This is a genomic window from Streptomyces sp. NPDC002896 (assembly GCF_040295225.1).
GTDB lineage: Bacteria > Actinomycetota > Actinomycetes > Streptomycetales > Streptomycetaceae > Streptomyces.
This window is the reverse complement of record NZ_JBEOVA010000017.1, coordinates 114,922-172,196: the sequence shown is the minus strand read 5'-3', so window position 1 is coordinate 172,196 and position 57,275 is coordinate 114,922. Positions and strand designations below refer to the sequence as shown.

Here is a 57,275-nt window from a genome sequence, read left to right as displayed (position 1 = left end):
GGCCACGCAAGGCCCCGCGCCTGGTGGCCAATCCCCATCAGGCGCGGGATCTGCTGAACGCCGTCTCCAATGTCGGTGGACTCACTTGCAGCGGCGACACGGGGCGGGACCTGACCGGCGTCGCTCCGTGTCTACGAAATTCAGGGCAGCTCAGAGCGTGTCTCGCGTGCGGTACCTGTGTCGGCCTTGCCGTTCACCAGGTCGTGGGCCCGCATCGCGAACCACAGTTCCGCGATGTGGTCGGTCCGGGTCAGGCCCCGCCCGGTGAGCTGTTCGATCTTACGGAGCCGGTAGCCGAGTGTCTGCTTGTGGATGTGCAGCTCATCCGCGGCCATCCGCCACGACCTGTTCTGCCGCAACATGACGCGTAGGGTGAGGAGGTAGCCGGTACCGTGCTGGCTGTCGTGGCTGATCAGCGGAGCGAGGATGCGTGAGGCCACGGCTCGGGCTTCGGTCGGGGTGCGGGGCAACAGCAGCGCCGTCTCGTCGCCGAAGCGGATCATGCGCTTGCCCTCGGCCTCGGCGGCGCCGAGCGCCCACCGGGCTTGCTGGAGGGCTTCGGGGACGCGTTCGGCGGATGCGATGCGGTCGCTGACGCCGATCGGTTGGGCGCTGTCGAGCAGTCCGAGCATCCGGTCCAGAGGGGCCGGTTCGTCGGCGAAGACGATGTGCAGGATGTCCTCGCGGCGCAGTAGCAAGTGCGGGATGCGGCGCTGGGCCAACCCTCGGTGGACGGTGTCCACGGTGCTGTCGGTGGACGCCGGGGTGGTCACCAGGACGCTGTCGGCGAGGTCCACGTCGGTTTCGGCCAGTTGCCGTTCGGCGACCCGGGGATCGAGCCGGTGATCGAGGAGTTGCCCGAGCAGGTCGGCTCCGAGCCGGCGGCGGCGTTCCCGTTCTGCTGCGAGCTGGGCGAGTTCCAGCGCGCTGACGGTTGCGACGTGCTGGAGCAGGACGAGACCGGGAAAACGCCGCTGCAGGGGTTCGGCGACCAGGGCGGCGGGCGTGTCAGCGGGCACGGCGACGGCCAGCGCAGTTGCCCCGGTGCCCGCGGTGTGGGGACCGCCCCGGGACAGCCGCAGGACGCCGGGTATCGCCCTGCCGTGCGCCTGGAAGCCGGCGACGAGCGCGTCGGCGAACGAGGTCTCTTCCCCGTCGTCCAGAAGCGATAGACCGGTCTCGGGATCGATCAGGTACAGCCGCACGCCGAGCTCGCGACCGAGCCTGCGGAACATCTCCTGACGGGGAAGGCCGCTGGCGACCGAGGCACGCAGCAGGTCGTAGAGGCGTGCGACCTGGGCGACCGCCCGGGCCTCCTCCCGCTGATTGGCGTCGGCGACCGCGCGTACGACGGTTGTGAACGGCACGCTGTAGGGAACGGAAAGGACGGGCAGTGGGATCTGGTCGGCCCGGCGGCTGGCGGCTCGGGTCAGGGACTGTCCTGGCGTGCCGGTCCCGACGGCCAGTCCGCTCGTTCCGGCTTCAACCAGCCGGTCGATGAAAGCGAGCTGACTGCGGGTGTCCGAGCCGAGATTGGGGCCGTTGGTGAGGAGCAGTTCTCCGGAGCCTTGCCATTGCCACGGATTGGGCAGATCCGAGGTGTGCACCCAGGCGATCTCCCGCTTCACGCCCCCACTCCCGGCCAGGAGCCTCAGCTGGAGATGCGGAATCTCCAACAACTCCTGCACGGTGATGGCCACAGCGTCCTCCGTATGCAAACGGAACTCTGCACGGACTTTACCGGGGAGGATTAGCCGTTCCATGAGTCGTATGTAAACCTGTGTAAATTCTGTGTTGTTCTGGGGCGTTTTCATACCCGGGTATCAGCAGGTCGGCGAGTGTTGCGCCACAGTCGGATGGCCGTGCGGCGGCTGGTTCGGCAACCTTCCTCCCAGTGACCGGTGAAGCAGCGACCGGCGAGGAGGTATGCATGACCGCGCACGAGGCGTTCCCCCAGCACCTCACCCCACCAGGTCCCATCCGGTGGCCCTCGGGCGTCACGGCGGCCGCGTGCCTCACTTTCGACTTGGACGCCGAGGCCGCCGTGTTGAGTATCGACCCGTCATCGGCAAGCCGTATGAGCCCGATGAGCCACCAGTCCTACGGGCCGCTCGTGGGCGTGCCCAGAATTCTGGGGATTCTGCAGCGACACAACGTCAAGGCCACGTTTTTCGTGCCGGGATACACCGCGCACCGCTATCCGCAGGTAGTGCGGTCGATTGCCGAGGCGGGGCATGAGGTGGCCCACCACAGCTATTTCCATGAGAACACCATCGGCATGGACCCGAAGACCGAGGCTGACATGCTCGACCTCGGGTTGAAGGCACTGCAGGAGGTGGCCGGCGTGCGGCCGGTCGGATATCGCGCGCCCATGTGGGAGCTCAACTACCACACGCCCGGCTTGCTGGAGGAGCGGGGATTCCTCTACGACTCCAGTCTGATGGACTCCGACCAGCCTTACCGGCTTGCGGTCGATGACAAGGAGGACAAGGGGCCGGAGCGCAGCCTCATCGAGATCCCTGTCTCATGGGAACTCGACGACTGGGAGCAATACGCCTTCCTGCCCGGGCTGATCGGGTCCGGGGTGATCGAGAGCCCCGCCAAGGCGCTGGAGATGTGGACGCTGGCGCTGGAGGCGATGCACCGGCTCGGCGCGTGCTTCGTGCTCACCTGTCACCCCTTCCTGTCCGGCAGGCCGGCGCGCGCCGAGGCACTGGAACGGCTTCTGGAACGGATGATGTCGCTTCCCGGTCTGTGGGTCACCACCCTCGCCGAGGTCGCCCGCCACACCGCGTCGCTGAACCTGGCCGCCCGGACCTGTCCGCAGCCGCGGATGCCGGAGGGTGCCTACTGGGTTCCCCGGTCCTGATTCGTTCTCCACCACGTGCAGGCAAGGGCGCCTGCCGCACTGCCACGGACACCACTCGCGGCCGTCGTGTCGCCCTTGCCTGAAGGACTGAATGACTCATGCTCACCGACAACAGCGGGGTGGTCACCCGGCCCCCAGCCGGCAGACCGGCGGAGCTGGAGAAGAAGTTCACGCTCTGGTCCGCCTTCGCCCTGTCCGTCTCGGACCTCTCGCCGATCGTAGGCCTGTATGGGGTTTTCGCCCTCGGCCTGACCATGGCCGGGCCCGCCTTCTGGTGGGCGTTCCCCGTCGTGCTCGCCGGCCAGCTGCTGGTGACCGGAGTGTTCGGCGAACTCGTCTCGCGCTGGCCGATGCAGGGGAGCGTCTACCAGTGGGCCCGGCAGCTGATCGGCCCTCGATTCGGCTGGTTCACCAACTGGGCGTACATGTGGGGCCTGACGCTGGCGCTCGCCGCCCTGGCCTACTCGGCGTCGCTGTATCTCGCCGGTGCGCTGGGGCTGTCGGGGCAGACCGCGCAGACCCTGCTGGCGATCGGTGTCGTGGTCTTCGCCTCGGCGGCCAACATGAGCAGTGGAGGCATCCTCAAGGCGCTGCTGTACATCAGTCTGGCCTGCGAGGTGGTGGCCACGCTGGTCATGGGCACGGTATTGCTGTTCGGCGAGCACAGTCAGTCGCTGTCCTCCCTGTTCAGCACCGCGGGTACCGGTCACGGCATGTCGTGGCTGACGGGGCCGTTCCTGGGCGTCGCGGCGATCGTCGGCTGGTCGTTCGTCGGCTTCGAGTCGGCGGGGTCGATCGCGGAGGAAGTCAAGGACTCGCGGCGGGTGCTGCCCAAGGCGATGACCTTGTCGCTGCTGGCCGTGGGTCTGCTGGTGATGTACGCCAGCTTCGGCATCCTGATGTCCGTCCCGGACTTGACCGCGGTGATGTCCGGTACGGTGTCCGATCCGATCGCGGGCACGCTGCAGGCCCGGCTGGGCTCCGCCACCGGCCGGGTCCTGCTCGCGCTTCTGGCCATGGGCTTCACGGCCAGTTTCATGGCCGTGCAGACCGCGGTGACCCGCGGCATCTGGGCCAGTGCCCGAGACCGGTCCATGCCGGGCGCACGGGTGCTGGGCAGGCTGTCAGCGCGCCAGCAGCTGCCCGTCGCCGCGATCGTTCTGACGGCCCTGGTCGCGGCGGGGCTGCAGCTGATCAGCGCATCGCACCTGTATTCGCTGTTGCTGACCTTTGCCAGCGCCGGGTTCTACCTGTCGTACGGCCTGCCGGTGGTCGCAGCGGCGTACGTGCGGCTGCGCGGCCGGTGGCAGCCGGGCCCCGTCTCGCTCGGTCGGTGGGGGGCGCCTGTCACCTACGCAGCAGCGGTGTGGATCGTGCTGGAAACGGTCAACATCGCCTGGCCGCGCGCGGTCAACGGAGTCTGGTACCTGGACTGGGGCCTGATCATCATGACGGCGGTGCTCGGCCTGGTGGGCGCCGTGCTGTGCTGGTGGGTCTCCCGCTCCGGCCGACTGGAGGAGTCCTCGGCGGTCGAGTCGCCCGTCCCGGTGAGCGAGCATGCCTGATCGTGACGTGGCAGCTGGTGCCGAGGTCGCCCTGATCACCGGGGCCGCCGGCGGAATCGGGGCGGCGTGCGTGGAGTTGCTGCGCAGCAGCGGCCGACGCACCGCCGGCATAGACCTCAAACCGTCGGACGCCGATCTCTCCCTCACTGTCGATGTGTCGGACAGGCAGGCGGTCGCCGGCGCGGTGGCGGAGGTCGTGGATCGATTCGGAAGGATCGACCTGGCGGTCACCGCCGCCGGGTTCTACGAGGACGGCGTCGAGGCCACTGCCATCACCGTGCCGCAGTGGAACCGGATGCTCGCCGTGCTCCTCGGTGGCACGGTGAACACCGCCGCCGCCGTCCTGCCGTACATGCTGGACGCCGGGCAGGGCGCCATCGTCGCGATCTCTTCCGAGCTGGCGCTCGGTGGCGGCAGCGAGGACCTGCATTACGTGGCGGCCAAGGGGGCGGTGATCGGATTCGCCCGGTCGCTGGCCGTGGAAGTGGCCGGCACCGGGGTCGAGGTCAACGTCGTGGCTCCCGGTCCCACGGACACCCCCCTGCTGGCCCAGAACTCCCCGTGGCGTGCCCCGGAATACCTGAGCACTCTCCCACTGGGCCGACTCGCCACTCCCATGGAGGTGGCCGAAACCGTGTGCTACCTCGCCACCTCCCGCGGTGTCTACTGCGGGGAAGTGCTCTCGCCCAACTCCGGGGCGGTGATCTGACCATGGCCGCGGACAACCGTCCCGACGTCGCCCTGGTCACCGGTGCCGCCCAGGGGATCGGCCGTGCCACCGCGGTACGGTTGGCCGCCGACGGATACACCGTCGCGGTCAACGACCTCGCCGACGACGGCCGCCTGACAGACCTGGCCGCCCGGATCGGCGGTATCGCCGCGCCGGCCGACATCGCCGACCCTGCGGCAGTGACGGAGATGGCGGCCATGGTGGAGGCCCGAGCCGGGCATGTCGGCGTCCTGGTCGCCAACGCGGCGGCCATGGCGATGGGCCCCTTCCTCGAGCAGGACCCGGACGTCTGGTGGCACCAGATCGAGGTGAACCTCTCGGGGCACTTCCGGACGGTCCAGGCCGTCCTGCCCGGCATGCGCGCCCTGGGCCACGGCCGGATCGTGATCATCGCCTCCGAGTGGGGCATCACCGGTTACCCCAACGCCACGTCCTACGCCGCGTCCAAGGCCGGGCTGATCGCGCTGACCAAGGGGCTGGCCCGCGAGCTGGGCCCGCAGGGGATACATGTCAACGCCATCGCCCCGGCCTATGTCGACACCGAACAGCTCCGGGTGGACGCCGAGGACGCGGGGCGGACCCTCGAAGAGATACGGGACCGGTACCGCGCGCTCATCCCCGCGGGCCGGCTCGCCGATCCGGAAGACATCGCCGCGGCGGTGTCTTTCCTGGCCTCGGTCGGCGGCGCCGCCTTCGCCGGGCAGGTCCTGCAACCCAACGGCGGCACCACCAGAGCCCGCGCATGAACGGTTCGTCCCATAGGAGCATTGCCTTGACCGAGCAACGTGGTGGCCCGATCGGGCCGGTGAACGGTACGACGGTGCCCCGGTTCGCCGGTGCCCACACGTTCGCCCGACTCCCGGAGATCGCCCAGGTGGGCGACTACGACGTGGCCGTACTCGGCGTGCCCTTCGACGCCGGCACGTCGTACCGGCCGGGCGCGCGGTTCGGCCCGATGGCCGTCCGCCAGGCATCCCGGCACCTGCGCCCCGGCCACCATGTCGAACTCGGAGTGTCACCCTTCGAGGAGATCCAGGTCGTCGACGCGGGCGACGTGCCGGTCACCCCGTTCTCCATCGATGAGGCCTTGGCGCAGATCACGGGGCACGCCGGCGAGGTGGTGGCAGGCGGCCGTGCCACGCTTGCGATCGGCGGCGACCACACGATCGCTCTGCCGATGCTACGCGCCATGGCCCGGGAGCACGGGCCGGTCGCCCTGGTCCACTTCGACGCCCATCTGGACACCTGGGACACCTACTTCAACGCTCCGACCACACACGGCACGGTGTTCCGCCGTGCGTTCGAGGAGGGCCTGCTGATCGAGGACCACTCCATCCACGTCGGCATCCGAGGTCCGCTGTACCAGCGCGGCGATCTGGACGATGACAAGCGCTTCGGCTTCCGCACCATCCGGGCCGACGACGTGGACGTCCTCGGTATCCCCGGCACCACGCAGGCCATCGTGGAGCGGGTCGACAGCCTCCCGGTCTATCTGTCGGTCGACATCGACGTCCTCGATCCCGCATTCGCCCCTGGTACCGGAACGCCGGAGGCAGGCGGGCTGAGCAGCAGAGAACTTCTCCGCGTGTTGCGCGGCCTGACCGGCCTGAACCTGGTCGGCGGCGATGTGGTCGAGGTGGCCCCCGCCTACGACCACGGCGAGATCACCTCTATTGCCGCCGCGACCGTCCTGTTCGACCTGATCACGCTGCTGGCCAGGGCCAAGCACCGTTCCGGTGGGTGAGGGGACGGCAATGGCGGACCTGCCACGCCCGCAGACGGGCTGGCCTGACCCCGTACCCCGCACGGCGCGCCGCCCCGCGATGGCGGAGCTGGTCGGTACGTGGCGCCGTTCACTGATGCTGTGGACGGACGGCCTGCGCGACACGAACACCGACGTCACCTGGGTCCAGGGCCGGAGCTGGTACGCGGACCTGCGGCAACCCGCAAACCGCCCGGACTTCACCGGCACGCACTGCCTACGCGACCTGACGCCTCGCCAACTGATCTGGATGGCCGGCCAGCAGGCGTTCGCGGGCCGGCTCGCCCACGACCCGGCCGACCCGGCCTGCTTCACCTGGGGCCGGATCATGGATCTCGAACCGTCCACGGGCTGCCCGGACACCGGCTGGCTGCACATGGAGAACGGCACGCTCGTCGAGCGCGGCCGTCTCCTGCCCTACCTGGAGCACTGGCACCGCGATCCACGAGGCGCCCCCGCCGCAACAGGCGCTCTGTGCCTGCGCGACCAATCCAGCGGCCGACGCGGCCTGCTGGTGCGCGTCGACGACACGTTCGCGTACGCCCGAGCCCGCCCACATCCGCTGGTCGAGGCTGCCGTACTGCCCGACATCGTCGCCAAGGCCGACCCGCGCACCGCGCAGGACCTCCTGGACTGCGAGGTGTCGGTGGGCCGGGTCACCGCAGGCGGCTGGCTCATCGAACGCTCGAGCCTGCCCTTCCGCGAAGGGTTCCGCCTGGACTCACCGTGCGGCGCCGGGGCCGGGAACGGCCTGCGTACCTCGGACGTCCTGCCCGACGGCACACCCGTCAGCCGCGGCTGGGACACCGTCGGCGGCGACGGCGACCCGGAGTTGTTCGCCGCACTCCTCGTGCAGTAGTCGCGCGCACTAGCGGGCCGTGCCGCCGCTGAGCCGGTGGCGCCGGGCGGCGATACCTGTCAAGGGGGCGCCACTGGCGCAGCGAGCCGCCGACGTCGCCGAGTTGAGCAGTCCATCGGCACGGCACTTTCCTCCAGCAGCCGGCGCCATGGCGGGAGGCGCTCGACGGGCAGGGAAGCACCCCAGCGGTCCGTTGCCCACCGGTCATGCATGCGACGCCGTGTGCACCGTCTGCGCAACGTCACACGCACGCCCAAGTGCCCCTGCCCCAGTCCGGTCCGGGAGGTGCTGCTCGGCCCAGATGCATTTGCCGTCACTTAGGTAGCGGGCGCCCCAGCGATCGGAGAGGGCGGCCACCAGCTGCAGCCCCCGGCCGCCCTCGTCGGTGTATGTGGCGCGCCGGATGCGCGGGGTCGTGAGGCTGCCGTCGTAAACCTCGCAGATCAGCGACCGGCTGCGCAGCAGGCGGAGGCGTATGGGGCCCTTCGCGTGCCGGACGACGTTTCCGACGAGTTCGCTGGCCAGGAGTTCGGTGGTGATGACGAGGTCGTCCAGTCCCCAGACGGCCAGTTGTCTGCGGACGTGTTCGCGGGCCTGTCCGGCTGCCCGGGGATCCTGGGGAAGGCTGTACGTGGCGACGTCACCCACGGCGGTGGGCCTGGTGTGGGCGATGAGCAGGACCGCGTCGTCGTCGGTCTGCTCACGGTCGGGCAGCAGCGCCGAGAGGATCAGGTCGCACAGGTCGTCAAGATGTCCGGTGCCGTTGTCCCGGTCTCCGGCCGAGAAGTATGACGTGCGGGCCACGGCCCGAACCAGAGTCTGCTGGAGCTGGGCCAGTCCCTGGTCGACGTCCCCGGTGGCGGCTTCGACCAGCCCATCGGTGCAGAACACCACAAGACTCGGTTGTGGCAGGTGCAGCTCGTGCAGGGCGAAGGGCGGGTCGGCGGCGCCCAGCGGAGGGTCGGTGGCCAGGTCCGGGCGGTGGACTGTGCCATCGGGACGCACGATCATCGGCGGGGGATGACCGGCGAGGGACAGCGAGCAGATCCGGCTGACGGGGTCGAACACGGAATACAGGCAGGTGGCGTAGGAGTCCTCGCCGAGGTCGTGGACGATGTCGTTGAGGCGGCTGAGCAGCTCGTCCGGAGGCAGTTCCAGGTCGGCGAGGGTCCGGACGGCTGTGCGCAGCCGGCCCATGGTTACTGCTTCGGTGATTCCGTGCCCCATCACGTCGCCTATCACCATGGCGACCCGGTCGGCGGACAGCTGGATCACGTCATACCAGTCACCGCCCACCTCTTCGCCACGGCCTGCCGGCAGGTAGCGCGCGGCCGCGCGGACAGCGGGTAGGCACGGCAGCTCCCGGGGCAGCAGATCACGTTGCAGTCCCTGCGCGCGGGAGTGTTCCACGTCGTACAAACGGGCCCGCTCCAGTGCCTGGCCGACCAGACCGCTGAGCGCCGTCAGCAATGTGCGTTCCTCGCCGCTGAAGGAGCGCGGTCGGCCGAAGGAGAGGACACAGCAGCCCATGGTGCGCCCGGAGGCGATCAGAGGCAGGAACGCCCACGCGTTCTTCGACGACGCGATCGCCACGTTCGCCATGTGCGGATAGCGCCGTTGGAACTCGTTGATCGATCCGATGAAGGCGGGAGTACGCGTGCGGAGCACGTCGCCAACCACGGAATGGGATGACAGCGGGCGATCGCCGTATCGGCGTGCGAATGCCGGTGGGTGTCCGACGACGCCGACGAGTCGCAGACGGTTGCCTTCGAGTGCTTCGATCCCCAGCCCGTCGGCACCGAGGGGAGCCAGGATGTGCCTCGCGACGGCTTCCACTACGTCCTTGGCCGTGAGGGCCTCGGCGAGCGCCGCGGTCAGTTCGCCCATCCGGACCGTCTGCTCACCGCCGGTCGCCGGACAAAGGCCCGGTGGCGTGCCCGACAAGCCCTCCAACCGCGCAGCGGTCCATGCGGCCACCGAACACAGAAAGGACCGCTGCACGTCTTCCGGCTCAGCGGCCCCTGTTGTGAGCACCGACAGCGCGCCTACCGGCCCATCGGCGCCCTGCATGGGCACCGCCGCCGTGCCGGCCGCCCCGACCCCCAAAGTGTCACCGGTCACCCAGACGAAGGCGCCACGCCGCACGGCCATTGCGGGTGCCACGTCCTGCTCACTGCGCAGATCCGCCCACGCCTCGATGCTCCCCGGGGCAAGGCCGCCGGCCGCCGCCAGGTGCAGTCGGCCGTCGGCGGAACCGCACCGGTGTACCAGGCCGCCCAGGCCGCCCAGGCACGCGGTCGTCTGCTGAAGTGCCAGCGTCAGCGTCTCCGCGTCCCAGGGTGCTTCCTCAGAAGCCGCCACGAAGCTGAGCTCCACCGGCTTCGGCCGCTCGACGTGGCTCCCAGGCCTGGCATCTTCAGCAGCCACGACACCTCCTGCTCACTCACAGGTCAGGGTTTGCCCTAATTATGTATAAATCAGGTAAAAAGTGTTTTTCCACACTAGCCCTCACTTTCCATCCACGCCGCATCCCGCCCGGCTTTCCGTAGCGCCGCTCTTGCTTCGTGGCACCGCGAAGCGGGTCGGCTCTCGGGTGCGTCCTGAGAAGTGGTGTACGGGTTCGACCTGATCCGGGGGTTGCTCCGGCCGTTGACGGCGGTCATCGGTCAGCCTCCCAGGCGCACGCCCGCGAGCCAGACGTCCGGGGTGCCGGGTCCGTCGCGGGACGGTGTCTGCGGCATGCGGTCGTCCGGGCCGCCGGGTGAACGGCGGGTCGGCCTCCGGTGCGCGGGAAGCCACCGGGCGAAGGTCTTCCGCAGCTTGCGGGTGCGGTGCCTGAGCGTGAAGGCGGTCATCGGGGCCTCCGCTGTGGTTGAGGTGCGGGCACCCCACCGACGAACGGCCCCTACGCCGATCGACATTCCGAGAGCCGCTTTTCGAGGAACCGCCGTTCCGCGTTGTTCTCCACCAGCTCCAGCGCCCGCTCGTACGCCTCGGCGGCCTGAGGGAGGCGCCCCAGGCGGCGCAGCAGGTCGGCGCGGGTGGCGGGCAGCAAGTGGTAGTCGGCGAGGTCGCCTTCCCGTTCCAGTTCCGTCACCAGGGTCAGTCCGGCTTCCGGGCCTTCGGCCATGCCCACCGCGACGGCGCGGTTGAGCCGGACCACGGCGGACGGCACATGGCGGGCCAGCTCGCCGTAGAGCGCCGCGATGTCGGCCCAGTCGGTGTCGGCGGCCGTGGCCGCCGTGGTGTGGCAGGCCGCGATGGCCGCCTGGATCTGGTACGGGCCGGGGCGGCCGCGGCGCAGGGCGCCCTCCAGCAGGGCGGTGCCCTCGTCGATCTCCGCCCGGTCCCAGGCCGTACGGTCCTGGTCCTCCAGGGTCACCAGCTCTCCCGCCGCGTCCACTCGGGTGTCGCGGCGGGCGTCGTGCAGCAGCAGGAGCGCGAGCAGGCCGGGCACCTCGGGCTCGTCGGGCATGAGGCGGGCCAGCAGGCGGGCGAGGCGCACGGCCTCGGCGCAGAGGTTCGCGCGCATCAGATCGGTGCCGGACGTGGCGGCGTACCCCTCGTTGAAGAGCAGGTAGATCACGCCCAGGACGCCGGTCGTGCGCTCGGGCAGCAGATGAGCAGGTGGCACCCGGTACGGGATGCCGGCGTTGCGGATCTTCCGCTTGGCCCGCACCAGTCGCTGGGCCATGGTCGCCTCGGGCACGAGGAAAGCGCGGGCGATCTCGGGCGTGGTCAGGCCGCCGAGCGTGCGCAGCGTCAGCGCGACCCGGCCCTCGATGGGGAGCGCGGGGTGGCAGCAGGTGAAGATCAGCCGCAGCCGGTCGTCCTCGACGCCGCTGTCGTCGCCGTCGTGCTCCGGGTCGTACGGCCCCTCGTTGCGGGCGAGCACCGCCACCTCCCTGAGTTTCGCCGCCCCCGCCGCCTCCCGGCGCAGCACGTCCAGGGCGCGGTTGCGGGCGGTCGTGGTGAGCCAGGCGCCGGGGCGGCGCGGCACTCCGTCGCGCCGCCACCGGTCGAGAGCCTGGGCGAAGGCGTCCTGCGCGCACTCCTCGGCGAGGTCCCAGTCGCCGGTCACCCGGATCAAGGTGGCGACGACCTGACCCCACTCCTTGCGGAAGGCGGCGGCGACCGCCGCCTCGACGTCACATGCCACAGGTTCCTCACATGCCACAGGTTCCTCGTTCACTCCCAGACCGGCCGCACCTCCACCGAGCCGCCACCGAGGGCGGCGGGGTGCCGCGCGGCGAGTGCGATGGCCTCGTCGAGGTCGGCGACGTCGATGATGTCGAAGCCGGCGACGTACTCCTTGGACTCGATGAACGGCCCGTCGCTGAGCAGGACTTCGTCGCCCTGGACGCGCACGGTGGTGGCGTCGGTCGACGGCCGCAGCCGGGCCCCGCCCTTCACGATGTCCCGGCTGCGTACCTCGTCGATGTACGCGGTGAAGCGCGGGTCGGCGGCGATCTCATCGGGGCTGAGTTCCTCGCCGCCGACGGGGGTGCAGATGAACAGCACGTACTTCATGATCGGTCCTCCTCGATTCCGGCGTCGAACGGGACTGACATGTGCTGGTGGACGATCAGCCACCGATCGGCCACGAGCCGGTAGCCGGTGGTCACCCGCACGGTGCTGTCCAGCGGCTCGCCCGTGGTGAGCGTGGCCCGCATCCGAACGAGCGCGTGGCTGAACGCGACGCTCTCGTCCACCCGGACCCGGAACTCCAGCACCTCGCGGTCCACAGGCCCGGTCACGGTGGAGAACCACCATTCCTGGGACTTGCGGAAGGCGTCGATCCCTTGCTGCTCCAGACCGCTCATGGGGTGGAACACCTCGACGTCCGGCGCGTAACATGCCAGCGCCCGCTCGATGTCCCGGTCACGGACGGCGAGGGTGAGCTCAGCGTCGAGCCGGCGGATCTCGCCCTCGGCGTCCTCGTCCTCCCAGAAGGGGCGCACCTCCATGGCCCCGATGGTCGCCACGGGGTGCTTCGCGGCCGCCTCGATCGCCTCCTCCATGCTGTGGCACTCGAGGATGTCGAAGCCGGCGACGTACTCCTTGGTCTCCGCGAACGGACCGTCGGTGCGCAGCACCTCGCCGCCGCGCACCCGTACGGTGACGGCCTCGGACGGCAGTCGCAGCCGGTGGCCGTGCAGGCGCACTCCACGGTCGCCCAGTTCCTCCACCCAGGGCTCGACGGGCGCCATGCCCGTGGCGTCGGCGGTGTCGTCGCCGCAGACCAGCAGCATGTACTTCATGGTTCCTCCCGGTGCTCGTGGGGCTCCCTTCGCCCCGACGACTCACCCCACCGACGAACGGGCTGCCGTCGTATCGACATTCTCGCCACACTTTTCTGCACCGGGCCGGAACGTGGCTGAAACGCGAGGAAGCCGGGCCTGCACGGGCCCCGGCTTCCTCAGGTTGTGCGCGTAGTCAGCGGCCGCCTGCGCCGGCGTCTCCCCACGCGGCCACGCGCGCCGTGTCCTCGCGGACGAGGAGAAGCGTCACGGCCGCGCCGACGTGGGAGGCGATGCCGTAGATCGTCATGCCGACGGCGAGCCCGTGGGACAAGGTGTCGCGGGCCGGGGCCTGCGCGCTGGCCCCGGCCTGATGAGCCACGACGTCGAGCAGGTCGTCGGCCGCGCGCCAAGCACCTTCGCCGATTGGCCCAGCGCAATGTCGCCCGGCTCGGCCATGGCGCCGTCCCGGTCGTTCACAGGGCTGGTCTCACACAGCTCACGGGAAGCAGTCGGGACACCCATCAGACGGCTATGCGTCGATGACGAGCCCCTTCGCTTCAAGCACTTCGGCGAGTCGGCTGACCTCGATGACGCTCTTCCCGGAACGGTAGGCAGCGATGTAAGCGTCCTCGGCCTCGACCCGGTCCTGGGACTTGCGAACGACGTCGGCCACGTCGTCGCGCCGTACCACGACCACGCCGTCGGCGTCCGCACGCACCACGTCTCCCGGTCGGACGATCTCGCCGCCGATCAGCACGGGTTCGGCCATCGGACCGACGGTTTCCTTGACGGTGCCCTTCATACAGACGCTGTAAGAGAAGACCGGGAAGCCGAGCTCGCGAAGTTCCTGCGTGTCGCGGACGCCGGTGTCGGTGACGAGGCCGCCCAGGCCTTTGGCCACACACGCGTTGGCCAGTACGTCGCCGAAGGAACCTGCCTCGGCGTATTCACCGGCGGAGACCACGATGACATCGCCGGGCTGCGCGTGGGCGATCGCGACCTGCAGCATGATGTTGTCGCGGGGGGCGCAGCGCACGGTGAACGCGGGACCGCACAGGGACATCGTTCGGTCGACCGGCTTGATCGTCGAGTCGAGGGCGCCCAGGCGACCCTGTGCCTCGTGGATGGTGGCGGCGGAGTACTTGCTCAGCTGCTCGACCAGGGCCGGGTCGGGCCGGTCGAACTTGGTGTTGACTCGGATCATGTCGCTCCTTCAGCTCCTTCAGGAGGGGGCGGCCGGGGACAGGGCCGCGCAGGCGCGACCGATGCGCTCGCAGGCCTCGGTGAGGACGTCGGTCGAGGTCGCGAAGGAGACGCGGAAGTAACCCGGTGATCCGTATGCGGCACCGTGGATGACCGCTACCTGCTGCGACTCGAGCAGGTAGCGGGCGAAGTCCTCGTCCGAGTGGATCTCCTCGCCCGATGGAGTCCGCATTCCGCGTACGCCGGAGCAGCCGACGAAGGCGTAGAAGCCGCCGCTGGGAGGTGTGCAGGACAGGCCCGGAATGTCGTTGACGAGCCTCACCGTCATATCGCGGCGCCCGCGGTAGACGGCGACACAGTCGCGTACGAAGGTCTGGTCGCCGGTGAGCGCTGCAGTGGCCGCGGCTTGGCTGATCGACGACGGGCATGAGGAGATCTGCGACTGCAGAGCGTTGATGGCGACCACCAGTTCGGCGGAGCCCGCGCCGTAGCCGATCCGCCAGCCTGTCATCGCGTACGTCTTGGAAACTCCGTTGGTGAGGAACACCCGGTCGATCAGGCGCGGTTCGACGCCGGGGAGGCTGGGGACCTGGCCCGGCTCGTACCAGATCTCGTCGTAGATCTCGTCGGTCAGCACCTGGACGTGCGGATGCGCGAGCAGCACCTCGGCCAGCGCCTTGAGTTCGCCGGCGGTGTAGGCGGCGCCTGTGGGGTTGCTCGGAGCGTTGAGGACGACCCAGCGTGTCCGGTCGGTGATCGCGGATTCCAGTCGTTGCGGAGTCAGCTTGAAGCCGTCCGCTTCCGGACAGGGGACGACGACCGGTGTGCCGTCGTTGGCGAGGACCATGTCCGGATACGACACCCAGTACGGAGCGGGGATGATCACCTCGTCGCCGGCGTCCAGAGTGGCCATCAGCGCGAGGAAGATGACCTGCTTCGCTCCGCCGCCGACCGCGATCCGGTCAGCGGAGTAGTGCAGTCCGTGCCGTTGCTCCAGCTTCTGCGCGATTGCGGCGCGCAGTTGGGGGGTGCCGTTGACCGGGGTGTACTTGGTGTCTCCCCGCTGGATCGCCTCGATCGCGGCGGCCTTCACATGGTCGGGGGTGTCGAAGTCGGGCTCGCCCACGGTGAGGTCGAGGATGTCGAGTCCCTGGGCCTTGAGTTCGCGGACGCGCTGGGCGGCAGCGGTGCTCGGCGAGGGTTTGATGCGCAGGACGCGCTGGGCGGTCTTCATGCCAGCGGCAGTCATGTCAGTCGGCCCGCCTCTCGAAGTTGAGGCCGCCCGGCACCTGGAACGTCGGCACGATCTCCACGTGGCCGATGTTCACGTGGCGCGGTGAGTCGATCGCGAACTCGATGGCGTCGGCGATGTCCTCCGGCTTCAGAGACTCGTAACCGTCGTAGAACTGACGCTGGGCCTCTTCCATGTCGCCGAGGAGACGGCCGAAGATCTCGGTCTCCACCCGGCCCGGGCAGATCTCGGTGACCCGTACGCGATGGCCGTATCCGTCGACTCGGAGCTGGCGGGAGAGCGTGTGCACGGCCGCCTTGGTGGCGTGGTAGATCGTGTTGCCGCCGAAGTTGTAGACGCCGGCGATCGAGCTGATGTTCACGATGTGCCCGCGGTCGCGTTCGACCATCCCCGGCATGACCAGGCGTACGAGGTGCAGTACGGCCTGGATGTTGACCGCTATCTGCTCGTCGACGGCGAATTCGTCGGCGGTGAGGATGTTTCCGGTGCGGGAGACTCCGGCGTTGTTGACCAGGACGTCGACGTCGAGGTTCCGCAGCGTTTCGGTCAGTGCCGCGGTGTCGGTGATGTCGACGGCGTGGGGTGTGCAACCCGTACGCCGGGCGAGGTCGTCAAGTCGCTCGGCGTTACGGGCGATGGCATGGACCTCGAGCCCTTGTTTGGCCAGCCGCTCGACGACCACCGCTCCGATTCCGGTCGAGGCACCGGTCACCAGGGCAGTCTTGTAGTCGGAAAAGGGCATGTGGGTGTGCTCCTAGAGAGAAGTGGGGGCGTTATCGGCCGGGTTATGCGTCGCGCAGCGGCAGGTGTGCCCTGTCCTGCACCCGGGACACTGCGATGAGCGTGCCGAGGGCGGTGACGACCGCGTAGAAGGCGGGCATGTTGACGTTGCCGGTCTTGTCGATGAGGTACGTCATCAGCAGAGGCGCCGTGCCGCCGAAGAGGGCGGCGGAGACGTTGTAGCCCAGGCCGTACGCGGAGTAGCGGACACGGGTGGGGAAGAGCTCGACGAGCAGGATGTGGATGACGCCGGTGTGCCCGGCGAAGATGACCGCCATCACGCAGGCGCCCAGGATGGCGAGCGGGACGCTGCCGGTGCCGATGAGCAGGTAACAGGGAATTCCGGCGACGGCCATGGCGATCGCGGCGCCCGCAAGGACCTTCTTGCGTCCGATCCGGTCGGAGAGGCGGCCCATGAAGGGGATCGCGAGGGAGATGGCCACCAAGCTGGTCGCGGTGACGAGCAGGCCCTGCACCTTGCTGAAGTGCAGCTCGGTGTTCATGAACGTCGGCATGTAGCTGAACAGCACGTAGTAGCCGGAGCCGTTCATGAGAGGGATGAACAGGGCGAGCAGCATCGCGCGGAGGTGCTCGGCGGAGGAGAAGGCCTCCTTCAGCGGGTTCTTCGCCAGGCCGCCGCCTTCTTGCAGGCGCGTGAAGTTGGGGGTGTCGCTGATCCGCTTGCGGATGTAGATGCCGGTGATGCCGAGCGGAACGGCGAGCAGGAACGGGATGCGCCAGCCCCACGACTCCATGCGGTCCGCGCCGAGGCCGCTGGTCATGGCGGCGGCGATGAGCGTTCCGGTGAGCAGGGAGAGGAACGAGGCGATCTGGGCGTAGCTGGTGTAGAGGCCGCGCTTGCCCTCGGGTGCATGTTCGGCGAGGAAGCTCATCGCGCCGGAGGCCTCGCCGCCGACTGAGAAGCCCTGCGCGACGCGCAGCAGGATGAGGAGGGCGGGCGCTGCGATGCCGATGCTCGCGTACGTCGGCAGGATGCCTATGGCCGCAGTCGCGACGCTGATGAGCATGATGACGAAGACGAGCATGCGCTGCCGTCCGATGCGGTCGCCGAGGTGTCCGCAGATGACGCCGCCGAGTGGGCGGAAGAAGAACGACACGGCGTAGCCCAGGAACACGAGCTGGACGGCGTTCTCCGAACCGGGGAAGAAGACGGCGGCCAGGGTGCCCGCCATGAAGCCGAAGATGCCGTTGTCGTAGAGCTCGGCGAAGATTCCGACGCAACCGGCGAGGGTGACTTTCCTCGCCGTTCTCGGGTCGACGGTGTTGGGTACCGGCTGAGCGGCGGCCACGGTACTCATGGCTTCTCCTGTCTGGAGGTTGGGACGGGGAAGGTGTACTCACGGCTCGGTGCGGGTGCTGCTCTCGGGTGGGGCGGGTGACAGTTGAAGGGGACGGGTTACGGACCCAGGGGGACGGGGATGCGCAGGGCGTCGAAGACCGTGCGCACGCGTGCCTTGAGGGCGTTGACGGCGTTTCGCTGAGACCGGTAGGCGGTCACGGCTTCGGCGATGGTGCGGTGCCGGAAGCGGATGGACTGGCCTGGTCTGGCCTGCCCCAGTGCGGACAGACCGGTCGCCGTGACGACCGCGAGGACCGGATAGCCGGCGGTGACACCACGGCCGCGGTGCAGGACCAGCAGTTCGTCGCCCGTGGGAACCTCGACGGCCCCGACGGGGACGCCGCGCGAGAGCACCTCGCCGGTCGCCACCCGCCGCGGAACGTCGCCACGCATGCGCAGCCCGATGTGGTTGCTCTGCGCGCTCACGGTGTACGGAGACCGGAAGAGCTGTTCGGCGGTGTCACCGAACTCCGCGAGATCGGGGCCGTCCGTGACGTCGATCGTCCACGCGGCCTGGAAGCGCTCCACGGGGGCGTGCAACCGGAACAGCGGGATGCGGAAGTGCGGATGGTCGATGGGCGGACAGTAGCTACGGAGGCCCAGTTCGTCGCCGTCGCGCAGCGAGTGTCCGAAGCCGAGGATCGTGTCGGGGGCACAACTGCCTTGCAGAAAGGGAGCGTTCACCGAGCCGAGCACAGCCAGGTAGACCCTGATACCGAGCCGGATGCCGGTGATGCGGATCGTCTCGCCGGAGCGTACGGAGACGGGCTCCCACTGTGGGCGCGCGACGCCGTCGACGGTCAGGTCCGCGGGCGCGCCGGTCACCGCGATGAGCACGTCGGTCGAGGGAGTGCAGCTGAAGTCCAGGGCGGTGATCTCTATCAACGGTGCACTCTCGTCGTTGCCGCACAGGACGTTGGCCACGCGGGCCGAGTGCTGGTCGAGCGCGCCGTTGACCGGCAGACCGAACCGTGAGCGACCGAACCGCCCCAGGTCCTGCACCGTCGCCAGACCGGCCCGGTGGATGGTCAGGGCGTCAGCCATGGGACACCGCCAGAAGCACGCCGGCGTGGTCGTCCCACTGCTCGGGGGCGATCGGTTCGAACCGGAAGATGTCGCCGGGCCGGTACGGAGTCAGCGGATCGGCGTCGAGGTCGAGTACGCGCAACGGCGTACGGCCCAGGAGCGGCCAGCCGCCGGGCGACGGCATCGGGCAGATGACGGCCTGCCGGCCGGCCACCGCGATCGACCCGGGCAGGACACGCGTACGCGGCGAGGCCAGCCTGGGGACCGGCTTAGGGAACGCCGGGCCGTCCATCATCGGGGCGCCCGCCGGTGCCCCGAGGCAGCGGACCGTCAGGTCAGAACCGGAGTGCAGTTCCACGACCTCCTGCTCGGTGAGCCCCAGTTGCTCGGCCACGACGGGCAGATCGGGGCCGTACGCACCCCCGTACACCACCGGGACCACGAACCGCCTCGCCGCGGCCGTCCGGACCGGCCCCTCGCCGAGCCGGTCGGCCTCGTGCCGCAGCACGCGCCGCACCGTCTCGTGGTCGGTGCCGGCGCTGTCGAACTCGACCAGCAGCGCATCGTATGTGGGCACGATGCCGTACACCCCGTCGAGCCGGACCTCGGCGAACGCGTCGGCCAGAGTGTGCACGAGCTGCCAGTTGCGCTCCGCGTCCATGGTCACGGCCCTGGCCACGACGGCCGAGTCACCGCACTCCACGATCACCACGCTGTCGTCCGTCTCAGGCATCCCGGCCGTCCAATACATCGGTGAGCGCCGTGATCTCGACGCCAGCGGCGAGCAACTCCTCGCGTACGCGGCGCGCGAGTGCGATGGCCCCTGGGGTGTCGCCGTGCAGCAGCACGGTGTCGCACTGCACGGGGATGTCGTGGCCGCCGACGCTGCGTACGACCCCTTCGGTCACCATGCGGATGGTCCGTTCGGCGATCTCTCCCACGTCATGGATGACGGCGCCGGGCTCGCTCCTCGGCACCAGCGTGCCGTCGTCCCGGTAGGCCCGGTCGGCGATCCCGACGATGCCGACGCGAAGGCCGCGCCCGCGTGCGGCATCGGCGAGTTCGCCGTCCTGCGCCAGCACGATCAGCGACCCGTCGACCGAGGCGACGGCGTCGGCCACTGCGGCCGCGTAGTCCGGGCGGATCGCGACCAGGTTGCCGAGCCGGCCGTGCGGGGCCACATGCTGTACGCGGGTACCGTGCGCGGCCGCGAACGCCTGCAACGCACCGATCTGGTAGAGCATGTCGGTGCGGACCTCGTCCGGCGACAGGTCCATCGCGCGGCGGCCGAACCCGACGAGATCGGGGAAGCTGGGGTGCGCGCCCACGGCGACGCCTCGCTGCACGCAGTGGCGGACGGTGGCGTCCATGATCCGCGGGTCGCCCGCGTGAAATCCACACGCGATGTTGGCCGAGGTCAGCACATCGAGGAGCGCCTCGTCATCGCCCATCGCGTAGGCGCCGAAACCCTCGCCGAGGTCGGCCACGAGATCGACCGTGTGGGGCATGAGATCCTCCAGACAAAGGAAGAGGGCGGCATCGCCGCTTCTTCTTTTCGACGCCTTGCGCCGGGCCCGCTCATCACCCACAGAGGGGCATTAACAGGGCCGTTACAATTCCTGCGGGATACGCGGCGGTTTCCCGGCCGAGCGGCCGGAGATCCGTGTTTCGGTGAACGTAATCCCAACGGGAGGTGGCGGCAAATATGCATTCTGCGTGACGTAATCACCGCTGGATATGACGTGGGGCACACACCGCCACGGTCCGACTCGCCGTCCGGCACCTACGATGAGGCTCGCCCGTTTCCTTAGCAATGCGTAGTCATCCCCAGGCTTGATGACGCACTGGGTCAACTGTCCACGCGATCCTGGGAGTTCGGTACGGTGTGCGTGTTGTTCCGCCGTTTGAGGAGGGGAGGTGGGCTGGTCGTGAGTCGGAAGGTTCCTCTCGCTGAGGGGGAGTGTTCCCGCACCGCGTGCGCCCGTGGCGTGCTGCGCACGGGGGTGGATGAGAAGACCGGCGAACTCCTCACGTCCTCCATGCTGGTGGAGCGCGTTGGTTGGTGTGCTGATCTGGTGTCCGGCATGGCTGGCGCGCTGATCGCGGAACACTGGAACAGTGCTGATGTGGATGTGCTCGCCTGCGGTGAGGACGCCGGCGGTCGTAAGCTGCCGTCGAATGCTTGGATGGCGTTGCGACGCCTGGGGTGGACCATCCCTGCTGCGGAGGGCATCCGGGTCAATGACCGGATCGTGCGTATGGCCCAGGAACAGGCCGGGCGTGCGTTGCGTTCGGCGACGTGGCGCGCTGGTGTGACCGCAGGAATCCTCGGCACGTGGCCTGCTGATCCCGCTCACCGCACGCCCAAGGAGTGGGACGCCGTGCGCGAAGCCATTCCTGGCGGGCCGGATCTGCCGTCGAGCATCATCAAGGCGCGTACTCGGCAGATCACTGCCTTCATCAAGAACAACGGCCGGCTCCCGGACGAGGTGTTCGAGCTCGAGACAGCGCCGCGGGTAGCGCGGATGCTGCTGCTGTCGGCGTGTGATGGGCAGCAGGCCACCATCGAACGGGCAGATGAGCCTGGGCGGGCGCTGCTGCGGTTTCAGCTGCCCACGCGGCCGGTCCCGCGCTCCTACGCGGACTGGACCTGGGTGGCCTGCCCGGTCTCGCTGCCGCCCACGATCCCGCCGGGCGCGGTGCTGCACCTTCCCACGCTGCGTCTCCATCTGGGCCGCGTCCGCGTCGACCTGGCCTACACGCACGCCGTGCCCAAGGCCCGGCGCACCGGGCACACGGTCGCGCTCGGCGTGGACTGGGGCCTGAACACGCTGCTCGCGGCCGGTGCCGTGCGGATGCATGACAACGGCCAGATCACCGCCCTCGGTACGGGTGGGATGTTCCGTGCGGCCGGCGTGCTGGCCAAGCAGCACCGCCTGCGCCGACTGTCGGAGCGTCTGTACGCCAAGGCCGACCACTACCAGCGGCTGATCGCCGACGACCAGCAGCATCCGCTGACCGGCACACACCAGGTGTTGCGGGACGAGATCGGCTTCGTGTCCCACCGGCGCTCGAACCTCAATGATGCGCTGGCGTGGTCGGCAGCACGGTGGAGTGTCGATCAGGCGATCGCCGCTGGTGCGACCGTGATCCATGTCGAAGACCTGCGCTCCATGGAAGCCCGCGGCATGGGCCGCACCCTCAACACCCGTCTCTCCCAGGCCGTGCGCGGGCAGATCGTGGACCGGATGCGGCATCTGGCCGCCGAGGTGGGTATCGCCGTGGTCTCCGTCCCGGCCCGCAACACCTCCAAGCACTGCCCGCAGTGCCTCACCCCGCTGCGGCACCGCAAGGCACCCGACCGGCCCACCACACCCGGCTGGAAGTGGGCCCGGTGCCCGAACCCTGACTGCCGGTATCAGGGCGACCGCGACGCCGGCGCGTGGCGCCGTATCGCAGCCCGCGGCCTCACCCACCAGGCCAATACCGTTGTCGACCGCACGAGCCAAACCATGGTCATCCGCAGCGTGGTGGACAAGCTCGAAGCCGAGGCCGTGGTCACACCGACCACCGCCAAGACCAGCCGGGACCGGTCCAAGACCGGACCGACCCGGCACAAGGCAACACGTCCCGCGCCCAGGCGACGCAGGGCACCCTCCCCCACCGGTCCATGCGGCTCGGCGGGCAAGCGTCCGGAGGGACACGCTCACACGGGCCGGAGGCGGCTGCCCCGCGCAGCCCACCGGCATCAGGGCGTGACCACGATCAGCACACCCACCACCGGCCCTCATCGGCCACACGGGGCAGCCCTGGGCGCAGGCTTCCACCTCCACGCCCACGCCACCCCTCCACGGTGGGCAAACCCCTGCCAGACACTACGTCTGACCAGGATTCACTAAGCCGATCAGAGACGCTCCGCCCACGCCGGAAGGCCGCACATGGACACCAGACGCCTCTACTCGTTCGTGAAGATCGTGGATGCAGGGAGCATCACGCGCGCGGCCGACATCCTGCACATCGCGCAGCCCGCGCTCAGCCAGCAACTCTCGGCGCTGGAAGTCCAGTTCAAACAGCAACTGCTGATCCGCAGCAAGCGAGGGATCGCCCCGACCGAGGCCGGCCGTGCGCTGTACCGGCACGCGCAGCTCATCCTGCGCCAGGTCGAGCTCGCCCACGCGGCGGTCGACGTCTTGGGCCGCGCGCCGGCCGGCAACGTCTCCGTGGGCCTGGCTCCCTACAGCATGGGCGCGGCACTCGCGCTGCCGTTGCTCACGAGCGTGCGCGAGCGATACCCCGACATCCTGCTGCACATCAATGAGAACTTCGGTGGCGTCATCAGCGAAGCGATCATGACGGGCCGTATGGACATGGCGTTCATCTACGGCGCCGGCCCCCTGCGGGGCGTGCAGTTCGAGCCGCTGCGCACCGAAGACCTGTTCCTGATAGCCGCGCCGGGCGGAGCCGCGCTGCCCGGGGAAGGTGATGTCACCCTCGAGGAGCTGGCCGACGTGGGTCTGCTGCTGCCCAGCCGCATTCACACCATCCGGCAGGTCGTCGACGCCGCGTTCCAGCAGGCGTCGCTGGAGCCCCGGGTCGTCGGCGAGATCGAGTCGGTTCTGACCCTGGTCAGCGCCGTCGGCGCCGACCTCGGGGCGACGGTCCTGCCCTGGTCGGCGGCGCGCGCGATCCTCGACGTACGGAATCTGGTGGTTCGCCGGATCGTCAACCCGACCATCCACGTCAAGCTGTCCCTCTGTACCTCCGACAGCCAGCCCCTGTCGGAGCCCGCCCTCGCCGTGCACGACCTGTTCCATGAACTGATCACGGACTTCAGCGAGTCCGGTGAGCGGGATAAGAATTCTCGATAGCGTCACGCAAAACTTCTATTTGTTTCCCCACTGTGCCCTGACTAGCGTCTCCCGCGAATCGACCCCATTGAATTCGTAGAGCGCGGACAGCCACAGGAGAAGAGAAATAGATGAAGCAGCGTGTGCTCGCCACCCGTGCGGACCTTCCCGGTGGCGGCCTGGCTCGCCTGGCGCCCCATGCGGATGTCGTGACCTGGCCCGGCCCGGACAGGCCCGACCCGGCGGATCTGGCCGCACTGGCGGGAGGCGTGAGCGCGATCCTCGCCCTCGGCAACGACTGGGTGGACGCCGCTCTGCTGGATGCAGCAGGCCCTTCGCTGCGGGTCGTGGCACTGGCGAGCATGGGGTACGACGCCGTCGATCAGGAGGCGGCGGCCGAACGTGGCGTCGTCGTCACGCACACCCCCGGCGTGCTCGCCGAGACCACCGCGGATTTCACCTTCGCCCTCATCCTCATGGCGCGCAGGCGGCTCGGTGCCGCCCGCGACTCACTGCACAGCGGGCAGTGGGATGTGTTCCGGATGGGCGACTACCTGGGCCTGGACGTACACGGCGCCACGCTCGGACTGATCGGCTACGGCCAGATCGGGCGAGTCGTCGCCCGGCGGGCCCAGGGTTTCGGTATGCGGCTGTTGCACCACGACCCGTACGCGCCCGACGACACGCTCTCCACATCCGTGGACCTTCCCACCCTCCTCGCCGAGGCCGACGTGGTCTCCCTGCACGTCCCCCTGACACCGGGGACCCGCCACCTCATCGGCGCCACCGAACTGGCCGCCATGAAGCCCACAGCCACGCTGGTCAGCACCTCGCGGGGCGGCGTCGTCGATGAGGACGCACTCCTACGGGCGCTGCGGGAGGGCGTCATCCACTCGGCAGGTCTGGATGTCTTCGAACGCGAGCCGATGGGCGCTGACCTGTCGCCGCTGGTCGGTGAGCCCCACGTGGTGACGCTCCCTCATATCGGCTCCGCCACCGAGGCCACTCGTGCCGCCATGGTGGACCTCGCGGTCGACAACATCATCGAGGTGCTTGCCGGCCGGCCTGCACGTACCCCCCTTCCCGGCAGCGCCGTATCGCCCGGCACGCCGACTCTCGCCTGACAGGACGACCATGAGCCATCCCATCTTCGACGTCACCGGCAAGGTGGCCCTGGTCACCGGGTCGAGCCGCGGTATCGGCCGGGCGCTGGCCAAGGGGCTGCTGGAAGCCGGCTGCACGGTCGTCCTCAACGGCCGCGATGCCGTCACCTTGGAGGCCACCCGCAAGGAGCTGGCCGAGACGTTCGGCGGCGCAGTCCTCGCGGAAGCGTTCGACGTCACCGACTCCGCCGCGATCGCCGATGCCGTCACCCGGATCGAGGACCGGGCCGGGCCGGTCGACATCCTGGTCAACAACACCGGTGCCCAACTCCGCGCTCCCTTCACCGATTTCACCGAGGAGGACTGGCACGGACTGCTCGACACCAACCTCACCAGCGCCTTCCTCGTCGGCCGCGAGGTTGCGCGGCGCATGGTGCCCCGACGCCACGGCAAGATCATCAATATCTGCTCGCTGCAGAGCGAGGCGGTGCGCCCCGGAATCGCGCCCTACTCGGCGACCAAGGGCGGCTTGAAGATGCTCACCAAGGGCATGTGTGCCGACCTCGGCCCGCACGGCATCCAGGTCAACGGCATCGGTCCCGGCTACTTCGACACCGAGCTGACGTCCGCGCTGGTCGCGGACGAGGAGTTCAGCGCCTGGGTGCGGAAGCGGACTCCGGCCGGCCGCTGGGGGAAGGTCGAGGACCTCGTCGGCGCCCTGCTCTTCCTCTCCTCCCCGGCCTCCGACTTCGTCAACGGGCAACTGCTGTACGTCGACGGCGGCATGCTCTCCGTCCTGTGAACCCTCAAGGAGCCTCCCTCAATGTCCCCAACGCACCCCATGCGCGCCTGTGTCGTTCACGGAGCCGGCGACCTGCGGGTCGAGGAGCGGCCGCCCGTCGGCCCCGGACCGGGTGAGATCGCGGTCGCGGTCGCGCTCGGTGGGATCTGCGGTTCGGACCTGCACTACTACCACCGGGGCCGAGTGGGGGACTTCGCCGTGCGCGAGCCCATGGTGCTCGGCCACGAGGTCGTCGGCCACGTCGCCGCCGCCGGGCCCGGCACCGACGGACCGGCGGTCGGCACCGCCGTCGCCATCCACCCCGCCACCCCCTGCGGCGTCTGCCACGAGTGCACCGGCGGCAGACGCAACATCTGCGCCCACACCCGCTATCTGGGCAGCGCCGCCCGCACCCCGCACGTCCAAGGCGGATTCGCACAGCTCATCAGCGTGCCCGCGGACCAGATCCGTCCGCTGCCACCCGGGCTCGACCTGCACCGCGCCGTCCTCGCCGAACCGCTGTCGGTGGCGCTGCACGCCGTGCACCGGGCGGGCGACGTGAGCGGCAAGCGGGTCCTGGTCACCGGCGCCGGCCCGATCGGCTGCCTCGTCGTGGCGGCGCTACGCCACAACGGCGCAGCCGAGATCGCCGTCAGCGACCTCCTCGACGAACCGTTGAACATCGCCGCCGCGGTGGGCGCCACCACCACGGCACGTGCGGATCGACCCGACGATCCGGTCTGGGCCGGCGAGTTCGACATCGCCGTCGAGGCATCCGGGGCACCGGCGGGCCTGCGGACCTGCGTCGAGCGGGTGCGCCGCGGGGGAACCGTCGTACTGCTGGGTCTGCTGCCGCCCGGCGGGGTCGGGCTGTTGGGCAATGTCGCGGTCACCCGCGAACTCGAACTGCGCGGAGCCTTCCGTTTCGACGCCGAGTTCGACGAGGCGCTGTCGTTGCTCTCCCAAGGCCTGCTCGTTGACCCGATCGTCACCCACACCTTCCCGTTGGAGCAGTCCGCCGCCGCGTTCGACACGGCCCAGGACCGCGCAGTCGCCTCCAAGGTCCTGCTGGACCTGTCCGGGGCCTGATCGAGAGAAGTAACCCATGAACGTCAGCGCCCGTATCGATGCCGTCTACGCCCAAGTACTGCGGCGCAACCCCGGAGAGACGGAGTTCCACCAGGCGGTGGGCGAGGTGCTGCACACCCTTGCGCCGGTGCTCCGAGCGCATCCCGACTACGTCGACACCCGGATCGTCGAGCGCCTGTGCGAGCCCGAGCGGCAGATCATCTTTCGGGTGCCGTGGGTCGACGACCGTGGAGAGGTCCACGTCAACCGGGGCTTCCGGGTGGAGTTCAGCAGCGCGCTCGGTCCGTACAAGGGCGGGCTGCGCTTCCACCCGAGCGTCAACCTGGGGATCGTGAAGTTCCTCGGATTCGAGCAGATCTTCAAGAACGCCCTGACGGGACTCGCGATCGGCGGCGGCAAGGGCGGCGCGGACTTCGACCCCAAGGGCCGCTCCACGGGGGAGGTCATGCGGTTCTGCCAGTCCTTCATGACCGAGCTCTACCGCCACCTCGGCGAGCACACCGATGTACCCGCGGGGGACATCGGTGTGGGTTCCCGCGAGATCGGCTACCTGTTCGGCCAGTACAAGCGGGTGACGAACCGCTACGAGGCCGGCGTGCTCACCGGCAAGGGAGTCTCCTGGGGCGGCTCGCACGCCCGGACCGAGGCCACCGGCTACGGCACCGTCTACTTCGTCCAGGAGATGCTGACCGCCCGCGGCCTGCATCTCGACGGGCGCAGGGTCGTCGTCTCGGGATCCGGGAACGTGGCCCTGTACGCCATCGAGAAGATCCACGCGCTGGGCGGACACGTGGTGGCCTGCTCGGACTCCTCCGGCTACCTGGTCGACGAGAGAGGCATCGACGTGACACTGCTGAAGGAGATCAAGGAGGTGCGCCGTGAGCGGATCTCCGCCTACGCCGAGGCCAGGCCGACCGCATCCTTCTCCGCCCGGGGATCGGTGTTCGACGTCCCCTGTGACATCGCGCTCCCGTGTGCCACCCAGAACGAGCTGGACGAGCAGAGCGCTATTGCCCTGGTGAAGAACAGTGTGGTGGCCGTCGCCGAAGGCGCCAACATGCCGTGCACTCCGGCGGCGATCAACGTCCTGCGGGAAGCGGGTGTCCTTTTCGGCCCGGGGAAGGCCGCCAACGCGGGTGGAGTGGCCACCTCCGCGCTGGAAATGCGACAGAACGCCTCCCGCCACCAGTGGACCTTCCAACAGACCGAAACCCAACTCGCCGATGTCATGCGGAACATCCACGCCCAATGCCGGGCGACGGCCGAGGCATACGACGCCCCGGAAAACTACGTCCTTGGCGCCAACGCCACGGGATTCCTCCGCGCAGCGGAGGCGATGGACGCACAGGGCCTCGTCTGAATGGTCCGGACGTCGGCCAGGGCCGAGTCAGGGTGGGCCCACTCGTCAGCCCACCCCACCTCGGATCAACGTCCAAGTCCTCGAAGTCCGGCGCCTACTTCACGAGCTTCCAATCCTGTGAGCCGTCCGCGACCTCGTTCTGCAAGGTGAGCGGCGCCCCGTCGGACGCGCCGGTCAAATACAGGTTCGTGTCCTTGACTGCCTGCAACTTGTAGAACCCGTCCTCGGTCTTGATGAGGTTCCAGCTACCAGTAGCGCTGTTGTCGACCCACTGGCCGATCCTCTGGCCGACCGTCGCGTTGCCCGTCCAGATGGCTGCCGCGCGACCGCCCGACTTGTTCAGCAGCGTCACGCCGCCGTTGGCCTCGGTCACCACGTGCCAGTACTGGGTGTCCTTGTTCGCCGCTGAGCCGGGGTCCTCCAGGACGACGTCAGGGACGTCCCCGTTGCCGATGTTCGCGTCGTTGGTCTTGTTTCCGGTGCCGATCACCTGGCCGGTCTTCCGGTTCACCAGACGGTAGTAGGCGCCGTCCGAGTGACCGAGATCGACCTCGGCGTACGCGAGCGTCGAGGTGCCCTGGTTCCGGAGTATCGCGATGCGGCCGGTGCCCTTGACGTACTGCAGGTTGCGGCTGTAGCCGGGCCCCAGGGGCGTCTGGTACTCCTTCCACACCCCGTCGCTGCGTCCGCTTTCGTTGACCCAGACGTTGCCGCTGCCGGCGGCGTTGTAGACCAGGCGCCCGTCGGGAAGCCGGATGACGACCGGACTGCCGCCTGTCGCGAGAGGACGGGAGCCTGCGTCGACCGGTAGCGAGGTGACGCCTTCGCCGGTGGGGGAGCCGCGGTAGAACTCCAGGGGGTTGTCGGCGATCCGGTACCTGGTGTTGGCTCCGCCGCCCCAGTACTCGTAGGTGAGGAGCCACTTGCCGTCCGTCGTCCGGACGACGTTGGTCATGCCGGGCCGCCCGCCTCCGATCTCCGTCTTGCCGCCTCCCATGTCCTGGGTCAGTCCCGCGAGGTCGATGACGGGGGAGCTCCAGTTCGTACTGCGGCCGTTCCAGGTCTTGTGGACGAGGATCTGGCCGTGCGAATCCGTGGCGGTGTCGTTGTCGGGGTCCAAGGTCGGGACGCCGGTGGCCGGATCGAAGCCGATGTAGTCGTTCTCGTCCGAGTAGAAGCAGACGAGCTTGCCCTTGTAGACCATCAGGTAGGGCTCCCAGAGGGGATCCACCTGCTTGTGCGTGTTCGCGTCGGAGACGTTCTGGCCGATCGCGCCCGCGCTGCCGCCCTGCCAGCCGCCGGTCGCGATGACGTTGACGACGTTCCACGTCACACCGTCGTCGGTACTGGAGAACAGGGCGATCGCCATGTCACTGCGGTCTCCGTCGTTGGACGGAGTCCAGTTCGGGTCGGCTGCCTTGTGCTCGCGGTAGTAGTGGTCGTCGCCGGACACGACGCTCGCGAGGAGCAGCGTGCCCTGCTTCAGGTTTCCGACGTCCTGCGGAAGCGCGTAGAGGTACGGGTTTGTCCAGTTGCTCGTGTACTTCGCGTACCGGGGATCGCTGGAGAGATACGCCGGGGCCTTGACCGCCGACAGCGGCTGCCACGTCGTTCCGTGGTCGTCGCTCTTGTAGACCGGCAGGGTCTCGCCGTCGGCGCTGCCCGTCTCCGGCACGACCGTGGCCTTCTCGAACGACGCGACCAGACGTCCGCTCGGCAGCTGTGCCGACTTCGGGTAGATAGCGCAGTTGCCCCGCCCCTTGAGACACGGTTCGCTTCCGAGCTGGTAGAGGATCCCGCCCGTCGGGTTGTATGCCTGCGCACTGGCCACGGGTACCACCAGCATCGCTGATACCCCGATGAAGGTTCCCAGTGCTTTTCCCAGTCTTCTTCTCTGCATAGCCCCTCCTTCGGGGATGGATCAGAAGCGGTTGCCTGCTTCAGCAGTTCGGGGTGCCGTCGGCGTCGGCCGCGACGAACACGCGTACGTCCCACGCTCCGAGCTCCAGCGCTGCTCCCGCGGGGAGGTGCGTGCCGTTCAGGGCGTCGGAGAGGCCCACCGGTGCGGGGACGGTCGCGGGCTGCCAGCTCCAGTTGTGGACGATGTGGACGCGGCGTCCGTCGGGTGAGGCGCCGGTCGTCGCGGTGACGGACGCCGGTAGGTCTCGCCAGGCGTCGTGTGCGGACGGCGTCAGCCACTCGGCCAGGGCCCGGGCGAGGTCGCGGCCGGGCACCGTGCCGACGCACGTGACCCGGCCCGCGCCGTGGCCGCGGGTGGTGACGGCGGGCCAGCGGCGGAAGTGCGGATGGTCGTACGTGACGAGTACGTCGGAGTCGGTGACCGTCAGGCCGTCCGCCCAGTGTGTCGCCGTCGCGCCCTCGGGTAGGTCGAGCGGTCCGCCGGACGCCGACCGCACGGGGACCTCTTGCACGAGGTTGCTGAATTCGTCGTAGGTGACGCCCGCAGCGTCGGTGAGACGTCCAGGGGCCGGTTCGTGCCGGGCCCGGGCCTCGTGGTCGGCGTAGCCGGTGCGCGGGCCGAGAACCAGGTGGCCTCCGGCGTGGGCGTAGGCCGCGAGCCAGTCGAGCGTCGAGTCGGCGGCCATGTACAGCGCCGGGACGACGAGGACGGGGTGGCGGCGGACGGCCTCCTCCGGGCTCAGGCCCTCCCGTTCCCCGTGCGGGTCGTGCAACTGGCGGGCGTGGACGATGCGCACCTGGCGGCCGGCGTCGAATGCGCCGCGGTAGAAGGGGTCGAAGATGCGGTGGTAGGCGGCGGCGTCCGGTTTGCCGTCGGGGGTAGCGAGCGGTGGGTACTTCTGCATCAGCCACTTGCTCGGCGTCGAGTAGACCATCGTGATGTCGGCGTCCGGTTCGAGCCCGGCGACGAGCGGACCGGCCGCTTCGAACTCGGCGCCGAGTCGGGCGAGTTCGGCGTACGTACGCCCGGGACGGCCGGTGTGGGGCAGGATTCCGCCCCAGTAGGTCTCCGCCCCGAAGTGCAGCGTGTGCCAGTGCCAGTACTCGATCATCCGGGCCCCGCGTGCGACGAGCGCCCAGGCGGCCTGCCGCCACTGGCCGTCGTAGGCGGGGCGGTTGTCCCAGGGGAGGCCGATGGAGCCGGCGTTGGTCTCGGTGACCAGGAACGGCGCCTGGCGGGATGAGAACATCCAGTCGGCGGTCTGGTACAGCGCCCACACGCCGGTGGTCTTCCAGTTCTGCTCGTGGCCGTCCGGTGTCGGGTCGGGCAACAGCAGGCCGTCCTGCATGTCGTAGTACGGGTTGCCCGAGGCGATGTCGAGACCGTCGGTCAGCTCGTCGTCCTCGACCGCCTGGCGCGTGTAGGAGATGCACGTGGTGACGAACTGCTCGGGGCGGGCGTACTCGCGGACGATGTCGGCCTGCCAGCCGATGAACTCGGTGACCTGGCGGGCCTGGAACGCGCGCCAGGCGACGTCGTACTGGGGCTGCGCGTTGCCGTCAGGGGTCCACAGGTCGGCCCAGGTCGACAGGCGGTGCGACCAGTAGACCAGGCCCCACTCGCGGTTGAGGGTCTCGACGTCGCCGTACGTGTCGCGCAGGTGGTCGACGAAGCGCTGGAAGACGCCGTGGTTGTGGAGGAGGTGCAGGCCCGGTTCGTTGTCGACCTGGAAGCCGATGACCGCGGGGTGGTCGGCGTATCGGGCGACGATCCTGCGGATGACCCGCTCGGCGTGGAAGCGGAAGGCGGGGTGGGTGAAGTCGGCCTCCTGGCGGGCGCCCCAGCCGATGCGCTCGCCGGTGTGCCGCTCGCCCGTGATCTCCGGGTACTGCCGGGCCAGCCACGGCGGGACCGCGTACGTCGGCGTCCCGAGGACGACGGAGATGCCCCGCTCGTGGGCGCCGTCGAGGACCGGCTGGAGCCAGTCGAGGTCGAAGACGTCGTTCTCCGGCTCCCAGGTCGACCAGACAGACTCGCCGACCCGGATGACGCTGACGTGGGCGTCGGCCATCAGGTCGAGGTCGGTCTTGAGGCGTTCGTCGGGCCGTTCGTAGGGCTGGTACTCGTGGTAGTACGCGGCGCCGAACAGGACGCGGGCAGGCAGAGCTGCCATGAAGGAACCTCCGAGGAAAGGGAAGAGGGGGAGGGCTATTGCTTGACGCCGCCGGTGGCCAGGCCGCTCTGCCAGTACCGCTGGAGCATCAGGAAGGCCACGACGAGCGGGACGATCGAGATCATGGAGCCGGTCACGACCAGCGCGAGCATGTCGCTGCTGGCGCCGGCTCCGCCGTTCTGTGCCTGCGCGGCCCAGGAGGAGAGGCCGACCGTGATCGGGTACAGGTCCGGGTTGTTGAGCATGATCAGCGGCAGGAAGTAGTTGTTCCAGGTCGCCACGAGTGTGAACAGCAGGACCGTCACCAGGCCGGGAGCCAGCAGCCTGAGCGCGATGCGGAAGAAGATCCGGGCTTCGCCGGCGCCGTCGATACGGGCGGCCTCCAGGATGCTGTCCGGGACGGCGTCCTGTGCGTAGATGCGCATGAGGTAGAGGCCGAACGGGTTGATGAGCGAGGGCAGGATGACGGCCCAGGGGGTGTTGACCAGGCCTGCCTTCGCGAAGAGCAGGTAGGTCGGGATGGCCAGGGCGGTGGTCGGGACCATGACGGCGCCGAGGACGAGGTTGAATGCGGCCCGGTCGCCGCGGAAGCGGAACTTGGCGAACCCGTATCCGCCGGCGGCCGCGAGCAGTGCGGCTCCGAGTGCGCTGACGACGGCGTACATCACCGTGTTGAGCAGCCAGTGCACGAAGACGCCGTCGTCCTGGGTGAAGGTCTCCTTGATGTTCGTCAGCAGCTGCGGGGCGTGCGAGAACCACAGGCCGAAGCTGTTGAACAGGTCTTGCGTGCTCTTGGTCGAGGCGATCAGCAGCCAGAACAGCGGCAGGAGGAAGTACGCCAGGGCGGCCAGCATGGCGATCGTCAGCGGGGTGCTGCGACGGGCCGCGCGTCGGCGCCTTCGCGGGGGAGTGGTGGCAACCGGCTCCGCCGCTGAAGTGATCACGGCCGTCGGAGTCGTCGTCGTCACGGGGTCCTCCTGCGGTTCGCGGTGAGCAGGACGGCGTAGGAGGCGATCACGGTGACGAGGCCGAGGAGGAAGGACACCGTGGCCGCGTAGTTGACCTGCTGGCCGGTGAAGGCGAGGGAGTAGGCGTAGAGGTTGGCGGTGTAGGAGCTGCTGATGACGTCCGGCGCGATCTTCATCAGCAGGTTCGGCTCGTTGAACAGCTGGAAGCTGCCGATCACCGAGAACAACAGGGTGAGCAGGATCGCCGGGCGCAGCGCCGGCAGTTTGACCGACCAGGCGATCCGCCAGGCGCCGGCCCCGTCCACCGCGGCTGCCTCGTACAGCTCCTGGGGGACGGTCCGCAGGGCGGCGTACAGGATGATCATGTTGTAGCCGACGAACTCCCAGGTCACGATGTTCGCCAGGCTGCCGAGCATCCAGCCTCCGCTGAGGAAGTCGGGGACCGGCAGGTCCAGCTTCCGGCTCAGCTGGGCGAACGGGCCGAAGTCCGGCCCGTACAGATAGCCCCACATGAGCGCGGCGACCACGCTCGGCACGGCGTACGGGACGAAGATGCCCAGCCGGATGACGCGCGTGAGGCGCAGCAGGCCGCTGTCGAGGGCGAGGGCGAACAGCAGCGCCAGGAGCAGCATCACGGGGACCTGGATCACGAAGAACAGCGCGACGCGTCCGACGCCGTGGACGAGTTGGGGGTCGCCCAGGGCCTGGACGTAGTTGTCGAGCCCGACGAACACCGTCCCGCCGACCAGGCGTTCCTGGAAGAGGCTGAGGTAGGCGGCGTAGCCGAGCGGGGTGAGGAAGAGCAGGACGAACAGCACCATGAACGGTGCGACGAACAGCGGCCCTGCCGACCGGTGACGGCGTATGCCGCCGCCCCGGAGGCGTGTAGGGCCGTCTCGGCGCCGGCCCTTGGGGGAGGCCGCGGTGGTGGCAGCCATCTCAACTCCCCTTGACGGTGAAGCCCTGCTTCTTGGCGTACGTGGTGAGCCGCGACTGCCATGTGCCGAGCGCGGCGACCGTGTCGGACTTGTCGGCGAGCGACTTGCCGACCGTCTCGGTCCAGTCGGTTGCCGCCTGGTCGAGGAACGGCGGCCACTGGAAGGAGGAGTTGACCGTGGAGCTGATGTCGGCGAAGACCTGGTTGACCTTCTGCCCGCCGTAGAACGACGGCGTGTCTCCGACGAACTCCGCGTCCGTGAGCAGGGCCTTGGTTGCCGGGAAGAAGAACTGTTCGGTGGCGAACATCTTCGCGCTGGCCGGGTCGCTGTTGAGGAACTGGGCGAACTTGGCTGCCGCGATGGGGTTCTTGGTCGACCTGATCACCGCGGTGGTCGAGCCGCCCCAGTTGCCCGAGCTGGGCTTGGCGGCGTCCCACTGGGGAAGCGGGGCCGCCCGCCACTTGCCCGCGGTGGCCTTGGCCGAGCCGGACAGGAAGACGGGTCCCCAGGCCGCGGTGATCCAGGTGGCGTACTTGCCCTTGTTGAGGGCGGCGTACCAGGCGTCGGTGAAGTCGGGCTCGACGCCGATGACCCCTTCCTTCGCGAGCCCGCCCCAGTACTCGCCGAGCTTTTTGGAGACGGCGTCGTCGACGCTGATGGTGATGTCGCTCTTGCCGGAGGTCACGTACGGTTTGGCGCCCGCCTGCCACAGCAGGCCGTGCCAGGCGGCGACCTGGTTGGCAGCGAGGTTGGTGAGGTAGACGTCGGGGTCGGCCTTGTGGAGTTTGCGTGCCGCGGCGGCGAACTCGTCCCAGGTCTTGGGTACTTCGATGCCGTGCTTGTCGAAGATGTCCTGCCGGTACAGCATGCCCATCGGGCCGGTGTCCTGCGGGATCGCCCAGATCTCGCCGTTGCTTCCGCTGACCTGGCCCCATGTCCAGTCGACGAACTTGTCCTTGAGCGCGGAGGCGCCGTACGGCCGCAGGTCCAACAGGCTGTCGGTGATCGTGAAGGTCGGGATGGCCTGGTACTCGATCTGCACCATGTCCGGCGCGCCGCTGCCGGCCTTCAGTGCCGTACGCAGCTTGGTGTACTGCGGGGTGCCCTGGCCGGCGTTGACGGCCTTGACCTTGATGGCCGGGTACTGCTTCTCGAAGAGCGCGATCTCCTTGGCGATGTTCGGGACCCAGGTCCAGAACGTCAGCTCGGTGGGCGTCTTCATCGCCTTGTCGATGTCGGCCTGGCTGACCGGCTTGGCCGAGGCGGAGGAACCGCCGGAGTCACCGCTGCCGCAAGCGGTGAGGGCGGCGCCGAGTGACAGTGCGCCCGTTGCGGTGAGGAACAGCCTGCGGCTCATCGGGGAAGGGCTGGGCATGGACGTGGATGTGGGCATGGTGAACTCCCGCCGGGGACGAAGACGATGGCACGCCTGGCGAGGGCGTGCGGTGGCGTGGTGGAGGAAAGGCGTGGACGCGACGACCGGGGCTTGAACGCCGACGTGGTCGAGGTGTGCGTCCTCGTGGACTGAGACCGGCCTACGTTCCACGTGCTGCGGAAGTGGAGGTCGCGGCCGTAGAGGGAGGGGTGGGGAATGGAGCAGAGGCAGGTGAGGACACCTGGCTCAGGGCCCGCTGCGTTCAGCGGAGTCCGGGCGTCGGCCGGTCAACCGGGTGGTGTGGAACGGCGGCTCGGGCGTGACCGGTACAGCGGCTCGTCCTTGGATCACGCGCTCGGCCATGAGTTCTGTTGCCTGGGTTGACGCGTGTTGTTCAGTGGTGGGTGGATGCGCCTCCGTTCGAGAGGGGCGGACTGTGCGTACCTCCGCGGGGACGGGAGGCGGTACGCCGTCCGCGAGCCGGGGTCGTCCGGTTCGGCGGGGGCGCGGTCGAGGTGCGGATGATGAGGTCGACCGGTGGGTCGCTCGACGGCAGGGGGTCTGCGGTCGGGTTCTCGATGGCGTGCACGAGACGCTTGAGTCCCTCCTGCGCCACGGCGTCGAACGGCTGCCGCACCGTGGTCAGGGGAGGAGTCACATAGGCGGCCACCGGAATGTCGTCGAAGCCGACGACGCTGACCTCATCCGGTACGCGCCGGCCGGCCTCCGCCAGTGCGCGGATCAGGCCGATCGCCATGTCGTCGTTGGCGGCGAAGACCGCGGTGACGTCACCGTCCTCGGCCAGTTCGCGTCCCGCCCTGTATCCGGAGGCGGCCGACCAGTCGCCCCCGACGACCGGCGGAACGTCCGTGCCGTGGGCGGTCAGCGTAGCCCGCCATCCCTCCAGCCGGTCCCGGGCGGCGTACCACCGCTGCGGACCGGCCAGGTGATGGACCGTCGCATGGCCGAGATTCAGCAGGTGCTCCGTCGCGGTCCGGGCCATCAGGTCGGCGCCGCCACCTGCGGTCAGCACCGTGGGTGCGGTGACGGGCGGCGGTGCGCCGAGGACGAGGACCGGCACGTCGACGCGGAGGGAGGCTTCTCCTTCGTCTGCCTGCTCGTCGATCGGTTCGGAGATGACGATGCCGTCCACGCCCTGGTCGAGGAGCGAGCCCACGGCACCTGCGATGCCCGCCGGATCGCCTTCCATCGTGTTGACCACACGGAGCGCGTAGCCCGTGTCCCGGACGACCCGCTCGACACCCATGAGCAGCGTGGCCGGACCGTACAGGGCGGTGCCCAGCGTCACCACACCGATGGAGCGGGTTCGTCCGGAGGCCAGCGCCCGGGCGGCGTTGTTGCGCCGGTAGCCGAGCTGTTCGGCGGCTTCGAGGACGCGTCGGCGCACCTCGGTGGAGACGTACGGCTCGTCATTGAGGACCCTCGACACCGTCTTCTGAGAGACCCCGGCCAGGCGGGCCACATCCACGCTGCGGGGCGCAGCGGAGCTCCCGCCCCGTCCTGTCCCTCGCGTCATGGTGTCTCCCCGGTGGCCGCACGATCGAGCCCAATGATGTCAGACGCCGTCTGTCTGACTGCGCTGTCATGACTGCGCGCTATGTCTGCGCAGTCATATGGCTATGTCTACGCAGTCATAAGGTCGGCGTCAAGGGTTCGGAACGCACCCGTGACAACAGCCGAGGCGGGGCGCCGGGTCCGCGGCGGCCTATGTCGGAGCTCGTTGTCCGCTGGAGGCGGGTCGGGGAAAAGTCAGGCGGGGCGTCTTCCGTGCCAGGCGTAGAGCCCGACCAAGGACTTGGCAGCTTGCTCTCTGTCAGGGGGTGGTCCTGGGGAGGAGTCGACGGACAAGGCGAGCCGCTCGGGCCGGGACGGGGCTCGCAGGGCACGAATGGGTCGAAGGTCAGACAACCGTCGGGGGAGGCCTACGCCCAGAGAATCCCGGTCGCCTGGTGGTGCAGTCGCGGCCCTGCGCTGGCGCCGACCCGGTAGAGGGTGCCTAGGACAGCCAAGTCGTGCGCCGACATCCACAGCCCTCCGCCCCGATGCGTGTCTCCGGACCGCGATCGGCATGGACCGGCCGTGGGTGTGGGCGATCGAGTTGGTGTAACCGTGCCGCGACCAGGTGGTCGACGCGCCCAGCGGGTTATCCGCCGAGGGCCGCCGCCATGCGGTCGAGGTCGGCTAGGAGGGCGGCCAGGCGCCGCTGCGGGATCGCGTCGACCATGTGCCGTTCGATGGCGTAGACGGCGGACCGGGCTGCGTCGAGACGGCGACGGCCGTCTGCGGTGAGGTGGGCGGGAAGGGCGCGGCCGTGGTCGGTGGTGGCGGGACGGGAGATCAGGTCCGCGTCCTGGAGACCGCGGAGGACGACGTTCATGGACTGTCGTGTGACGAATGCGCCGCGGGCGAGTTCGGCGTTTGACAGGCCGGGCTGCTGGTCGAGGAGTTCGAGGCATGCATACTGCGGCACCGTCAGGCCGTGCTCGCGCAGCGCTTTGTCCATAGCGCCGCGCAGCGCCGCAGCGGAGCGTTTGAGGCGGTATCCCACGTGCTCGGTGACGTCCTGAGCGGGATGGGGCAGTTCCACGGGCTTCCGGTCTTCCATGTCAGGATTTTGACATAGGTAGGCGCCGTGCGTACGGTCACGCATGTCAAAGTCCTGACATCAAGGAATTGAGGACGACCATGAGTGTCACCGTCGACGGCCCTGACTTCATCGCTCTGCAGGTACGCGATGTGGAGGCGGCCGCCGCGTTCTTCGAGAAGCACCTCGGACTGCGGCGGGCACCGGCCTCGCCTCTCCACGCAGTGGTGTTCGCCACCGAACCGATCCCGTTCGCCGTCCGAGAGCCGCTGCCTGGCGTGGATCTCGACGCCGCGGCCCGGCCCGGTCTCGGGGTGGCCCTGTGGTTCCGCACCACTGACGCCCAGGAGCTGCACGATCAGCTCGCCGCCGCCGGGGTCCCCATCATCAGCCCGCCCAAGGACAGCCCCTTCGGCCGCACGTTCACTTTCACCGGCCCCGAGGGCTACGCCATCACGGCGCACGGAGGCTGACGACCGTGACCGCCGTCGCCATCACCCCACGCGGCCCCTTCTCGCTCGCGGCGAGTGCGCGGTTCCTGGAAGGCTTCACCCCGACGGGCTATCACCAGGCGCCGGACGGGATAGTCCGCCTGGCCCTTCCCGCCGACGACGGCCACTCGACGGTCGCCGCCGCGGTGTGGCAGGAGGAGACGGCAGACGGCATCGCTGGCAGGGTGCGGGCCGAGTTCACGGTCCACCCCGGCGACGCGGTCTCGCCCCCGGCGGACCCTGTGTCCGCCCGGGGCGAGACCGGCGACGCCGTCCGGGCCCAACTCATCCGCATCCTCTCGCTCGATATCGACGGCAGCGGATTCCCCGCACTCGCCACCGTCGATCCCGTGGTGGAGTGATTCCCACGTTCAGAGCCGGAGCCGGTCGAGTGCCTCGTCCAGCGTCGTCGCGGCCATGATGAGCGAGAGGTGGGTGAACGCCTGGGGGAAGTTGCCGAGTTGCTCCCCGCTGGGGCCGACCTCTTCGGCGAACAGGCCGACATGGTTGGCGTACATGTGCATCTTCTCGAAGGTGTAGCGGGCCTGGCGGAGGCGTCCCGCCCGGGCCAGTGCGTCGACGTAAAGGAACGTGCACAGGCTGAATGTCCCTTCGCAGCCGCGCAGTCCGTCGGGGGAGGCCTTGGGGTCGTAGCGGTAGACCAGGCTGTCGGAGACGAGGACGCGGTCCATGGCATCCAGCGTGGACAGCCAGCCGGGACTCTTGGAGGCCATGAATCCGACGCGGGGGACGAGCAGCAACGAGGCGTCCAGGACATCGCTGCCGTAGTGCTGGACCAGGGCCTGCTCCTTCTCGTTCCAGCCCCGATCCATGACCTGTTCGAGGATGGCGTCGCGGGTCTCGGTCCAGCGGGCGATGTCGGCCGGCCTGCTGAACTCGGCTGCCAGCTTCAGACCGCAGTCGAAGGCGGCCCAGCACATCACGCGGCTGTAGGTGAAGTCGTTGCGTCCGCCCCGGGTCTCCCAGATGCCCTCGTCGGGCCGGTCCCAGGAGTCGACGAGCCAGTCCAGGGTGGAGGCGAGGCCCTTCCAGCCGTGATAGCCCATCTGCTCGCCGACCTCGCGCCCCTCGGCCAGGGCGTAGAGCGCCTCGCCGTAGATGTCGAGTTGCAGCTGGTCGGAGGCGGCGTTACCGGCCCGTACCGGCGATGAGCCGCGGTAGCCCTCGAAGTGCTCCAGGATCTCCTCCGTCAGATGAGGGTCGCCGTCGACGCGGTACATGATCTGGAGAGGCTCGCCGTCCGGTCCCTCGTGGGCGTGCAGGCGGTCGCCGAGCCATCGGGTGAAGCGGGTCGCCTCCTCGACGAAGCCGAGGTCGAGCAGCGCCCGCACCGACAGGGATCCGTCCCGCACCCAGGTGTACCGGTAGTCCCAGTTGCGCTCACCGCCGACCTGCTCGGGCAGGCCCATGGTGGCGGCGGCGACCGGCGCGCCCGTGGGGGCGTAGGTGAGGAGCTTGAGAGTGATGGCGGAGCGGTGCACCATGTCCGGCCAGCGGCCGCGGTAGTGTGAGGTGCGCACCCACTTCTGCCAGAAGTTGATGTTCTCCCACAGTTCTTCGGCGATATCCCCGGTCGTGGGCGGCTCCGGTGCCTCCCCGCCCGGCTCACAAACGGTGAACACCACGCCCGCCGTCTCACCGGCGTTGAGCGTGATCGCGCCCCGGACGTCCTGCCCGTCCCGATCGAGCGGGATCATGCCCTGAAGGTATGCGGTCGTCCCCGGGGCCCTGAACGTCGCCGCGTGGCGCGTCACGTCGAGTTCGTGCGTCGCCCGCCCGTAGTCGAACCGCGGCCGGCACTCGAGATCGAAACGCACGGTGCCGCGCACCGCTCGTACGACACGCACCAGGCGGTGCCGGTCCGTCGCCGCCAGGCCTTCGTGGACCGGCATCCAGTCGATGATCTCGCCGACTCCGTCCGGGGACATGAAGCGGGTCACCACGACGGCGGTGTCCGGGTAGTAGAGCTGCCTCCAGGTCCCCTCGGGGTGCTCGGGTGCGAGGAGGAAATGGCCGCCGCTGTCGTGGTCGAGCAGGGCGGCGAAGACACTGGGCGAGTCGAAGCGCGGTGCCGCGAACCAGTCGATCACTCCGTGGGACGACACCAGAGCCGCGGTCTGCAGGTCCCCGATGAGTCCGTGGTCGGCGATGGGCGGGTAGCGGTCCATGATGGTCTCCTTCTCAGGCCGCTTCGGCGGTCACCCGCCCCGCACCTTGGCGCTGAACCCGTTCGGCCCGCGATTACCGGCCGGGTGGTGGGCGGTCATCGCAGTCGTGCCGCGATGTGGTCGCCGACCCGCAGGGCGTTGGCGATGGCGGTCAGTGAGGGATTGACCGCCCCGATGCTCGGAAAGAAGCTCGTGTCGACGACGTACAGGTTGTCGAGGTCGTGGGCCTTGCAGTTGACGTCGAGGGCGGAGCCGGCGGGGTCGTGGCCGAAGCGGACCGTGCCCGCCTGATGCGCGGTGGCGCCGATGGGCATGCCCTTGTGCAGGTAGATGCTGTGCGGCAGGAGATGGTGCTCGTGCATGCCCAGGTGGCCGAGCAGGCCCTGCAGTTTGTGCCGCAGGCGCATCAGCCCGGCGATGTTGTTCTTCTCGTCGAGGGCCAGGTGGATGCCGCCGTCCCGGTCCAGGGTGACGCGGTTGTCGGCGACGGGCAGATCCTCGCCGCACAGCCAGAAGTCGACCGCGTGGTGGGCGAGTACCTCGAAAGGCATGTCGGGAGCGGCGGCACCGGCCCAGCGGGGTGCTTCGCCGTGGATCTGCTCGGAGTCGGACTTGCCCAGCATCTGGATGCCGCCGAGGGGGTAGTCCCAGTCGTCGGATCCCAGGTACCAGTCGTTCAGCGCCAGCGTCTTCTGGAACTTGGTGTCGTTCGGTTCCCTGGACACCGCCATCAGGGCCAGGTTGTTGTGCCGCATATAGTGCCGGCCCACGACGTCCGAGCTGTTGGCCAGGCCCTGCGGATGCCGGTCGTTCGCCGAACGCAGAAGCAGGACAGCGGAGTTGACGGCCCCGCAGGCGACGACCACGATGTCCGCGCTGTACGCCACGGTTGAACCGTCCTCATCCCCCAGGGTCGCCACGACCGAGGTGACACTCCGGCCGGTCGCATCCGTTTCGAGGCGCCGCACATCGGCATTGGTGATCATCTCGACGTTGGCGTGTTCGAGGGCCGGGTCGACGCAGATGACCTGTGCGTCGGATTTCGCGCCGACCAGGCAGGGGAAGCCGTCGACGCGGTCGCAGCGGATGCAGACGCTGGCGTGCGTGGCCCTGCCCCGGTCGTCCTGGGTGAGGTTCACCCCGATCGGGAGGTGGAAGGGGTGCAGCCCCTGCTTCTCCAGGTCGTGGCTGAGTTGCTGGATGCGTGGCTCGTGCTGGACCGGCGGATAGGCATACTGAGCGCTGGTCGGTCCCTCGGTGGGGTCCTCGCCGTGCCGGCCGTGGACGAGGTACAGGTGTTCGGCCTGCGTGTAGTACGGCTCGAGTTCCTCGTAGCTCAGCGGCCAGGCGGGGGAGACGCCGTCGTGGTGGCGGACTTCCCCGAAGTCCTCGGGGCGCATACGGAACAGTGCGGCGCCGTAGAACTTGGTGTTGCCGCCCACGTAGTAATTGACCTCGGGCGGGAACTGGTTTCCGTGCTTGTCGTACCAGAACTCCGGAGCGCGGTATTTCCCCTTGACGAAGACCGCGGTGGAATCCCAGTTGTCGCGTTCGCGGGGGAGGTAGTCACCCCGTTCGAGAAGGAGGATTCTTTTCCCCGTGGAGGCCAGTCGGTGAGCGAGGGTGCCACCGCCCGCCCCAGTGCCGATGACGATGACGTCGTAGTGCCGCGCGTCGGTCATTCCGCCCACCGCCCTCGGAGCATGCTCCGGTCCTGCCGGGGGAATTGGAACATTCGGTCTCGATTTACAAAGTATCTCCGGGGGGTGTCTCCGGCGAGTCGGGCGGGGCGACACGCGGCGCCACCTGGGGTTACCGCGCGTCGGACGGCCCGACAGCAGGGCTTGCGGTCGTCACAGGATCGCGAGGGGATTGACGGGGGAGCCGGTGGCCGCCGGCAGCCGGAGAGGCGCGATCACGCACAGGAACGACCAGCGCCCTTCCTCTGCGCAGACCGGCGCGAGGTCCTCGAACTGCAGGTAGTCGAGCAGATGCAGTCCCATCGCATGGACGGCCAGCACATGCACCGGGAAGGCGACACCCGGCACCGCGCTGGGGGCCGTGTCGTTGTTGCCGTCGCTGCCGAGTACGGCCACCTCCCGCTCGGCCAGGAACTCCATGGCGGTCGGATGGAGCCCGGCACGCGCATCGGCCGTATCCCACGGGCCGAGTTCCTGGCGGCGCCGCCGGTGCCCCACCCGTATGAGGAGGATGTCGCCCCGGCCGACCCGGAGCCCCTGCTGTGCCTCGGCAGCGGCCAGGTCCTCGGCGGTCACGTGCGATCCCGGCTCGAGCCAGGGGACGCCGTGCAGCCGCGGGATGTCGAGGAGGACGCCGCGTCCGGCGATGCCGTCGCGGGCAAGGTCGATGGACAGGGCGCTCGCTCCGTCCGGTGACAGGGCGGCAGCCGCCGGTAGTCCACCGTGCAGTGTGCCGTCGTAGATGACGTGGCACAGCGCGTCGATGTGGCTGTTCACGTCGCCGTGAACGTTCATGGCGAAGCGGTCCCGGGCGAACTCCAGGCCGCTCAAGCCCGGTTCGCCGCCGGCCGGAGCGGTCAGCCGGTGTTCGGCCGGATCGGCGTCGTCCGGTGCGGTACGGGTGTTCACGGGGGAGGCGAGTGTCACGGTGCGTCCCGACCGGACCTCGCGGGCGGCCGCCAGCACCTGTTCGTGGGTGATGGTGTCCAGGGCGCCCCGGGGTGTGACGCCGCCGGGGGCCGTGCTGCGCAGGCGTTGGCAGAGCGACCGGAAGTCGGCCTCGCTCAGCAGCTGGTCGGGCGTCCCCATGCACCCACCATCCGGCAGGCGGCGCATTCCCGCGCGCCGGGGAGACGCCCATGGGCCGCGCGGCCGAAGCCGCGTTGCCGGGCTCGAAGACCGCCACGTTAATTAAGGAACGGCCTGTTCGGGACCGCAAGCCCGCGCACCGCACCGACACGCGGAGGATCGGATGGACATGATCCATGTCCGAGCGGTGTGCCCGCCGGACCTCACGGAACGGACCATGGCCCTGCTGAGCGCCGAGCGGTGCGTCCTGAACCTGCTCCTGCAGCCCGGCAGCGTACGCAATCCCGACGGCGACGCCATCGAGTGCGACGTCCTGACCGGGGCCGCGAGCGAGGTGCTGCGCGGCCTGCGGGACCTCGGACTCGAACGCCGTGGCTCCATCATCCTCGATCCGGTCGACACGGCGTTCTCGGAACGTGCGGCCCGGACCGGAGCCGAAGAACTCGGGGCCCGGCTGCACGCGCCGGTGTGGGAGCAGGTGGAGGCCTGGATCCGGGCCGAGGGCAGGTACCCTCCGAGCTTCTACCTCTTCCTGGTCATCGCCGGAGTCATCGCGGCGGTGGGCATCATCACCAACTCCCAGATCCTCATCGTCGCGGCGATGGTGGTCGGACCCGAGTACGGGGCCATCACCAGCGTCGCGCTCGGCATCGACCACCGTTCTGGGGAGAGAATCCAGCGGGGGCTCACAGCCCTGCTCGTGGGCTTCCTGATGGCCGTTGTTGCGACCTTCCTCTTCGGCCTCCTCGTCCGGGTCTTCGGGCTTCAGTCGAAGGCCTTCGAGCTGGGGCTGAGGCCCGTCTCTCATCTGATCGACACACCCAATTTCTTCTCGGCCGTGGTGGCGGTGCTGGCCGGGATCGTCGGCATCGTCTCCCTGACCGAGGCCAAGAAGGCCGCACTGATCGGCGTCTTCATCTCGGTCACCACGATTCCGGCGGCGGCCGACATCGGGGTCTCCGCCGCGTTCGGCAGCTGGGACGAGGCCTGGGGTTCCCTGCTCCAGCTCCTGCTCAACATCGTCGTACTGATCGCGGTCGGGACCGGCACGCTCAAGTGCCAGCGGGCGATCTGGCGGCGCGTCAGCGTACGCCGGCGCGAGCGCGCGGTCCACCGGAGCGCGTAGGACCGAGGGCACCGGCCGGCCGGGCCCGCCGCCCTCACGTCCGGGCGGTGCCGGGCGCGGCCGGCGCGCCGCTGCCTGCGCCACCCTGCGCGCGGTCACCGCCACCGGGCGCGCCGTCACCTGCGCCACCCCGCGCCGCGTCGTCTGCGCCACCCGGCGCGAAGTCCAGGAACTCGCGGATCGCGAAGGCCACCAGCACGATCACCACCGTCCACACCACGACCATCGTGGTCGGGTAGTCCCAGGTGAACAGGACGATCGCGGCGACCACCAGGATCACGACGCCGATCCAGCGCTTGAAGCGGTGCACGAACCGGCCGACCGCACTCAGCGGGAGCCCCGCCGAGACGGCCACGTCGCGGACGGCGCCGATGCCCCTGCGGCAGACCGTACGGGTGAGGACGGCCGCCCGGGACGGGCCGACGACGAAGGCGCCGACGGCCGTCACGAGGGCGAGCGCGCCGACTGCCCGCACGCTTGCGCGCAGGAACCTGACCAGCGCGTCGAACACTGCACCCGCGGCGGCGCCGGACACCCCGGCGGGCAGACGGTCGAGGTAGATCGCCCGGAAAACGGCGAGCGAGATGCCGAGCAGCAGCATGGCGGCGAACACTCCCACCGCGGCCCAGAACAGGGCCCGGCGGCGGTTGACGGCCAGGAACACGCCCGCCGCGGCGATCAGCACGGCGACGATGGGAAGCCAGTTCCCGAGGATCTGCAGCACCCTCAGATACGTTTTGATCTCGCCGATCTCGTCGGATGTGAACACCACGAAGTTTGTGTGGACGGTCGGGATCTTCGCGGCTGGCGAGAAGCCGGCACTGACCAGTTCGTCCTTGACCTTGGCCACGATCGGTCCCACGTCGATGGCGACCTGGTTGTTCTCCAGGGACACCGCACCGCCGCCCTTGCCCGTGAGGGCCTTGTCCAAAGAGCTGTGGACCGCGCGGTTCGCGTCCACCCAGACGGTGTCGAAGGCGTTGCTGGAGACCACCCGCTCGACGGTGCTACTGACCAGGTTCTTCAGGCCGCTGTTGATCGGGCCGCTCAGGCCGCCGAGCAGCTTGGCCAGCTCCGGCGGGACACCCTCCTTCTCCGCCTCCTGACTCAGCTGCTTGACCAGCGCGTCCACGTCGATCTGCGCCAAGACCTCGGTGGTGACCCGGTCGGTGACCGCCTTCTGCACATCCGGGTTGCTCGCCAGCGGCGCCACAGTGGCGACGTAGCGGTCCGTGTCCCGCACGATGCTGTTCGCCCAGACCGCGACGACGGCCAGCAGTGACAGCAGCGAGGCAAGGACGATCAGCAGGACCGAGCCCAGCGGCCGCAGCCAGTGCCGCGCCGCCCGCGGCGGCCCGGCGCCCTCCAAGGCGCTCACCCGGTGCCGCAGCTCGTCCAGTTCGCCGCGTTCCCGCGCCGGGGGCTGCTCACCTCCGGACGCGCCTCCAGGGCGTTTCTCCGGCTCCGGCGGGGGCGTGCTGCTGGCCATGCGCTCTCCTTCGTCAGCACGGCTTCCGTCAGCACGGCTTCGTCAGCACGGCGCCGCCTCAAGGCAGGTCGTCTCCCCGTACCAGGAGATCCGTGCCGTACCGATCCCGCGACCTGGGCGGGTTCGGCGGGTGACTACTGCACCGAAATGCGGCGTAACAAAATGCGGCGGAATTCGTCCGATGGTGCAATGGCAGTCGGGGGACCGCGGCCTCATGCGGACCTGATGTACACCCGGAAAGCAACACCCGGAAAGAAATGACGATGCGGTAGCTCCACGACGGGGCCTGACCCGTCCGGGTGCCCTGCGGCCACCGGCAGTCGGCGTCCCGGTACAGGAGGCGTCGCGGTGACGCATGACCAGGTGCTCGTGGGGCTCGGCCTGATCGTCGTCCTGGCCGTCGGCTCCCAGGTCGTGGCGAGCCGTCTGCACATCCCCGCGCTGATCGTTCTGCTGCCGGTCGGATTCACCGCCGGCGCGCTGACGGACTACGTCAACCCGGAGCGGCTTCTGGGCGACGCCTTCTCCCCCCTGGTCTCGCTGGCTGTCGCGGTGATCCTCTACGACGCGGGGCTGGGCCTGGACCTGAAGAGGTTCAGAGCGCACACGCGCCGGGTCGTGGTGCGGTTGGTCTGGTTCGGCGTGCTGTTCACAGGGGCCTCGACGGCGCTTCTCGCCGTGCCGTCGGGATGTCATGGGGCGCGGCCGTGATGCTCGGAGCGATCCTCGTCGTGTCCGGCCCCACCGTCGTCGACCCGTTGCTCAATTTCGTGCGTCCCACCGAGCGGTTGTAGCGGATCGTCGTCTGGGAGGGGTTGGGAACTGCTGCCGGTGTGCTGAGCTTTGGTGAGTGTGAGTGAGCGCCGGGCAGGCCGTTGCGGGACTGGTTTCGTAGTCTGGCCACGCGTCGGAGGCTGCTTTCCTGGCCGAGGGAACAGAGGTTCTTGGGTCGAATGAGTGACCTTCGCCGGTGGTGGTCGTTGATTGTCGTGACGGGACTTTCGGGCCGGGGGGTGAAGGGGTGGGCTGGGTGCGGGAGCTGGCGGCGCCCTTCGTGGTGCCGGGGCCTGCGGGCGTAGCCATCCGGGACCGACTGCATGTCTGCGACAGAGACGCGGCCGTGCTGCGTGAGGTCGGCGCCTTCCTCGGCTCGCTCGCCGCCGGTGATCTCGCCCAGCGCAGCCGACAGGGCCTGGCGGATGATGCCGCCACCTGGGCGGTGCGCAAGAGGGAGCTGACCGGTCGCTCGTCATCGCGCTGGGCGGGCAGTATCACCAAGGCCACCCATGACCAGTGGGCGCTGGCCCGGCGCGCACAGGCCACGCATGTCGCCTGCCTACGTGCGCAGATCGCACAGATCGAGGCCCGGTTGACCCGGCCGCTGGGTGCCAAGGCCGACAAGCGCGCGTCACTGCCGAAAGGCTATGCCTCGCGGCGCGAATGGCACGCAAAGTCCCGGCGCCTGCACACCCTCCAATACCGGCTGGCGGGGGTGGAGGCGGACTGGAATGCGGGCCGGGTGCGCGTGGTGCGTGGCGGCCGCCATCTCGCTAACACCCGGCACCACCTGGACGACGCCGGGCTGGGCGAGGAGGCGTGGAGAGCCCGGTGGGAGGCGGCCCGGATGTTCCTGGCCGCGGACGGGGAGTCCGGCAAGCGCTTGGGCAACGAGACCATCCGCGTCACCGAGAGCGGACAGGTCTCCATCAAACTCCCGACGGAACTCGCTCACTTGGCCAACGCGGCGCACGGCCGGTACGTGCTGGGGGCGACGGTGACCTTCAAGCATCGTGGCGAGGAGTGGCGGGACCGAATCGTCGCGGACCGTGCGGTGGCGTACCGGATTCACCACGACGCTGTACGGGGGCGCTGGTATGTGACGGCGTCCTGGCAGCGCACCGCCGCCCCCAGCCTGCCCCTTCCCACCGCTCTGGCGCGTGGCACGGTCGGGGTCGACATGAACGACGACCACCTGGCAGCCTGGCGCCTCGACCAGCACGGCAACCCTGTCGGTGAGCCGCAGCGCTTCTTCTATGACCTGTCCGGCAATGCCACGCACCGGGACGCGCAGATCCGGCATGCCCTGACCCGACTGCTGCACTACACGCGCGCCTGTGGCGTCGCCGCGATCGCCATCGAGGACCTCGACTTCGCCGAGAGTAAGACCCGGGAGAAGTACGGCCGCAACAAGCGGTTCCGGCGCCTGATCTCCCGCTTCCCGACCGCGAAACTCAAAGCGCGGCTGGTGTCGATGGCCGCCGAGCAGGACGTGGCGATTGTCGCGGTCGACCCCGCTTACACCAGCCGGTGGGGTGCTCAGCACTGGCAGAAACCGCTGGCCACCCCACGACGTGAGACGACCCGGCACGATGCGGCGAGCATCGCGGTCGGGCGACGCGCCCAGGGCTTTCCGATCAGGCGACGGACGGCGCCGCCCCCACCGCACCAGAGCGATGCGGTGGGGCATCGGACCGCCCAGGCCCGACCGGGCACCCCAGGGCGTGAGGAACCCTGCCCGCCTACTACGGACCGTGCACCCGGAGTGCCGTCGCCGAGCAGGACGCGAAAGCGGGGAACCAGCCGGGCATCCAACACCGTTCGGGATGCGCGCAGTGACCAGGTATGGGTCCAAGACTCACTCCTGCTCACTTAAATGGAACGGTCGCTCATCGATCCGGTGGGCGGCATTCCTGGGAGCGCTCGTGTTTCACGGCGTGGTGACCTCAGGACGCAGCGGCCTCGAACGTCAGGTCGCGTACTTCGCGATCAGTGCGGCGGTGGGTCTGGCGGGCGGTCTCGTCGGAGCGGCCGTACTGACACTGGTGCTGCGCAGGCTGCGACTCGGAGAGGTGCTCGGCATCACGGTGCAGCTCGCCGTGGTGGTCGGTGTGGCGGCCGGCTGCGACATTGTCCGGGACGACACCGGACTCATCGCGGCCGTCCTGATGGGGCTGGCGGTGGCGAACCTGCCGGGCACGGGCGTCAGCGCACAACGACCGTTCTTCGTGACCCTCGTGAACCTGGTCATCGGACTGCTGTTCATCTCCATCTCGGCCACCATCACCCCCCACTCCCTGGTATACCTGCTGCTGCCGACGCTGGGTCTCGTGGCGGTTCTCGTGCTGCTGATCAGGCCACTTGTGGCGGCCGGGGCGACGTTGCGGACCGATCTGACGGCCGGGGAACGGGGTTTCAGCGGGTGGATGGCGCCACGCGGCATCGTCGCCGCGGCCACCGCGTCGACGTTCTCGGCCGCCTTGGTCGACCGCGGGATCGGCGGCGCTTCGAGGATCCTGCCGACCACGTTCCTGGTGATCGTGGCCACCGTCACGGTGTACGGACTGACCGCGGCACCCGTGGCGAGACGGCTGGGCGTGGTGCGCTCGGTGCGTTCCAGGCCGTTGCTCGTGGGCGGGGATCCGTGGGTGGTCGACCTGGGACGGGCCCTGCGATCGGTGGGTTGGAGCGCCGCTACGCCCGAGGCGCCCGCGTCGTGACGCATCGCGTCGACGGCCCCATCCCGGCCGGCCACCGGATGCTGTTCCTGGTGCGCGGCGACGGCCGACTCCTCCCCGTCACCCGTACCGGCGGCCCGACGCCGCAGACCGGAGACATCGCCGTACTTCTGAGCGCCTGATCCGATTCCTGAGTGCCTGACCCGTCAGTGCGCCGGGCGCTCGCCGTCACGCGCGAGGGCGGCCCGCGCCCGGGTGAGAGGGGCGGAAAGCCCGGACGTGGCATCGACGGTCGTGCTGGGCTCGCCCGGTTCCAGGACCAGCACGATCGGCGGTCCTTTCCCGGCCCCGTTCACAGCGGCGGGTTCTGGGGGTCCCGTCCGGGCGCCGTCTGTCGCAGGTCCGCCTCGGTGAGGGGCTGGAGGGCTCCGCGGGTGTCCAGCCGGTAGAGCAGCACGAGGGCCGGTCCGACGAGCACCACCGCGATGAGGGTGACCAGCATCATCCAGCGCAGCGTCGTCGACGCGCCGGCCGCCTGGGACACGGTCAACGAGGTGGGGATGAGATAGGGCCGCTGGGCCAGCCCCCACGCGACGACGACGAGAGCCACGCTGCCGACCGCGGTGATCCTCGCCCATCCCGTCGCGGTGCGGTACAGCAGACCGGCGGTGGCCAGCGCGCTGACGGCGGCCACCACAACGAGGGCGAGCCCGATTCCGCTGGTCAGGCCGGAGTGGACGTGGCGCGCGTCGTCATGGGTGACGGCGACGCCGACGATCGCGAGGACGGCGATGACGGCGAGGCTGCACCAGGCCCGCAGCCGGAAGTAACCGACGAGGTCGGGGGCGTCGAAGCGGCGGGCGTCGGCGGTGAGGAACACCGCCCCGAGGAAGGCGGTCGCGGCGACCGTGAGCAGCCCGGTGAGCACAGACGTCCCGTTGGACCATGCATCGGCGGACGCCTCCGTTCCCGGTGCCACCCGGCCCGTTGCGAGCCCCCCGATGACCGCTCCGAGGAAGAAGGGTGTCAGAAGCGAGGAGACGGCGAAGACGGCGCCGTAGAGCCTGCGCTGGGCGAGGCGTCGCGTGGGCTTGCGCAGGGCGAACCCGGCGCCGCGCAGGACGAGTCCCACAGCCGCGAGCGCCAGGGGGAGCCACATGGCCGAGAACACCGTCTGGAACAGGATCGGGAAGGCGGTCCACATGATCACCAGAACGAAGATGAGCCAGACGTTGTTGGTCTCCCACACCGGTGCCATGGCGTGATCGATGAGCCACCGGGGGCGCTTGCCGCGTTCGGGTCCGCCTGCGACGAGGTCCCAGAATCCGGCTCCGTAGTCCGCGCCGCCGGCACACGCGTAGGCGGCCACCGCGGCCAGCAGCACCCAGGCAACGAGGTCCTCGATCATGCGCCGTCCCTGTCCCTGCCGCCGGGGCCGTGATCGGCCGCGCCCGCGGCACGCCCGGCTCCGGCCGCGGACAACGGACGGGGCCCGTAGGGGGTGGCGCCTTCCAGGTCCTCGACTGCGGCTCTCGCGAGCCGGCCCTCGTCGGCCAGGCGCCACCGCTGGCTCATCTTCAGGAGGACGGTCAAAAAGGCGCCGAAGACGAGTACGTAGACCACCACGACGATGCCCAGCATCGTCCACAGCGACGCGGCGCGGGTGTCCGTCACCGCCTCGGAGACCCGCATGTTCTGGTACACGATCCAGGGCTGGCGGCCCACCTCGGTGGTGATCCAGCCGCACTCCACCGTCACCAGGCAGGCGCCGCCGGCGAGGGCGGCACACCGGAAGAACCACCGTGACCTGGGCAGGTCACGACGGCGTAGCCAGCACCAGCCGTACCAGAGGGCGAGCAGGACGAGCAGGCTTCCGATGGTCACCATGATGTCGAACGCCCAGTGGGCGATCGTGGCCTCGGTCGCTGTCGGGCGGTCGCTCGCGGGGACCGACGACAGGCCCGTCACCTTGGTGTCCGGGCTGAATCCGGCGAGGATCGAGTCCAGTTGCGGGATCTTGATCCCGCCGGAGATCGTCCCGTCGGGATGCATGCGCCCGAACATGTACTCCGGCACGTGGGTGTCGGTTTTCCAGACGATTTCCATGGCCGCGAACTTCACGGGCTGCTTGTGGAAGACAGAGCGGGCGATGGAGTCCCCGAGCACGAACTGCACGGGGGTGAGAATCGCGGCGACGGTGAACGGAAGGGTGAAGCCGAGCCGGTGATAGCGGTCCCGGCGGCCCCGCAGCCAGCCGGTCGCGTACACCCCGGCCACGACGTATCCCGCGGTCAGGATCACGCCGGCCACGAAGTGCCAGTACTCGGGGCCGAACATCGGTGTGAAGATCGCCTGCCGGACGTTGACGTTCACGGGGTTGCCGGACGGGTCGAGCGTGAAGCCCCTCGGGGTGTTCATCCAGGAGTTCGCGGCGATGATCCCGAACGCGCCCATCAATGCGGCCAGTGGCAGGGGCAGACCGAGCCAGAAGTGCGTCCACGGCTTGAGCCGGCGCCAGCCGTACAGATAGATGGCGATGAGGATCGCTTCGAGGAAGAACGCCCACGCCTCGACACCGAAGCCGAGGCCGAAGACGTCGCCCCACCGGCCCATCATGCCCGGCCACAGCAGACCGAACTCGAAGGAGAGCACGGTACCGGTCACGATGCCGATGGCGAACTGGACGGCCATGACCGCCGACCAGCGCCGCGCGAGCAGCAGGGCGATGGCGTCGCCTTTGCGCAGCCCGCGGTAGTGCATCAGGAGGGTGATGGCGGGCAGGGCCACGCCGAAGGGCACGAGCAGGATGTGGGAGGCCAGGGTGAAGGCCATGAGCTGCCGTGCCGGGAGAAGCTGTGGTGGGGCGTCCGCCAGAAACTCGATAGCGCTGTTCACATGGGCCTCGGTGGCTCGTACAGCATGGCTCGTACCGGATGGCGCTGAGAGGAAGCGAGCGCGCCTCAGCCGCCTGTCGCGAAACCGGGGAACAGCGTCATGCCACCGTCCACGTAGATCGTGGTCCCCACGACGTAGTCGAACATGTCGGATGCCAGCGCGACCACCGCGTTTGCGATGTCGTCCGGGTCGCCGACGCGGCGATAGGGGATCAGCCGCAGAAGCTCGGCCTCGGCCTCAGGGGTGTCCCAGGCGCTGCGGTTGATAGGTGTACGAATGGCTCCCGGAGCGACGGCGTTGACCCGGATCCTGTGGGGCGCGAGCTCCTGTGCGAGGGTCGCCATGAGCATCTGCACCCCGCCCTTGGAGGAGGCGTAGTTCGCGTGGCCCGACCAGGGGATGATCTGGTGGACCGAACTCATGCAGATGATCTTCCCGGCGGAACGGGAAACCTCCGCGACGACACCCCGCCGCAGGAATTCCTTGGCCGCTTCACGGGCGCACAGGAATTGGCCGGTCAGATTGACGTCCAGCACCTTGTTCCACTGGTCCAGGGTCATTTCGGTGAAAGGAGCATCGCGCTGGAGGCCGGCATTCGCCACCATGACGTCGATGGTGCCGAACTCCTTGACCATGCGAGAAACCATGTCGGCGACCCGGTCCTCCTGTGACACGTCCGCCTCGTGTGCGTAGGCGCGGACACCGAAACTCTCGATCTCGCGCACCACCTCTTCCGCGGCGTCCTGTCCGGCGACGTAATTCACCACGACATCGGCGCCGACCCGGCCCAGGCCGATCGCCGTGGCCTTGCCGATGCCGGAATTCGCGCCGGTCACCAGCGCCTTCTGTCCCTTGAGGAGCGGGTAGGCAAGGGGCTGGCGACCTTCACTGCCACTGGTTTCCACTCATGTCTCCCTGTGGGTTTCGACGCAAGGACCCGAAGAATTCGCCCCACAACGAAAGCATCGACGGGTCCGCCCGGCTCGATGCCACGTCTCCCGCTAGTCCGTAGTGGGTGCTGTCCCGGGCTGAACGGCCCAATGCCGGCTCGATCGCACAAAGCACCGGAACGCGGCTGACCACGCCGAGCTCAGGATGCGATGCGTTCACCCGAATGATCCAATGGTTGTAACGACGAGCACTCAAGGTGCAGCGTGCGGAATTTCGGAGCCGGCGGAGGCTCTCATCAGCTTTTTCCGCTGATGTCCAGTCCAGAGGCCGACGGGGTGCCCGCCCCGGCCGTTGAAGGGAACCAAGCATGACCGCACTACCCACCAAGGCGGTCGGCCGTGAGGCACCGCCACGCACGTCACCGGAATCGCGGGGGAGGGTGGTCGACGCCAGGGCCGCAGCCGACCGTGTCGTCTCGGGCAACGCGGTCACGCTCGACGTGCTGGGCCGACGGGTGGAACTGCCACCAGCCGATCAACTCGCCTTCCTCGCCGGCCTGGGTGTGCTCGCGGCGTGCGAGATCATCGAGTGGCCGGTCGCGCTTGTGTTGGCCGTCGGGCACAAGCTCGCCCACAGCCACCACAGCCGGGTGCTGCGGGAATTCGGGGACGCCCTAGAGGAGGCGTGAGCGCGTCCGGGCCGGGGCTTGGCCATGTCGGCCGGGCCGGGGCTGGCGTTGCCGTGCACGGCAACGCCCACGTCCCGGGGCCCGCGCACCGGGTCGGGGTGGCGTCTCAGCCTTGTGCCGGCCTGTCGACGCCTTGTCCCGGCGGCCCGTCGATGTTGAACGTGGACTGCCCGGTCCCGGCCCTCACGACGATGATGTCGGCCGGCTCCGTCGAGAGGTTGCTCTCCCGATGGACGGCGCCCTTCGGTACGTACACGAAGTCGCCGGGACCGGCTTCCACTGTGTTCGAGCCGTCCGGGCCGAACTCCATCTTCAGGGATCCGGTGAGGAGGTAGATCACCGATTCGTACTCGCCGTGGTGATGCCAGCCGGAGACCATCCCGGCCTCGGTGCGGACGAACCCGGACCATGTTCCATCGGTGGCGAAGGCCTCCTGCCGGTCCATTCCCGGGGTGCTGGGCCCCGGCCGTCTGTCGGCAGGTGTGGCCACGAGAACCTGATCATGCCGAAGGTCCATGACGACTCCTTCCGCTCGGGCCGTCGAGCCCTGTCGGGGGCTCGGCACCGACCTGCTTGGGTGGCCATGTCCCCTGATCAGCAGGCTAGCTGAAGCCTGGTCCAGGCCACAGCGCGGCTTCTGGTGCCACGGCAAGGCACCGCGCCCGCAGCCGTGCGACCCGGGACCGCCGAGGCGGAAGGAAGCGGCCGCGCTGCGGAATCTAGTGGCCAGCGCCGTCGCGGCGCGCGGCTGAGCTGGGCGGACAGTAGCGTGAGAGGTACGGGGCGGCGTCCGCAGGGCGGAAGGGAGAGGGGGAAGGGCGGTGGCCGTGTCGGGCATGGATTACGCGGCGCTGTTCGCCGCAACGCCGAGCCCTTATCTGGTGCTGGACCCGGACCTGGTGATCGTCGAGGTCAACCAGGCGTACCTGGACGCGACAGGGCGGACCAGGGAAGAGCTGATCGGGCAGCACATCTTCGCGGCCTTCCCTGACAACCCGGCCGACCCCGAGGCCGACGGGGTGCGGAACCTGAACACCTCGCTGCAACGGGTCCTGGCCTTGCAACTGCCCGACACGATGGCGCTACAGAAGTACGACATCCCGGTCATGCGTCGGCCCGGTGTGTTCGAGGAGCGGTGGTGGTCGCCCATCAACACCCCGGTCCTCGGACCGGACGGGTCGGTGGCGTGGATCATCCACCGGGTGGAGGACGTGACCGCGTTCGTCAAGTCCCGCGCCCCCCGCGCCCAGCCGCCGGCCAAGCTGCTCGCCGAGCGGGAGGCTCTGGAGGCCGAGCTGTACGCGCGGGCCCGGGAGCTGCAGCGGCTGAACGAGGAGCTGCGGCAGGCCCACACCCGCGAGCGCCAGGTGGCCGTCACCCTGCAGGAGGCCATGCTCCAAGTCCCGGACCTGGCCCGGCACCAGAACATCGCCGTGCGATACCTGCCCGCCACCGGATCGCTGAACGTATGCGGCGACTGGTACGACGTGGCAGACCTGACCGACGGCCGCTTCTCCGTGGCAGTCGGCGACGTCGTCGGCCACGGCCTGGAGGCCGCCGCCGTCATGGGCATGCTCCGCAGCGCGCTGAGCGCCGCCATCCGCGCATTGGAACGGCCCGCCCAGGCGCTGGAGGTGCTGGGCCTGTACGCCCGCTCGGTCGAGGGCGCGCTGAACACCACCGCTGTCAAAGCGCTGGTGGACCCGGTGAGCTGCCTGATCATCTACAGCAACGCCGGCCACCCGCCCCCGGTGCTGGTGCACGCCGGAGGCGCCTGCGAGCTGCTGGACCGGGCCACCGACCCGCCCTTGGCGGTTCGTCCCCAGCACGTCCCCCGCCCCCAGGCCACCGCGACCTACAGCCCCGGCGACACCCTGGTGCTCTACACCGATGGCCTGATCGAACGCCGTGGCGAAGACCTCGACGTCGGCCTGGCCCGGCTGACCGACATCCTCGGCCAGCACAGCCGGCTCGACCCCGAGGAGCTGGCCGAGACCCTGCTGGCCCGGCTCGGACTGGCGGGCGGCGGCCGCGACGACACGGCCTTGATCATCGTCCGGTTGTGATCACCCCACTCCGTGACGTTCGGGGGAGCCACCTTCACCACCGGCCACATCCTGCATGCCGACTTTGACGGAGTCGTACTTCTGCCGGCCTGACGGCACCGCAGCGGGCGCGGGGACTACTCGCGGTGTCAAGGACGTTGGGCTCGAAGGACGTCAAGAGCCGTGAGCGCCACGTGCAGTTGGGTGCGTTGTTCGCCGGATTCGAGGTCGCAGTCGAGCAGGCGCTCGATGGTGCGCAGGCGTTGGTAGACCGTCTCCCGGGACAGGCCGCCGCGGCGTGCGGCGGTCGTCTTGTTGCCTGCCGCGTCCAGGTAGTGGCGCAGGGTCGTCAGCAGGTCCGTGCCGTGTCGGGTGTCGTGGTCGATGAGGCGGCCGAGCTGTCGTTCGGCGTAGTCCTGGATCCGGGTGTCGTCGCGGAGCGCGTACAGCAGGCGGCGCAGGCCGATGTCGGACAGTTCGTGGAAGGACCTGCCTTCGGGGAGGGGCTGGCCGGGCAGGGCCGCTTCGGACACGCGGGCCGCCTCGCGGAAGGAACGGGCGGCGTCGGAGAGGTCCGTGACTTCGGAACCGACGCTCACGACCGCCTGCGGGTCCAGCTCCAGCGCGGTACGGCTCAGTCGCTCGACCGTGGGCCGCCACGGGTGGGCGGGGCGCAGGGCCAGCAGGATGCCGAGGCGGCCGGTGGCCAGTCGGCCGACGAGTGCCGGCACTCCGGCCGTGCGCAGTTCGTGGGTCAGGTGGGTTTCCGGCTCGGCACTGCCGGTCTGCGTGCGGATGTCGCCGTCGGTCCCCGTGCGGGTGTCCAGGAGTACGGCGAGGAAGCTGCTGTCCTCGGTGGGCAGGCCCAGTGCCGCGACGCGGGCACGGGCGTCCTCGGGGGAGCGGTGGCGCTGCTCGGCGAGGTCCCGCAGGGCGCTTCGGTGCGCCGTGCGTTCCCAGGGCGTCGGGTGGATGAGGCGCGCGATGGTCAGGGCCATCGCCGTTCTCTCGAGGACGGTGACGTCCTCGGGGCCGAACGTCCCCGTAGCGCCGACAGTGGTTCCCGTAGCGTCGAGCGCGGTTTCCGTTGCGCCGAGAGCGCTCGCAACCCCGGAAGCCGACGTGCCGGACGGGGCGGGGAGCATGGCCACCCGGCCCCAGCGCTCGCCCTGGTATTCCACGGGTGCCACGAGCCAGCCCTCGGGGCCGCGCACCTCCGTGTGATCGCCCGGCGGGGTCGACCTGGAACGCTGTTCCCAGTCGGTGAGCGCCTCCTCCACCGTGCTGCCCGAGGGCTCGCAAATCAGCGCCTGGTGGACCAGGTTCTCCAGTACGACCGTGCGGCCGCTCATCTCCGCTGCCGCGCGCACCACGTCCTCGGGCCCCGCGCCGCGCAGCGTCAGTGCGG

Annotated in this window: 50 protein-coding genes and 1 pseudogene (1 of these 51 running past the window's edge); 21 read left to right on the top strand and 30 right to left on the bottom strand. The window is 69.4% G+C overall.

Translation table 11 applies throughout. The features are described 5' to 3' along the window. Positions 1-140 precede the first annotated feature (140 nt). On the bottom strand, positions 141-1,700 hold the full coding sequence (locus tag ABT009_RS29130) for a PucR family transcriptional regulator (protein ID WP_351301209.1): 1,560 nt from the start codon (positions 1,698-1,700) through the stop codon (positions 141-143). A 326-nt stretch (positions 1,701-2,026) separates the two neighbouring features. Between ABT009_RS29130 and ABT009_RS29125 the strand changes: the two genes are divergently transcribed. The 6 genes from ABT009_RS29125 (at position 2,027) to ABT009_RS29100 (ending at position 7,785) form a co-directional block, all read left to right on the top strand. Beyond that, positions 2,027-2,869: a polysaccharide deacetylase family protein gene (locus tag ABT009_RS29125; RefSeq protein ID WP_351301207.1), complete on the top strand. Its 843-nt coding sequence runs from the start codon at positions 2,027-2,029 to the stop codon at positions 2,867-2,869. Between the two features lie 98 nt (positions 2,870-2,967). Beyond that, positions 2,968-4,434, top strand: coding sequence for an APC family permease (locus ABT009_RS29120; protein WP_351301204.1), 1,467 nt, complete (start codon positions 2,968-2,970; stop codon positions 4,432-4,434). After that, positions 4,427-5,143, top strand: coding sequence for an SDR family NAD(P)-dependent oxidoreductase (locus ABT009_RS29115; protein WP_351301201.1), 717 nt, complete (start codon positions 4,427-4,429; stop codon positions 5,141-5,143). Before ABT009_RS29120 ends, ABT009_RS29115 begins: the two co-directional genes overlap by 8 nt. Before the next feature lie 2 nt (positions 5,144-5,145). Next, positions 5,146-5,910 (top strand): SDR family NAD(P)-dependent oxidoreductase, encoded by a 765-nt coding sequence (locus ABT009_RS29110; protein WP_351301199.1) that lies wholly within the window; start codon positions 5,146-5,148, stop codon positions 5,908-5,910. Then, entirely contained in the window at positions 5,907-6,908 is a 1,002-nt protein-coding gene (gene speB, locus ABT009_RS29105) for an agmatinase (RefSeq protein ID WP_502989980.1), read from the top strand. The genes ABT009_RS29110 and speB overlap by 4 nt, the downstream gene beginning before the upstream one ends. A 10-nt stretch (positions 6,909-6,918) precedes the next feature. Continuing rightward, a complete protein-coding gene (locus ABT009_RS29100) occupies positions 6,919-7,785 on the top strand; it encodes a hypothetical protein (RefSeq protein ID WP_351301193.1) in 867 nt (288 codons plus the stop codon). A 204-nt stretch (positions 7,786-7,989) separates the two neighbouring features. On the opposite strand, the gene ABT009_RS29095 is transcribed toward ABT009_RS29100, so the two are convergent. The 13 genes from ABT009_RS29095 to ABT009_RS29035 all read right to left on the bottom strand — a co-directional run bounded on the left by ABT009_RS29095 (position 7,990) and on the right by ABT009_RS29035 (position 20,157). Then, a complete protein-coding gene (locus tag ABT009_RS29095) occupies positions 7,990-10,212 on the bottom strand; it encodes an ATP-binding SpoIIE family protein phosphatase (protein WP_351301190.1) in 2,223 nt (740 codons plus the stop codon). Between the two features lie 239 nt (positions 10,213-10,451). Beyond that, positions 10,452-10,640 (bottom strand): hypothetical protein, encoded by a 189-nt coding sequence (locus tag ABT009_RS29090; RefSeq protein ID WP_351301187.1) that lies wholly within the window; start codon positions 10,638-10,640, stop codon positions 10,452-10,454. Between the two features lie 50 nt (positions 10,641-10,690). Further along, the gene (locus ABT009_RS29085; RefSeq protein WP_351301184.1) at positions 10,691-11,944 is read right to left on the bottom strand and encodes an RNA polymerase sigma factor; all 1,254 of its coding nucleotides are present in this window, start codon (positions 11,942-11,944) and stop codon (positions 10,691-10,693) included. Positions 11,945-11,973: 29 nt separating this feature from the next. Further along, positions 11,974-12,315: a YciI family protein gene (locus tag ABT009_RS29080; protein WP_351301181.1), complete on the bottom strand. Its 342-nt coding sequence runs from the start codon at positions 12,313-12,315 to the stop codon at positions 11,974-11,976. Beyond that, positions 12,312-13,046, bottom strand: a complete 735-nt coding sequence (locus tag ABT009_RS29075; protein ID WP_351301178.1) for a nuclear transport factor 2 family protein — start codon at positions 13,044-13,046, stop codon at positions 12,312-12,314. Before ABT009_RS29075 ends, ABT009_RS29080 begins: the two co-directional genes overlap by 4 nt. Positions 13,047-13,221: 175 nt before the next feature. Beyond that, on the bottom strand, positions 13,222-13,407 hold the full coding sequence (locus tag ABT009_RS29070) for a hypothetical protein (protein ID WP_351301175.1): 186 nt from the start codon (positions 13,405-13,407) through the stop codon (positions 13,222-13,224). 150 nt (positions 13,408-13,557) lie between these two features. Further along, entirely contained in the window at positions 13,558-14,232 is a 675-nt protein-coding gene (locus tag ABT009_RS29065) for a 4-carboxy-4-hydroxy-2-oxoadipate aldolase/oxaloacetate decarboxylase (protein ID WP_351301173.1), read from the bottom strand. Between the two features lie 18 nt (positions 14,233-14,250). Next, positions 14,251-15,480 carry an aspartate transaminase gene (locus ABT009_RS29060; RefSeq protein ID WP_351301170.1) on the bottom strand — a complete coding sequence of 410 codons (1,230 nt, stop codon included), beginning with the start codon at positions 15,478-15,480 and terminating at the stop codon, positions 14,251-14,253. Between the two features lies 1 nt (position 15,481). Continuing rightward, complete coding sequence (locus ABT009_RS29055; protein ID WP_351301167.1) at positions 15,482-16,225, bottom strand: SDR family oxidoreductase; 744 nt, start codon at positions 16,223-16,225, stop codon at positions 15,482-15,484. Between the two features lie 43 nt (positions 16,226-16,268). Next, positions 16,269-17,582, bottom strand: coding sequence for an MFS transporter (locus ABT009_RS29050; RefSeq protein WP_351301164.1), 1,314 nt, complete (start codon positions 17,580-17,582; stop codon positions 16,269-16,271). A gap of 98 nt (positions 17,583-17,680) precedes the next feature. Next, positions 17,681-18,667, bottom strand: coding sequence for a 5-oxoprolinase subunit C family protein (locus ABT009_RS29045; RefSeq protein WP_351301161.1), 987 nt, complete (start codon positions 18,665-18,667; stop codon positions 17,681-17,683). Beyond that, positions 18,660-19,382 carry a 5-oxoprolinase subunit B family protein gene (locus ABT009_RS29040; protein ID WP_351301158.1) on the bottom strand — a complete coding sequence of 241 codons (723 nt, stop codon included), beginning with the start codon at positions 19,380-19,382 and terminating at the stop codon, positions 18,660-18,662. The genes ABT009_RS29045 and ABT009_RS29040 overlap by 8 nt, the downstream gene beginning before the upstream one ends. After that, complete coding sequence (locus ABT009_RS29035; RefSeq protein WP_351301156.1) at positions 19,375-20,157, bottom strand: LamB/YcsF family protein; 783 nt, start codon at positions 20,155-20,157, stop codon at positions 19,375-19,377. The genes ABT009_RS29040 and ABT009_RS29035 overlap by 8 nt, the downstream gene beginning before the upstream one ends. A gap of 678 nt (positions 20,158-20,835) precedes the next feature. On the opposite strand from ABT009_RS29035, the gene ABT009_RS29030 reads away from it, so the two are divergent. The 6 genes from ABT009_RS29030 (at position 20,836) to gdhA (ending at position 27,829) form a co-directional block, all read left to right on the top strand. Beyond that, on the top strand, positions 20,836-22,548 hold the full coding sequence (locus ABT009_RS29030; protein WP_351301153.1) for a zinc ribbon domain-containing protein: 1,713 nt from the start codon (positions 20,836-20,838) through the stop codon (positions 22,546-22,548). Between the two features lie 39 nt (positions 22,549-22,587). Further along, positions 22,588-23,517: a nitrogen assimilation transcriptional regulator NAC gene (gene nac, locus ABT009_RS29025; protein ID WP_351301150.1), complete on the top strand. Its 930-nt coding sequence runs from the start codon at positions 22,588-22,590 to the stop codon at positions 23,515-23,517. Between the two features lie 110 nt (positions 23,518-23,627). Continuing rightward, positions 23,628-24,620: a 2-hydroxyacid dehydrogenase gene (locus ABT009_RS29020; protein ID WP_351301147.1), complete on the top strand. Its 993-nt coding sequence runs from the start codon at positions 23,628-23,630 to the stop codon at positions 24,618-24,620. Positions 24,621-24,630: 10 nt separating this feature from the next. Then, on the top strand, positions 24,631-25,401 hold the full coding sequence (locus tag ABT009_RS29015) for an SDR family oxidoreductase (protein ID WP_351301144.1): 771 nt from the start codon (positions 24,631-24,633) through the stop codon (positions 25,399-25,401). Positions 25,402-25,440: 39 nt separating this feature from the next. Continuing rightward, complete coding sequence (locus ABT009_RS29010; protein WP_351301257.1) at positions 25,441-26,469, top strand: L-idonate 5-dehydrogenase; 1,029 nt, start codon at positions 25,441-25,443, stop codon at positions 26,467-26,469. 16 nt (positions 26,470-26,485) lie between these two features. Further along, on the top strand, positions 26,486-27,829 hold the full coding sequence (gene gdhA, locus ABT009_RS29005) for an NADP-specific glutamate dehydrogenase (protein ID WP_351301141.1): 1,344 nt from the start codon (positions 26,486-26,488) through the stop codon (positions 27,827-27,829). Positions 27,830-27,923: 94 nt separating this feature from the next. Here gdhA and ABT009_RS29000 read toward each other — a convergent pair whose 3' ends face one another. The 7 genes from ABT009_RS29000 to ABT009_RS28970 form a co-directional block, all read right to left on the bottom strand. Further along, positions 27,924-29,675 (bottom strand): RICIN domain-containing protein, encoded by a 1,752-nt coding sequence (locus tag ABT009_RS29000; RefSeq protein WP_351301138.1) that lies wholly within the window; start codon positions 29,673-29,675, stop codon positions 27,924-27,926. A 94-nt stretch (positions 29,676-29,769) separates the two neighbouring features. After that, a complete protein-coding gene (locus ABT009_RS28995) occupies positions 29,770-31,923 on the bottom strand; it encodes a beta-galactosidase (protein ID WP_351301135.1) in 2,154 nt (717 codons plus the stop codon). 35 nt (positions 31,924-31,958) lie between these two features. After that, on the bottom strand, positions 31,959-32,891 hold the full coding sequence (locus ABT009_RS28990; RefSeq protein ID WP_351301133.1) for a carbohydrate ABC transporter permease: 933 nt from the start codon (positions 32,889-32,891) through the stop codon (positions 31,959-31,961). Then, positions 32,888-33,829 carry a carbohydrate ABC transporter permease gene (locus tag ABT009_RS28985; protein ID WP_502989979.1) on the bottom strand — a complete coding sequence of 314 codons (942 nt, stop codon included), beginning with the start codon at positions 33,827-33,829 and terminating at the stop codon, positions 32,888-32,890. Before ABT009_RS28985 ends, ABT009_RS28990 begins: the two co-directional genes overlap by 4 nt. A gap of 1 nt (position 33,830) precedes the next feature. Beyond that, positions 33,831-35,222 (bottom strand): ABC transporter substrate-binding protein, encoded by a 1,392-nt coding sequence (locus ABT009_RS28980; protein ID WP_351301130.1) that lies wholly within the window; start codon positions 35,220-35,222, stop codon positions 33,831-33,833. Positions 35,223-35,598: 376 nt separating this feature from the next. Next, positions 35,599-36,741 carry a LacI family DNA-binding transcriptional regulator gene (locus tag ABT009_RS28975; protein ID WP_351301127.1) on the bottom strand — a complete coding sequence of 381 codons (1,143 nt, stop codon included), beginning with the start codon at positions 36,739-36,741 and terminating at the stop codon, positions 35,599-35,601. Between the two features lie 627 nt (positions 36,742-37,368). Beyond that, entirely contained in the window at positions 37,369-37,830 is a 462-nt protein-coding gene (locus ABT009_RS28970; protein WP_351301125.1) for a MarR family winged helix-turn-helix transcriptional regulator, read from the bottom strand. A gap of 80 nt (positions 37,831-37,910) precedes the next feature. Here ABT009_RS28970 and ABT009_RS28965 point away from each other — a divergent pair, with 80 nt between their 5' ends. Both ABT009_RS28965 and ABT009_RS28960 read left to right on the top strand, forming a co-directional pair. Then, entirely contained in the window at positions 37,911-38,282 is a 372-nt protein-coding gene (locus ABT009_RS28965) for a VOC family protein (RefSeq protein WP_351301123.1), read from the top strand. A 5-nt stretch (positions 38,283-38,287) separates the two neighbouring features. Continuing rightward, the gene (locus tag ABT009_RS28960; RefSeq protein WP_351301120.1) at positions 38,288-38,662 is read left to right on the top strand and encodes a hypothetical protein; all 375 of its coding nucleotides are present in this window, start codon (positions 38,288-38,290) and stop codon (positions 38,660-38,662) included. Positions 38,663-38,671: 9 nt separating this feature from the next. On the opposite strand, the gene ABT009_RS28955 is transcribed toward ABT009_RS28960, so the two are convergent. The 3 genes from ABT009_RS28955 to ABT009_RS28945 form a co-directional block, all read right to left on the bottom strand. Beyond that, the gene (locus ABT009_RS28955; RefSeq protein ID WP_351301117.1) at positions 38,672-40,489 is read right to left on the bottom strand and encodes a glycoside hydrolase family 15 protein; all 1,818 of its coding nucleotides are present in this window, start codon (positions 40,487-40,489) and stop codon (positions 38,672-38,674) included. Between the two features lie 95 nt (positions 40,490-40,584). Then, complete coding sequence (locus tag ABT009_RS28950) at positions 40,585-42,171, bottom strand: GMC oxidoreductase (RefSeq protein ID WP_351301115.1); 1,587 nt, start codon at positions 42,169-42,171, stop codon at positions 40,585-40,587. A gap of 171 nt (positions 42,172-42,342) precedes the next feature. After that, positions 42,343-43,278, bottom strand: a complete 936-nt coding sequence (locus tag ABT009_RS28945; protein ID WP_351301113.1) for a cyclase family protein — start codon at positions 43,276-43,278, stop codon at positions 42,343-42,345. A 163-nt stretch (positions 43,279-43,441) separates the two neighbouring features. Between ABT009_RS28945 and ABT009_RS28940 the strand changes: the two genes are divergently transcribed. Further along, the gene (locus tag ABT009_RS28940; RefSeq protein WP_351301110.1) at positions 43,442-44,404 is read left to right on the top strand and encodes a DUF389 domain-containing protein; all 963 of its coding nucleotides are present in this window, start codon (positions 43,442-43,444) and stop codon (positions 44,402-44,404) included. Positions 44,405-44,438: 34 nt separating this feature from the next. Here ABT009_RS28940 and ABT009_RS28935 read toward each other — a convergent pair whose 3' ends face one another. Then, complete coding sequence (locus tag ABT009_RS28935) at positions 44,439-45,893, bottom strand: hypothetical protein (RefSeq protein WP_351301107.1); 1,455 nt, start codon at positions 45,891-45,893, stop codon at positions 44,439-44,441. Positions 45,894-46,241: 348 nt separating this feature from the next. Between ABT009_RS28935 and ABT009_RS28930 the strand changes: the two are divergent. The 4 genes and pseudogenes from ABT009_RS28930 to ABT009_RS47485 all read left to right on the top strand — a co-directional run. Further along, positions 46,242-46,684: pseudogene (locus tag ABT009_RS28930) on the top strand (cation:proton antiporter domain-containing protein); the annotation flags it as partial. Between the two features lie 230 nt (positions 46,685-46,914). Further along, the gene (locus ABT009_RS28925; RefSeq protein WP_351301104.1) at positions 46,915-48,546 is read left to right on the top strand and encodes an IS200/IS605 family accessory protein TnpB-related protein; all 1,632 of its coding nucleotides are present in this window, start codon (positions 46,915-46,917) and stop codon (positions 48,544-48,546) included. Between the two features lie 61 nt (positions 48,547-48,607). Further along, positions 48,608-49,390, top strand: a complete 783-nt coding sequence (locus tag ABT009_RS28920; protein ID WP_502989978.1) for a cation:proton antiporter — start codon at positions 48,608-48,610, stop codon at positions 49,388-49,390. Then, positions 49,387-49,530 (top strand): hypothetical protein, encoded by a 144-nt coding sequence (locus ABT009_RS47485; protein ID WP_502989977.1) that lies wholly within the window; start codon positions 49,387-49,389, stop codon positions 49,528-49,530. The genes ABT009_RS28920 and ABT009_RS47485 overlap by 4 nt, the downstream gene beginning before the upstream one ends. Before the next feature lie 170 nt (positions 49,531-49,700). Here ABT009_RS47485 and ABT009_RS28915 read toward each other — a convergent pair whose 3' ends face one another. The 3 genes from ABT009_RS28915 to ABT009_RS28905 all read right to left on the bottom strand — a co-directional run bounded on the left by ABT009_RS28915 (position 49,701) and on the right by ABT009_RS28905 (position 53,148). Continuing rightward, positions 49,701-50,756 carry a cytochrome d ubiquinol oxidase subunit II gene (locus tag ABT009_RS28915; protein WP_351301101.1) on the bottom strand — a complete coding sequence of 352 codons (1,056 nt, stop codon included), beginning with the start codon at positions 50,754-50,756 and terminating at the stop codon, positions 49,701-49,703. After that, positions 50,753-52,180: a cytochrome ubiquinol oxidase subunit I gene (locus ABT009_RS28910; protein WP_502989983.1), complete on the bottom strand. Its 1,428-nt coding sequence runs from the start codon at positions 52,178-52,180 to the stop codon at positions 50,753-50,755. The genes ABT009_RS28915 and ABT009_RS28910 overlap by 4 nt, the downstream gene beginning before the upstream one ends. Positions 52,181-52,308: 128 nt before the next feature. Continuing rightward, positions 52,309-53,148, bottom strand: coding sequence for an SDR family oxidoreductase (locus tag ABT009_RS28905; RefSeq protein ID WP_351301095.1), 840 nt, complete (start codon positions 53,146-53,148; stop codon positions 52,309-52,311). A 353-nt stretch (positions 53,149-53,501) separates the two neighbouring features. Here ABT009_RS28905 and ABT009_RS28900 point away from each other — a divergent pair, with 353 nt between their 5' ends. Continuing rightward, positions 53,502-53,822 carry a hypothetical protein gene (locus ABT009_RS28900; protein ID WP_351301092.1) on the top strand — a complete coding sequence of 107 codons (321 nt, stop codon included), beginning with the start codon at positions 53,502-53,504 and terminating at the stop codon, positions 53,820-53,822. Positions 53,823-53,928: 106 nt separating this feature from the next. Here the strand turns inward: ABT009_RS28900 and ABT009_RS28895 are convergent, their stop codons facing one another. Further along, positions 53,929-54,339, bottom strand: coding sequence for a cupin domain-containing protein (locus ABT009_RS28895; protein WP_351301089.1), 411 nt, complete (start codon positions 54,337-54,339; stop codon positions 53,929-53,931). 319 nt (positions 54,340-54,658) lie between these two features. Between ABT009_RS28895 and ABT009_RS28890 the strand changes: the two genes are divergently transcribed. Next, a complete protein-coding gene (locus ABT009_RS28890) occupies positions 54,659-55,888 on the top strand; it encodes a PP2C family protein-serine/threonine phosphatase (protein WP_351301251.1) in 1,230 nt (409 codons plus the stop codon). A gap of 128 nt (positions 55,889-56,016) precedes the next feature. On the opposite strand, the gene ABT009_RS28885 is transcribed toward ABT009_RS28890, so the two are convergent. Next, positions 56,017-57,275: the 3' portion of a PucR family transcriptional regulator gene (locus ABT009_RS28885; protein WP_351301248.1), read on the bottom strand. Its footprint extends 469 nt past the window's final position; only the last 1,259 of its 1,728 coding nucleotides appear in the window; the start codon falls outside the window, past its right edge; it ends in the stop codon at positions 56,017-56,019.

Coding starts and splice junctions, on each gene's coding strand:
- ABT009_RS29120 (WP_351301204.1), top strand. CDS start 2,968: ATGCTCACCGACAACAGCGGGGTGGTCACCCGGCCCCCAGCCGGCAGA.
- ABT009_RS29115 (WP_351301201.1), top strand. CDS start 4,427: ATGCCTGATCGTGACGTGGCAGCTGGTGCCGAGGTCGCCCTGATCACC.
- ABT009_RS29110 (WP_351301199.1), top strand. CDS start 5,146: ATGGCCGCGGACAACCGTCCCGACGTCGCCCTGGTCACCGGTGCCGCC.
- speB (WP_502989980.1), top strand. CDS start 5,907: ATGAACGGTTCGTCCCATAGGAGCATTGCCTTGACCGAGCAACGTGGT.
- ABT009_RS29100 (WP_351301193.1), top strand. CDS start 6,919: ATGGCGGACCTGCCACGCCCGCAGACGGGCTGGCCTGACCCCGTACCC.
- ABT009_RS29090 (WP_351301187.1), bottom strand. CDS start 10,640: ATGACCGCCTTCACGCTCAGGCACCGCACCCGCAAGCTGCGGAAGACC.
- ABT009_RS29080 (WP_351301181.1), bottom strand. CDS start 12,315: ATGAAGTACGTGCTGTTCATCTGCACCCCCGTCGGCGGCGAGGAACTC.
- ABT009_RS29075 (WP_351301178.1), bottom strand. CDS start 13,046: ATGAAGTACATGCTGCTGGTCTGCGGCGACGACACCGCCGACGCCACG.
- ABT009_RS29065 (WP_351301173.1), bottom strand. CDS start 14,232: ATGATCCGAGTCAACACCAAGTTCGACCGGCCCGACCCGGCCCTGGTC.
- ABT009_RS29060 (WP_351301170.1), bottom strand. CDS start 15,480: ATGACTGCCGCTGGCATGAAGACCGCCCAGCGCGTCCTGCGCATCAAA.
- ABT009_RS29055 (WP_351301167.1), bottom strand. CDS start 16,225: ATGCCCTTTTCCGACTACAAGACTGCCCTGGTGACCGGTGCCTCGACC.
- ABT009_RS29050 (WP_351301164.1), bottom strand. CDS start 17,582: ATGAGTACCGTGGCCGCCGCTCAGCCGGTACCCAACACCGTCGACCCG.
- ABT009_RS29045 (WP_351301161.1), bottom strand. CDS start 18,667: ATGGCTGACGCCCTGACCATCCACCGGGCCGGTCTGGCGACGGTGCAG.
- ABT009_RS29040 (WP_351301158.1), bottom strand. CDS start 19,382: ATGCCTGAGACGGACGACAGCGTGGTGATCGTGGAGTGCGGTGACTCG.
- ABT009_RS29035 (WP_351301156.1), bottom strand. CDS start 20,157: ATGCCCCACACGGTCGATCTCGTGGCCGACCTCGGCGAGGGTTTCGGC.
- ABT009_RS29030 (WP_351301153.1), top strand. CDS start 20,836: ATGGCGTTGCGACGCCTGGGGTGGACCATCCCTGCTGCGGAGGGCATC.
- nac (WP_351301150.1), top strand. CDS start 22,588: ATGGACACCAGACGCCTCTACTCGTTCGTGAAGATCGTGGATGCAGGG.
- ABT009_RS29020 (WP_351301147.1), top strand. CDS start 23,628: ATGAAGCAGCGTGTGCTCGCCACCCGTGCGGACCTTCCCGGTGGCGGC.
- ABT009_RS29015 (WP_351301144.1), top strand. CDS start 24,631: ATGAGCCATCCCATCTTCGACGTCACCGGCAAGGTGGCCCTGGTCACC.
- ABT009_RS29010 (WP_351301257.1), top strand. CDS start 25,441: ATGCGCGCCTGTGTCGTTCACGGAGCCGGCGACCTGCGGGTCGAGGAG.
- gdhA (WP_351301141.1), top strand. CDS start 26,486: ATGAACGTCAGCGCCCGTATCGATGCCGTCTACGCCCAAGTACTGCGG.
- ABT009_RS29000 (WP_351301138.1), bottom strand. CDS start 29,675: ATGCTGGTGGTACCCGTGGCCAGTGCGCAGGCATACAACCCGACGGGC.
- ABT009_RS28995 (WP_351301135.1), bottom strand. CDS start 31,923: ATGGCAGCTCTGCCTGCCCGCGTCCTGTTCGGCGCCGCGTACTACCAC.
- ABT009_RS28985 (WP_502989979.1), bottom strand. CDS start 33,829: ATGGCTGCCACCACCGCGGCCTCCCCCAAGGGCCGGCGCCGAGACGGC.
- ABT009_RS28980 (WP_351301130.1), bottom strand. CDS start 35,222: ATGCCCACATCCACGTCCATGCCCAGCCCTTCCCCGATGAGCCGCAGG.
- ABT009_RS28975 (WP_351301127.1), bottom strand. CDS start 36,741: ATGACGCGAGGGACAGGACGGGGCGGGAGCTCCGCTGCGCCCCGCAGC.
- ABT009_RS28970 (WP_351301125.1), bottom strand. CDS start 37,830: ATGGAAGACCGGAAGCCCGTGGAACTGCCCCATCCCGCTCAGGACGTC.
- ABT009_RS28965 (WP_351301123.1), top strand. CDS start 37,911: ATGAGTGTCACCGTCGACGGCCCTGACTTCATCGCTCTGCAGGTACGC.
- ABT009_RS28955 (WP_351301117.1), bottom strand. CDS start 40,489: ATGGACCGCTACCCGCCCATCGCCGACCACGGACTCATCGGGGACCTG.
- ABT009_RS28950 (WP_351301115.1), bottom strand. CDS start 42,171: ATGACCGACGCGCGGCACTACGACGTCATCGTCATCGGCACTGGGGCG.
- ABT009_RS28945 (WP_351301113.1), bottom strand. CDS start 43,278: ATGGGGACGCCCGACCAGCTGCTGAGCGAGGCCGACTTCCGGTCGCTC.
- ABT009_RS28940 (WP_351301110.1), top strand. CDS start 43,442: ATGGACATGATCCATGTCCGAGCGGTGTGCCCGCCGGACCTCACGGAA.
- ABT009_RS28935 (WP_351301107.1), bottom strand. CDS start 45,893: ATGGCCAGCAGCACGCCCCCGCCGGAGCCGGAGAAACGCCCTGGAGGC.
- ABT009_RS28915 (WP_351301101.1), bottom strand. CDS start 50,756: ATGATCGAGGACCTCGTTGCCTGGGTGCTGCTGGCCGCGGTGGCCGCC.
- ABT009_RS28910 (WP_502989983.1), bottom strand. CDS start 52,180: ATGGCCTTCACCCTGGCCTCCCACATCCTGCTCGTGCCCTTCGGCGTG.
- ABT009_RS28900 (WP_351301092.1), top strand. CDS start 53,502: ATGACCGCACTACCCACCAAGGCGGTCGGCCGTGAGGCACCGCCACGC.
- ABT009_RS28895 (WP_351301089.1), bottom strand. CDS start 54,339: ATGGACCTTCGGCATGATCAGGTTCTCGTGGCCACACCTGCCGACAGA.
- ABT009_RS28890 (WP_351301251.1), top strand. CDS start 54,659: ATGGATTACGCGGCGCTGTTCGCCGCAACGCCGAGCCCTTATCTGGTG.